The 57671-nt window shown below is 67.3% G+C and carries 44 protein-coding genes and 4 pseudogenes (2 of these 48 cut by a window edge); 27 read left to right on the top strand and 21 right to left on the bottom strand.

All coding sequences use genetic code 11. From position 1 onward, the window contains the following. The 4 genes from ACH4TV_RS32470 to ACH4TV_RS32455 form a co-directional block, all read left to right on the top strand. Positions 1 to 158, top strand: the 3' portion of a protein-coding gene (locus tag ACH4TV_RS32470) for an alcohol dehydrogenase catalytic domain-containing protein (protein WP_398404414.1). It extends 865 nt beyond the left edge of the window; the window shows 158 of its 1023 coding nt (coding positions 866-1023); its start codon lies beyond the left edge, outside the window; it ends in the stop codon at positions 156 to 158. Between the two features lie 116 nt (positions 159 to 274). Beyond that, complete coding sequence (locus ACH4TV_RS32465; protein WP_398404412.1) at positions 275 to 430, top strand: hypothetical protein; 156 nt, start codon at positions 275 to 277, stop codon at positions 428 to 430. A 12-nt stretch (positions 431 to 442) separates the two neighbouring features. Beyond that, positions 443 to 706, top strand: coding sequence for a hypothetical protein (locus tag ACH4TV_RS32460; protein WP_398404598.1), 264 nt, complete (start codon positions 443 to 445; stop codon positions 704 to 706). Positions 707 to 878: 172 nt separating this feature from the next. Further along, a complete protein-coding gene (locus tag ACH4TV_RS32455) occupies positions 879 to 1886 on the top strand; it encodes an alpha/beta hydrolase fold domain-containing protein (RefSeq protein ID WP_398404410.1) in 1008 nt (335 codons plus the stop codon). Between the two features lie 76 nt (positions 1887 to 1962). Here ACH4TV_RS32455 and ACH4TV_RS32450 read toward each other — a convergent pair. Then, positions 1963 to 2290 (bottom strand): annotated as a pseudogene (locus tag ACH4TV_RS32450) (helix-turn-helix domain-containing protein); the annotation flags it as partial. A gap of 178 nt (positions 2291 to 2468) precedes the next feature. On the opposite strand from ACH4TV_RS32450, the gene ACH4TV_RS32445 reads away from it, so the two are divergent. From ACH4TV_RS32445 to ACH4TV_RS32410, 8 genes and pseudogenes are all read left to right on the top strand, one after another. After that, complete coding sequence (locus ACH4TV_RS32445; protein ID WP_398404408.1) at positions 2469 to 2828, top strand: cyclophilin-like fold protein; 360 nt, start codon at positions 2469 to 2471, stop codon at positions 2826 to 2828. A 449-nt stretch (positions 2829 to 3277) separates the two neighbouring features. After that, the gene (locus ACH4TV_RS32440) at positions 3278 to 3838 is read left to right on the top strand and encodes a TetR/AcrR family transcriptional regulator (RefSeq protein WP_398404406.1); all 561 of its coding nucleotides are present in this window, start codon (positions 3278 to 3280) and stop codon (positions 3836 to 3838) included. A 221-nt stretch (positions 3839 to 4059) separates the two neighbouring features. Then, positions 4060 to 4698, top strand: coding sequence for a hypothetical protein (locus tag ACH4TV_RS32435; protein ID WP_398404597.1), 639 nt, complete (start codon positions 4060 to 4062; stop codon positions 4696 to 4698). A gap of 46 nt (positions 4699 to 4744) precedes the next feature. Beyond that, the gene (locus ACH4TV_RS32430) at positions 4745 to 5113 is read left to right on the top strand and encodes a hypothetical protein (protein WP_398404404.1); all 369 of its coding nucleotides are present in this window, start codon (positions 4745 to 4747) and stop codon (positions 5111 to 5113) included. Positions 5114 to 5171: 58 nt separating this feature from the next. After that, positions 5172 to 6590 carry an IS21 family transposase gene (gene istA / locus ACH4TV_RS32425; RefSeq protein WP_398404402.1) on the top strand — a complete coding sequence of 473 codons (1419 nt, stop codon included), beginning with the start codon at positions 5172 to 5174 and terminating at the stop codon, positions 6588 to 6590. After that, positions 6587 to 7356 (top strand): annotated as a pseudogene (istB, locus tag ACH4TV_RS32420) (IS21-like element helper ATPase IstB). Before istA ends, istB begins: the two are co-directional and overlap by 4 nt. A 259-nt stretch (positions 7357 to 7615) precedes the next feature. Continuing rightward, the gene (locus tag ACH4TV_RS32415; RefSeq protein ID WP_398404400.1) at positions 7616 to 7981 is read left to right on the top strand and encodes a winged helix-turn-helix transcriptional regulator; all 366 of its coding nucleotides are present in this window, start codon (positions 7616 to 7618) and stop codon (positions 7979 to 7981) included. Between the two features lie 41 nt (positions 7982 to 8022). Next, positions 8023 to 8334 carry an aldehyde dehydrogenase family protein gene (locus ACH4TV_RS32410; protein ID WP_398404398.1) on the top strand — a complete coding sequence of 104 codons (312 nt, stop codon included), beginning with the start codon at positions 8023 to 8025 and terminating at the stop codon, positions 8332 to 8334. Between the two features lie 143 nt (positions 8335 to 8477). On the opposite strand, the gene ACH4TV_RS32405 is transcribed toward ACH4TV_RS32410, so the two are convergent. After that, positions 8478 to 9077: a hypothetical protein gene (locus tag ACH4TV_RS32405; protein ID WP_398404396.1), complete on the bottom strand. Its 600-nt coding sequence runs from the start codon at positions 9075 to 9077 to the stop codon at positions 8478 to 8480. Between the two features lie 806 nt (positions 9078 to 9883). Between ACH4TV_RS32405 and ACH4TV_RS32400 the strand changes: the two genes are divergently transcribed. From ACH4TV_RS32400 to ACH4TV_RS32380, 5 genes are all read left to right on the top strand, one after another. Next, positions 9884 to 17302: a type I polyketide synthase gene (locus tag ACH4TV_RS32400; protein ID WP_398404394.1), complete on the top strand. Its 7419-nt coding sequence runs from the start codon at positions 9884 to 9886 to the stop codon at positions 17300 to 17302. Positions 17303 to 17504: 202 nt separating this feature from the next. Then, positions 17505 to 21683 carry an amino acid adenylation domain-containing protein gene (locus ACH4TV_RS32395; RefSeq protein WP_398404392.1) on the top strand — a complete coding sequence of 1393 codons (4179 nt, stop codon included), beginning with the start codon at positions 17505 to 17507 and terminating at the stop codon, positions 21681 to 21683. A 20-nt stretch (positions 21684 to 21703) separates the two neighbouring features. Beyond that, the gene (locus tag ACH4TV_RS32390; RefSeq protein ID WP_398404390.1) at positions 21704 to 26254 is read left to right on the top strand and encodes an amino acid adenylation domain-containing protein; all 4551 of its coding nucleotides are present in this window, start codon (positions 21704 to 21706) and stop codon (positions 26252 to 26254) included. Further along, positions 26251 to 27816 carry a GMC family oxidoreductase gene (locus tag ACH4TV_RS32385; protein ID WP_398404388.1) on the top strand — a complete coding sequence of 522 codons (1566 nt, stop codon included), beginning with the start codon at positions 26251 to 26253 and terminating at the stop codon, positions 27814 to 27816. Before ACH4TV_RS32390 ends, ACH4TV_RS32385 begins: the two co-directional genes overlap by 4 nt. Next, positions 27804 to 28580, top strand: a complete 777-nt coding sequence (locus ACH4TV_RS32380; RefSeq protein WP_398404386.1) for a thioesterase II family protein — start codon at positions 27804 to 27806, stop codon at positions 28578 to 28580. The genes ACH4TV_RS32385 and ACH4TV_RS32380 overlap by 13 nt, the downstream gene beginning before the upstream one ends. Before the next feature lie 99 nt (positions 28581 to 28679). On the opposite strand, the gene ACH4TV_RS32375 is transcribed toward ACH4TV_RS32380, so the two are convergent. The 3 genes from ACH4TV_RS32375 to ACH4TV_RS32365 all read right to left on the bottom strand — a co-directional run bounded on the left by ACH4TV_RS32375 (position 28680) and on the right by ACH4TV_RS32365 (position 31239). Beyond that, on the bottom strand, positions 28680 to 29957 hold the full coding sequence (locus ACH4TV_RS32375; protein ID WP_398404384.1) for an IS701 family transposase: 1278 nt from the start codon (positions 29955 to 29957) through the stop codon (positions 28680 to 28682). A 38-nt stretch (positions 29958 to 29995) separates the two neighbouring features. Beyond that, complete coding sequence (locus tag ACH4TV_RS32370) at positions 29996 to 30379, bottom strand: nitronate monooxygenase (RefSeq protein WP_398404382.1); 384 nt, start codon at positions 30377 to 30379, stop codon at positions 29996 to 29998. An 80-nt stretch (positions 30380 to 30459) separates the two neighbouring features. Continuing rightward, positions 30460 to 31239 carry an SDR family NAD(P)-dependent oxidoreductase gene (locus ACH4TV_RS32365; RefSeq protein ID WP_398404380.1) on the bottom strand — a complete coding sequence of 260 codons (780 nt, stop codon included), beginning with the start codon at positions 31237 to 31239 and terminating at the stop codon, positions 30460 to 30462. Positions 31240 to 31626: 387 nt separating this feature from the next. Here ACH4TV_RS32365 and ACH4TV_RS32360 point away from each other — a divergent pair, with 387 nt between their 5' ends. The 5 genes from ACH4TV_RS32360 to ACH4TV_RS32340 all read left to right on the top strand — a co-directional run bounded on the left by ACH4TV_RS32360 (position 31627) and on the right by ACH4TV_RS32340 (position 37821). Continuing rightward, positions 31627 to 32016 (top strand): hypothetical protein, encoded by a 390-nt coding sequence (locus tag ACH4TV_RS32360; protein ID WP_398404618.1) that lies wholly within the window; start codon positions 31627 to 31629, stop codon positions 32014 to 32016. A gap of 269 nt (positions 32017 to 32285) precedes the next feature. After that, positions 32286 to 33383: a glycine betaine ABC transporter substrate-binding protein gene (locus ACH4TV_RS32355; protein WP_398404378.1), complete on the top strand. Its 1098-nt coding sequence runs from the start codon at positions 32286 to 32288 to the stop codon at positions 33381 to 33383. 106 nt (positions 33384 to 33489) lie between these two features. Then, on the top strand, positions 33490 to 35535 hold the full coding sequence (locus ACH4TV_RS32350) for an ABC transporter permease (RefSeq protein WP_398404376.1): 2046 nt from the start codon (positions 33490 to 33492) through the stop codon (positions 35533 to 35535). Next, positions 35532 to 36731: a glycine betaine/L-proline ABC transporter ATP-binding protein gene (locus tag ACH4TV_RS32345; RefSeq protein WP_398404374.1), complete on the top strand. Its 1200-nt coding sequence runs from the start codon at positions 35532 to 35534 to the stop codon at positions 36729 to 36731. Before ACH4TV_RS32350 ends, ACH4TV_RS32345 begins: the two co-directional genes overlap by 4 nt. Before the next feature lie 793 nt (positions 36732 to 37524). Beyond that, positions 37525 to 37821 (top strand): hypothetical protein, encoded by a 297-nt coding sequence (locus ACH4TV_RS32340; RefSeq protein ID WP_398404372.1) that lies wholly within the window; start codon positions 37525 to 37527, stop codon positions 37819 to 37821. On the opposite strand, the gene ACH4TV_RS32335 is transcribed toward ACH4TV_RS32340, so the two are convergent. The 10 genes from ACH4TV_RS32335 to ACH4TV_RS32290 all read right to left on the bottom strand — a co-directional run bounded on the left by ACH4TV_RS32335 (position 37818) and on the right by ACH4TV_RS32290 (position 48911). Next, positions 37818 to 38885 (bottom strand): LLM class F420-dependent oxidoreductase, encoded by a 1068-nt coding sequence (locus ACH4TV_RS32335; protein ID WP_398404370.1) that lies wholly within the window; start codon positions 38883 to 38885, stop codon positions 37818 to 37820. The genes ACH4TV_RS32340 and ACH4TV_RS32335 overlap by 4 nt on opposite strands. A 233-nt stretch (positions 38886 to 39118) precedes the next feature. Continuing rightward, positions 39119 to 41095, bottom strand: a complete 1977-nt coding sequence (locus ACH4TV_RS32330) for an MFS transporter (protein ID WP_398404368.1) — start codon at positions 41093 to 41095, stop codon at positions 39119 to 39121. 31 nt (positions 41096 to 41126) lie between these two features. Continuing rightward, the gene (locus ACH4TV_RS32325) at positions 41127 to 41870 is read right to left on the bottom strand and encodes a nitroreductase (protein WP_398404366.1); all 744 of its coding nucleotides are present in this window, start codon (positions 41868 to 41870) and stop codon (positions 41127 to 41129) included. 87 nt (positions 41871 to 41957) lie between these two features. Then, positions 41958 to 43157 carry a CaiB/BaiF CoA transferase family protein gene (locus ACH4TV_RS32320; RefSeq protein ID WP_398404364.1) on the bottom strand — a complete coding sequence of 400 codons (1200 nt, stop codon included), beginning with the start codon at positions 43155 to 43157 and terminating at the stop codon, positions 41958 to 41960. Positions 43158 to 43220: 63 nt separating this feature from the next. Next, entirely contained in the window at positions 43221 to 44012 is a 792-nt protein-coding gene (locus ACH4TV_RS32315) for an enoyl-CoA hydratase/isomerase family protein (protein ID WP_398404362.1), read from the bottom strand. Positions 44013 to 44113: 101 nt separating this feature from the next. Continuing rightward, positions 44114 to 45223, bottom strand: a complete 1110-nt coding sequence (locus tag ACH4TV_RS32310; RefSeq protein WP_398404360.1) for a thiolase family protein — start codon at positions 45221 to 45223, stop codon at positions 44114 to 44116. A 26-nt stretch (positions 45224 to 45249) separates the two neighbouring features. Continuing rightward, on the bottom strand, positions 45250 to 45693 hold the full coding sequence (locus ACH4TV_RS32305) for a hypothetical protein (protein WP_398404358.1): 444 nt from the start codon (positions 45691 to 45693) through the stop codon (positions 45250 to 45252). A gap of 186 nt (positions 45694 to 45879) precedes the next feature. Beyond that, entirely contained in the window at positions 45880 to 46788 is a 909-nt protein-coding gene (locus tag ACH4TV_RS32300) for an SDR family oxidoreductase (RefSeq protein ID WP_398404356.1), read from the bottom strand. A gap of 104 nt (positions 46789 to 46892) precedes the next feature. Beyond that, positions 46893 to 48029 (bottom strand): acyl-CoA dehydrogenase family protein, encoded by a 1137-nt coding sequence (locus ACH4TV_RS32295; RefSeq protein ID WP_398404354.1) that lies wholly within the window; start codon positions 48027 to 48029, stop codon positions 46893 to 46895. 87 nt (positions 48030 to 48116) lie between these two features. Further along, the gene (locus tag ACH4TV_RS32290) at positions 48117 to 48911 is read right to left on the bottom strand and encodes a citryl-CoA lyase (protein WP_398404352.1); all 795 of its coding nucleotides are present in this window, start codon (positions 48909 to 48911) and stop codon (positions 48117 to 48119) included. A gap of 1002 nt (positions 48912 to 49913) precedes the next feature. Between ACH4TV_RS32290 and ACH4TV_RS32285 the strand changes: the two genes are divergently transcribed. From ACH4TV_RS32285 to ACH4TV_RS32275, 3 genes are all read left to right on the top strand, one after another. After that, positions 49914 to 50894 carry an alpha/beta hydrolase gene (locus ACH4TV_RS32285; RefSeq protein ID WP_398404350.1) on the top strand — a complete coding sequence of 327 codons (981 nt, stop codon included), beginning with the start codon at positions 49914 to 49916 and terminating at the stop codon, positions 50892 to 50894. 83 nt (positions 50895 to 50977) lie between these two features. After that, positions 50978 to 52669, top strand: a complete 1692-nt coding sequence (locus tag ACH4TV_RS32280) for a CocE/NonD family hydrolase (protein ID WP_398404348.1) — start codon at positions 50978 to 50980, stop codon at positions 52667 to 52669. 93 nt (positions 52670 to 52762) lie between these two features. Further along, a complete protein-coding gene (locus ACH4TV_RS32275) occupies positions 52763 to 53521 on the top strand; it encodes an IclR family transcriptional regulator (protein ID WP_398404347.1) in 759 nt (252 codons plus the stop codon). 333 nt (positions 53522 to 53854) lie between these two features. Here the strand turns inward: ACH4TV_RS32275 and ACH4TV_RS32270 are convergent, their stop codons facing one another. Beyond that, positions 53855 to 54103, bottom strand: a complete 249-nt coding sequence (locus tag ACH4TV_RS32270) for a hypothetical protein (RefSeq protein WP_398404345.1) — start codon at positions 54101 to 54103, stop codon at positions 53855 to 53857. Between the two features lie 84 nt (positions 54104 to 54187). Between ACH4TV_RS32270 and ACH4TV_RS32265 the strand changes: the two genes are divergently transcribed. Continuing rightward, positions 54188 to 54340 carry a hypothetical protein gene (locus ACH4TV_RS32265; protein WP_398404343.1) on the top strand — a complete coding sequence of 51 codons (153 nt, stop codon included), beginning with the start codon at positions 54188 to 54190 and terminating at the stop codon, positions 54338 to 54340. A gap of 48 nt (positions 54341 to 54388) precedes the next feature. Here the strand turns inward: ACH4TV_RS32265 and ACH4TV_RS32260 are convergent, their stop codons facing one another. The 3 genes from ACH4TV_RS32260 to ACH4TV_RS32250 all read right to left on the bottom strand — a co-directional run bounded on the left by ACH4TV_RS32260 (position 54389) and on the right by ACH4TV_RS32250 (position 55755). Continuing rightward, positions 54389 to 55009, bottom strand: a complete 621-nt coding sequence (locus ACH4TV_RS32260; protein WP_398404342.1) for a TetR family transcriptional regulator — start codon at positions 55007 to 55009, stop codon at positions 54389 to 54391. A 166-nt stretch (positions 55010 to 55175) separates the two neighbouring features. After that, entirely contained in the window at positions 55176 to 55415 is a 240-nt protein-coding gene (locus tag ACH4TV_RS32255; protein ID WP_398404340.1) for a hypothetical protein, read from the bottom strand. A gap of 82 nt (positions 55416 to 55497) precedes the next feature. Next, positions 55498 to 55755: a hypothetical protein gene (locus ACH4TV_RS32250; protein ID WP_398404595.1), complete on the bottom strand. Its 258-nt coding sequence runs from the start codon at positions 55753 to 55755 to the stop codon at positions 55498 to 55500. Between the two features lie 411 nt (positions 55756 to 56166). On the opposite strand from ACH4TV_RS32250, the gene ACH4TV_RS32245 reads away from it, so the two are divergent. Beyond that, positions 56167 to 57159: an aldo/keto reductase gene (locus tag ACH4TV_RS32245; RefSeq protein WP_398404338.1), complete on the top strand. Its 993-nt coding sequence runs from the start codon at positions 56167 to 56169 to the stop codon at positions 57157 to 57159. Between the two features lie 96 nt (positions 57160 to 57255). On the opposite strand, the pseudogene ACH4TV_RS32240 reads toward ACH4TV_RS32245, so the two are convergent. Together ACH4TV_RS32240 and ACH4TV_RS32235 are read right to left on the bottom strand one after the other, a co-directional pair. Beyond that, positions 57256 to 57540, bottom strand: a pseudogene (locus ACH4TV_RS32240) (XdhC family protein); the annotation flags it as partial. Positions 57541 to 57595: 55 nt separating this feature from the next. Next, positions 57596 to 57671: pseudogene (locus tag ACH4TV_RS32235) on the bottom strand (CocE/NonD family hydrolase); its annotated part runs 1189 nt beyond the window's last position; the annotation flags it as partial.

Raw genomic sequence — 57671 nt, 5'->3', positions numbered from 1 at the left:
CCGACGTCTTCGCCCACCAGCTCCAGGCCATCGCCGAAGGACGCCTCAACGTCCCGGTCGCGAAGGTCTACCACGGCCTGGAACAGGTCCGCGACGCCCAGGCCGACCTCGAATCCGGCACCACGCCGGGCAAGCACGTCGTCGTCCTGGACGACTGAGACCCGGACGACTGGGACCCGGGCAGCTGAGAGACGACGACCAACCACCCCCGATGCGCGACGGTCGACAACGGCCGGCCACAGCATCCGTAAGAGAAACCGGCACAGGAACTGACATGGGCGTCGACAAGGCGGAGATCAGCGCGACCATCCTGGAGTTGGAGAAGTCCTTCAACGCACGGTGGAGCGTCGGCGACAACCACGGCTACCTCGACAACTACGCCGAGGAGGTCAGCTACTTCGACCCGGTCCTCAAGGAACTGGTCGTTTGACGCGACAAGGTCATCGCACACATCAACGCGCTCTACAAGAACCCGCACATCGTGCGCAGTGAGTACCTCAATCCGGCGGTGAGCGTCGCCGACAGCGGTGACTTCGCGGTGCTGGCCTACAACCTGAACACCTACGTCCTCGACGACAACGGCGACGAACGGCAACTGCGCGCCTGGAACGCCACCGAGGCGTACCGGCTGATCGACGGCGAGTGGCACATCGTTCATTCCAACTGGGCGTTCACGCAGACCGCGAAGACAGCCGTCGCCTCCTGACGGTCAATGGGCCCTCCGCCGCGTTTCCGTCACGCCCGCCGGGCGTCCCTGGCTCTGCCCGACGTCAGCCACGGACGCCCCTGACGCGCCTGCGGGCAAGTTTGGGGCCACACCTTGATCACACTGGGCCGTCACCTCGACAAACCCCGTCGTTTCCCGAAGGAGAGAACAGTTGACAGACCGGACAGCGGCAGACTTTTTCGGTGCCCTCACCACCCGGCCTCCGTTGGACCCTGAACTCGCGCCCGTCGAGGAGGAGGCGTTGGGAGCTGCCTATTCGGCCCTGTCGGACGAGACCCTGCCGGAGATCCGACGGCAGATCGCCGCGGGTTCCCCTGAGTTGGACTCGGAGGCTCTGACGGCGGGCGGCAGAGTGCGGGTGGAGGAGCGCCAGGTACCGGGGCCGGACGGCGCACCGGACATCACGGTGCTGATTCTCAGGCCCGTCGAGGACCGAGGCCCCAAGGGAGGCATCCTCAGCATCCACGGCGGCGGGATGATCATGGGGGGACGCCGGGACCACGTGAGTCATCTCCTTCCCCATGTGATCGATGGGAGTGCGGTCGTCGTGTCGGTCGAGTACAGGCTGGCGCCGGATCACCCCGATCCCGCGCCGGTCGAGGACTGCTACGCGGGGCTGGTGTGGACGGCGAAGAACGCGGCCGAGCTCGGTATCGACCCCGAGCGGCTCATGATCACCGGAATCAGTGGCGGCGGCGGTCTCGCGGCGGGAACCGCACTGCTCGCCCGCGACCGCGCCTTTCCCAGACTCAGCCACCAGGTTCTGCTCTGCCCCATGCTCGACGACCGCTTCGAGACGCACAGCAGTCGCATGGTGGACCGCGAAGGCGTATGGGACCGCTACAGCAACCTGTACGCGTGGACCTCTGTACTGGGCGAGCGGCGCGGCGGCCCGGAGGTGTCGCCGTACGTCGCGCCGGCCCGCGCCGAGGACCTCAGCCGGCTGCCGCGCACGTACATCGACACCGGCTCGGCGGAGGGGTTCCGCGACGAGATCCTGATCTACGCCGGCCGCCTGTCCGAGGCGGGCGTGAGCGTCGATCTCCACATGTGGGGCGGAGGCTTCCACGGGTTCGACATGCTGGCCGGTGATGCAGCTGTGTCGCGTGCTTCCAACGCGACCCGTGAGGAGTTCATCCAGCGGGCTCTCGACAGGTGAGCGGTGCGACAACGCGCAGACTGCGAAGACAGCCATTGCTTCCTGACGGGTCCGCCGCGTTTCCGTCAAGCGTCGGCCTCGCTTCGCGGGCCGCGAAGACGGACGGGGTGAGGACGGTGTGGTCGCGGAAGAAGCGGCCGAAGTTCGCGATGTCGGTGAAGCCGAGGTGGACGGCCACAGTCCGGGCATCCCACCGGGCGCACCCCAGGCAGCCTGGCTTCCAGGAGGCGCCGTTCGTCGATGAGTTCACGTACCCCCTTGCCGGTGGCGTCCCGGCCAGCGCGACTGAGGGTGCGGACCGAACAGCCGAGCAGTACGGCGTAGTCCGCGGCTTGATGCCGTTCGCGAAAGCGCAGCTCCAGGGCGTCCAGGAAGCGTCTGTACCTGTCGGCGCGGCCTGTGCCGGGCAAATGGCCGGCCAGCCCCGAACCCCGATGGTAAGTGGATTGACTTGCCATCGGGGTGGTGTGGAAGTTACCTTCACGGGGTCCGTGCGGAACTAGAGCTGGTACCCCGATGAACATGGCGTACGTGTCGGCCGCCAACGATCACTCCCACAACACCCCAGAGGGCAGAACCCATATGAGAATCCGACTGACCGCCGGAGAAACCGTCCTCACCGCAACCCTCGACGACAATGCGACGGCACGCGACTTCGCCTCCCTGCTGCCACTGACGCTGCGGATGAACGACCTGCTCAAGCGCGAGAAGTACGCTTCCCTGCCCCGGTCTCTCGCCGCAGGAGGCGAGCCGCGGTCAAGCTACGGAATCGGCAACATCGCCTACTGGTCACCCGGTCCCGACATCGCCATCTTCTATGACCACGACGGCCAGTCCATCCCCGACCCCGGCATCATCGTCCTCGGCGAGATCGACTCGGGGGCCGATGCCTTGAAGAAGTACGACGGCACGGTCGACGTCACCATCGAGGCCGTCGACTGAGACCCGGCCGGAAACCATCTAGATCGTTAACCAACGAGAGGAGGGGACCGTGTCCCGGGCCTCGCCATCGGGGCGACCGGCGGCGTCGGCTCCCGTCTCGCCGCACAACTCATCGAACAGGGCGACCAGTCGTGGGCCTTCACCGCCATACCGAGCAGGCGCACACCCTGGAATCCGACGGAACAGAGCCGTTTCCGGCGACCTGACGTCGCTCAGCGCAGACACTCCAGCCACCCGTCTGGAAGGTGCCGATGCAGTCGTCTTCACCGCAGGCGCGAGCGGAGCTGGCCCGCGACAGGCGCACGCTGTCGACGGGCAGGGCGTGGAAATGTGGCAACCGCCGCAGCGAAGGCAGGAGTCACCGGCTCCTCCTCGTTTCCGCCTTCCCGTGCGTGGCCCGCTCTGCCGGACACGTGTCCATTTGTGGTGGGCGGAACATTAGGAGGCCTATGAGTACGCCGGCACGCCGTCGGGATGCGGCGCAGAATCGGACCCGCATCCTGGAGGCCGCCCGCGCAGCCCTTGCCGAGTCCAACCACGTCCCCCTCAACGAGATCGCCAAGCGCGCCGGTGTAGGACAGGGAACGCTCTACCGGCACTTTCCCCACCGCGAGGCGCTCCTCGCCGAGGTCTACCGGCGCGATGTCGAAGAACTCGTGGCCGTCGCCTCCGCTCTGCTGGCGGAACACGAGCCTGCGAAAGCCCTGCGTCACTGGCTCGACCGAGTGATCGACTACGCCGACATCAAGCGCGGCGTCCTGGCAGCGCTTGAGGCGGCGGCGTGGCAGGACCTTGTCGCCCACAGCCACAACCCCATCGAGGGCGCCCTCGGTCACCTGCTGGATGCCGGGAAAGCGGCAGGTTCCATCCGCGCAGACGTGGACGCCCAGGGGGTCCTCCTACTCATTGCATACCTCGGCCGACTGGACCGGGATGAGTGGGGATCAAGGGCACGGCCTCTGATGAACGTCATCCTCGACGGTCTTGCCCGACAAGACGCGGACCGGTGAGGGCAGAGGACTGGCCAGAATCGTCCGGCAGTTCACTGAGCGGAAATGACCGGGCACTGCTGACTGATCATGGACGTACCGAGGCCCGGCGGGCATCCGCGGCCTGGAACGTTCAGGGTGTCGGCCGAGCGGGTTTCCTCGGCCAGCTGTGGGTGGCGCCTTTCCGGGCAGGGTGCGGCTCTTCTGCGGTGAGCTGGTGATGCCGTGCGCCGTTGCCGTTCGTGCTCGGAGGGCGGATCGTCGTGTCCCAGGACGTGGTCTTGGAGGCGGCGATGGTGTCGTGGCTGGAGGAGCTCGATCGGCGGGAGGCAGCCGCGCGGGAGGAGATCACCGAACTGCGGGACCAGATGGAGGAGTTGACCAAGCGTCTCGCTGAGCGGGAGGGGGCGCTGTCGCGGCTGCAGATCACACGGGAGACGATGACCGAGATCCTGTCCGGCGACGAGGCGGTCTCGGTTGCCGGGGCGGAAGCGGACGCGGGCGAGGCGGAGTTGAAGGAGCACCGGTTGCCGGCGGGATCGCCGGTCGGGGTGCGGCTGGTGCCGCAGTGGACGCCCGGACTGGCCGTGGGGGTGCTGCCGGATGCGTACCGGGACATCGTCGAGGTCCTCCAGGACGCGGTGCACCCGATGCGGGCGCATCACCTGTGCGCCGCGCTGGGTCTGTCGACGGACAAGAGCAAGGTGGAAGGCTTCCGGTCGAAGCTGAAACGGCTGGTCGAGCGAGGCTGGCTGGTGGAGGAGGAACCGGGACTGTTCACGCCGTGCCGGGCCCTGGCAGCGGCCGGGCATGCGCCGGAGCAGGCCGGGTCCTCCGCTGCGCGCCGCCGCGCCGGTGTGGGGTCGGGCTCTCGTCCCTAGCGTCGAAGGTGCCAACCAATCGCACGCTTCGAAAAGCGAGAGCCCGATGACTGGAGCGTATGCGGCCGCCGCGGCGGCTGACCCCTTTGACCGAGCCGCTTTTTTCCTCACTTGTCTCATCGATTCCCTCTCCCGTCCCGAAGCACTGCTCCTGCCCCACGAGCGGGTGGAGGAAGACGCCGAGAACGGGGCAAGGGAGCTGGCCCGCCTCCTCCTGCAGGGCCACTTCGACCTGCGCGCACGCCGGGAGGAAGCCGAACTGGCGGTCCTCGACACCGGCGGGCGGGCCCAACTCGCCGCAGGCCGGACCCGGCTGGAGAAGGGCCACCGGCGCCAACTGGCCACCGTGTGTCGGCGTACACGTGAACGCGGCCAGTCACGTACGAGTGAACAGGGCCGCTTGTTGAGGCGGTGAGTCCTGTTGCTCGGCAGTCTGCTGCTGATTGGTCAGGGGCGGCGGAGGGCAGCTGACGATGGTCTTGGATCCGCAACGCTGGTTGGAACTCCGGCGATTTCGTGCCCTGTTCGAGTCCGGTGCGGTGACTTTGACGGAGGTCGCCAAGGAGACGGGCCTGAACCGGAAGACGGTCCGTAAGTATCTGTCCGGGCAGGCCCCGGCCGCGCCGCCGAGGAGGGTGTCGAACGGCCGGCCGCGCAAGAAGGCGGTGGACGAGGTCGCGCCGCTGATCGACGCGATGCTGAGGGCGGAGATCCTCATCAAGGGTGCGGTGGTGCACGAGCGCCTGGTGAAGGACTACGGCTCCACCATCAATTACCAGCGGGTCAAGCTCTATCTGCAGGAGGCCCGTCCACGAGTCGCTGAGGAACTGGGCATCGCGCCGAGGGAGTTGGCGGGCATGCACCGCCGCTTCGAGGTCGTGCCTGGGGCCCAGGCCCAGGTCGACTGGGGCGACGAAGGCAGCGTCCTCGCCCATCTGGGCATCCCGAAGGTCTATTCGTTCCACATGACTCTGTCGTACTCCCGCGACCCGTTCTGCTGCTTCACCACGGGTCAGGATCTGCAGACCTTCTTCGACTGCCACCGGCGGGCGTTTGCCCACTACGGCGGGGTGCCGATGTCGATCGTCTACGACCGGACCAAGACCGTCGTGCGCCGGCGTGTCGCGCCAGGTGAAGCGGTCCCGCTGCATCCGGAAGCGGTGGGTTTCTCCGGCCATTACGACTTCGACATCGACGTGCTGGCCGCCTACCGGCCCACCGGCAAGGGCCGGGGCGAGCGCCAGGTCCTGATCGTCCGCGACCACGTGCTCGCCGGACGGGCCTTCTCCTCGATCGAGGAGATGGACGCCGCGTTCATGGCCTGGGTGCCGCAGCGACAAGCCCGCACCCATGCAACCCACCACGAGGTCATCGGGCACCGGGCGGCCCGCTACCACGCGGCCCTCAAGCCGCTGCCGCCCAGCCCTTATCTGGTGGCCGAACGGCAGCTGCGGCATGTGGGCAAGGACTGCCTCGTCGCCTTCGACGGCAATCTCTACTCGGTCCCGGCGCGCAAGGTCCGCCCCCGCCAACTGGTGGAGGTCCGGGCCACCAAGTCGCAGATCAGCCTGCACTCGGCCACTCCGACTGCTGGCGGCGACAGCCTGCTGGCCGTCCATGCAAGGGCTGTCGGCCGTGGTGTCCGCGTCGTTGACGAGAGTCACTGGAGCGGGCTGCCCGAGGGGAACAACCGGCGGACCACGACCGAGGTGTCCTTCTTGCCGCCGCAGCGGAACAGCACTGCCGGGCAGGACAGCGGACCGCTCCAGGCTCTGCTCAACCGGGCCGCGGCCACCCGGATCGAGGTCGGCCGCCGGCCGCTGTCGGTCTATGACGAACTCACCGGCACCCGGCCCTTCAACTCCCGCCCCCAGAGCAAGGAATCGTCTTGAGCGAGCTGACCGGCAACCGCATCCGCACCACGGCCACCAAGCTCGGCCTGCCCCATCTCGCCGACGGGCTGGACCAGTTGGCCCGCCGGGCCGAGGAGGGCAAGCTCGGCTATCTCGACTTCCTCGACCTGGTGCTGTCCGAGGAACTCGCGGTCCGCGACGACCGCCGCTTCCGCCGGTCTTTGCTGTTCTCAAGCTGCCGCACCACAAGACGCTGGACGACTACGACTTCTCGTTCCAGCCCGACCTCGACCCGCGCAAGGTCAAGGACCTGGCCACCCTCTCGTTCGTCGAGGCCAAGGCCAATGCGGCCCTGCTGGGTCCGCCCGGGGTGGGCAAGACCCATATCGCGGTCGCCCTGGCGGTCGCGGCCTGCCGGGCCGGGTTCTCGGTCTACTTCACCACCCTTGACGACATGGTCCGCCATCTCACGGCCGCCGAGGCTGCGGGGCGGCTGACCAGCAAACTCGGCTCCTACCTGCGGCCCGGCGTTCTCGTGGTCGATGAAGTCGGTTACCAGCCCCTCGAACGCGCCGAGGCGAACCTGGTCTTCCAGGTCATCTCCAAGCGTTACGAGAAGGGCTCGATCATCCTGACCTCGAACAAGACCTTCAGCGAATGGGGACAGGTGTTCGGTGACGAGGTCCTCGCCACCGCGATCCTCGACCGGCTCCTGCACCACTGCGAAGTCGTCTCGATCAACGGCAACAGCTACCGGCTCAAGAACCGCCTCCAGGCCATCGAGCGGGACTCCGACGTGGCCTGAGCAGTGGTGCACATAACTTCGTACTCGGTTGTGCACTCAGAGGAGTACCTGGACACACGGTAGGCAACGGTCAGGTCAGCGGTGGAGAAGTAGTCGACGGCCAGCACGCGGGCACCGCCGTGCACGGCGGTGCCCGCGTTGCGGGTCAGAGCGGTCACAGGTTTACCCGCGGCGGCGAGAGCTGCGACGACACGCACCATGACTGCTGACCGTCTCCCAGAGTGCGGCGTGCCCGGTTCATAACCCTGTTCGACTGGCCGTGGGCCACCCTCATCGTGCGCGAACTCTGCGCGGCCCCCACCGCTTCACAGAGTTGCGCGACGCGCTGCCCGGCATCAGCCCACACACCCTGACCAGCCGGCTGCGCCAGTTCGAGAGGTACGGCATCGTCACGCCCACCGCCTACGCGGAGATCCCCCCCCACGGGTCGAGTACCGGCTCACCCCTCTGGGTGAGGGACTGCGAGCCGTCCTCGACAGGTCGGTGCTCTTGCCCATCCGGGTCGCCACCCTGTCACCCGGACCGACCCCAATCCCCTGCAGCGCCCGCGCGCAGCTATGTGACTCCGCGGCGAGCTCGCCGAAGGTCAGCCTGGCAGCCGGCCGCAGTGGCGCGCCCGGCGTGAGTACGGTGACGGCCTCGCGCCGCACCGGGAGGCGAGCGGGCATGAGCGTGCAGCGACCGCACATCGAACCGGGCAGGCTGTTCATCGGCGGAGAGTGGCGGGACGGGGAGCCCAAGGAGCGGCGCGACGTCATCGACCCGTCCACTGGCAAAGTCGTCACCACCGTCGCGGAGGCGGATGGGGCCGATCTCGCCGCCGTAGTGGCCGCCGCCCGCGTGGCCTTCGACGCAGGGCCGTGGCCCCGGACGCCTGCCCGCGAGCGCGCTCGTGTGCTGCACCGGGTGGCCGATCTGGTGCGCGAATGTTTGACAGACCCTCAACGAGCGGGGCCCCTTACCGTTTCGGATCAATAGTGCTCGGGCTCGTGGCAGGCTTCGCGATCGGGATCCGTTTGGGATGGCCGCCGGGATCAGGTTCGGGCCGCCCGCGGGCACACAGCGAACCGTGTGCAGGCGGGTGGGAGCCCGCCTGCACACGGTGGATCGTGACCGAGTGCTTATGACTGGGTGAGCCACGGTCTCGTCGTGGTCGCGCACCGTGCCTTCACATGGGTCGGCGGGGTGGAGTACCACTCTTGGATTTGGTCCACGGTGGCCAACGAGCCGCGCAGCACCCCGTGGAATCCTGAGTCCTCGACGCCGGTGCCGACGAGAATACGGGACGGCGCGCGGCCGATCGCCAGCAGCGAGTACGTGCCGGCGACCGCCGTAGTGGAGTGGTTGTTCAGCAACAGGTGGTCCTGGTTGAGATGGCTGTTGTGCTGCGGGACTCGGATGTCCGGCTTCAGCACCGTGACCGAGTGGTCGGGCGCGATGAGGACTACCACGGGCAGTCTGTCCGTGGTCAGCCCGTTCTCCGGGGCCAAGTCCGGAATGCCGTAGCTGACGTTCAACTGCTCCCCGGCCTTCATCGTGAACTGCGCCGCGCGGTGGGCACCAGCGTGCGGCAGCACGCTGAAGAACGCGATCGGGTCCGTTCCGACGGGGATCAGCGGAGAGGTCTTCGGCACTGTGTCGCACGCGTCAAGCACCACCGGCGCATGCGCCGACGCAGGCACCGTGAACGCCAGGAGGGAGACCGCCGCCACACTCGTCATGACAATTGCGCGGCGGAGTCGGCCTATGTGTTGAATCAGCATCTCGGCTACCTCTTGGTTTGGGGATCTATGTGCGGAGGGGCATTGTGATCAGCTCCAATTGGCAACTGTCAATACGAGTGCGGCTATTGATCTGATTAGCCGTTCGACATCAACCCCCTAGATACTTAACCGTCCGACACGACCGCCAGAACCTGTCCGCTGCATCTATAGCTGACGCTGCTCGTCCACGACCACGCAGCCACCCTCCCGCCCAGTCGCACCATCTTTTGAACCCCTAGACCCCACCTGGACCGACCCCCACCACGTAGCACTCCCGGCGCCGAATCGACCATCCCAAATGATAGAAAAGCTCACATACCGACCCAGCGCCTCCATTCAATCCGTGGCGGTTCAGGGCACTAACAAACGATTTTCGCTGTAGGTTTCAACATCTCTTGACACCGGCAGTCGCTACATGGTGTGCTCAGCCGCACACAGGATGATCACAGACGTGAAAACCGCTTTATAGCTTGCATGACGGGGCGTTCGGCCCAGTGCGCCGATATCTTGGTCATACTCAGAACGCGTCGATTCCATAAATTCTCAGCTCCCGAACCCCCTCTTTCGTGTCGGCGTCGCGTTGCATGTCAGGCCCCTAGCCCCGGGATCTCCGGCCGTTAATTCCGTGACGCGTGTAGCAAATTCCGGGCAGTCGTCGCTTGAATTCGAATTCTTTCACTTCGCACGTCAGGACGGTCGGCGCGGACGCGGCGCGACCGAGATCTCGGGCGGCCATGGACACCCGTGACCGCGCAGGAGGAGACATGGCATTGACTGGTCAGGTGTGGGGCGCTGAGTCGATCGTCGAAGCGACTGAGGGTGGTGCGCGACGTCTGCCGGACAAGGTGGCGATCATCGGCCTGGAGGACGGCGAGCGCGAGGCGGAAGCGGTCACTTTCGCCCAACTCGACAGCCGTGCCCGCAGTTTCGCCACTCACCTGCAAACCGAAGGGCTCGCGGGTGAGCGCGTCCTGATCATGCTCCCGCAAGGCGTCGAGTATGCGGTGGCCTTCCTTGGATGCCTCTACGCGAATGCCGTCGCGGTTCCCGCCTTCCCTCCCAACAAGAGCAGGCGGGGAGAGCGCGTGGAGGGAATCGTGAGGGACTGCGCCCCGAGGCTCGCCGTGGTCGCCGCACAACGCGCCGATGCCCTGCGCACCCAACTTCCCGCGGACTGCGCGGTGATGACTGCGGACGAGCTCACGGCCGCGGCTCCCTCGCAGTGGGCACGGCCCGAGATCGACCCTGATGGCGTCGCCTATCTCCAGTACACCTCCGGCTCCAGCGGCACGCCGCGCGGTGTCATGGTCACGCAGCGCAACGTAATGCACCAACTGCGGCTTCTGCACCACGCATTGGAGCTTCGTGAAGACGAGGTGTCGGTGTCATGGCTGCCGATGTTTCATGACTTCGGCCTGGTCGCAGGCCTGTTGTATCCGCTCACCGTGGGTGCCACGAACGTGATGATGGCTCCGGTCGCTTTCGTCCAGCAGCCGTTGCGCTGGCTGACGGCAGTCACCCGCTACCGGGCAGCCATCACCTTCGGCCCGAATTTCGCCCTCGACCTGTGCTGCGACCGCATCGGTTCGCAGGACCGAGCCGGCCTCGAGCTGTCGAGCCTGCGGCTGCTCGTGATGGGCTCCGAGCCCATACGTCCACAGTCGATGGAACGGTTCGCATCCGACTTCAGTCATTACGGGTTCAGCGTCGAGCGGTTCGCCCCCGGCTATGGCATGGCTGAGTCGACGCTCGCGGTGACCGTCCGTGCCTGCCGGGATCCACTGACCATCACCTCCTTCGACATCGAGGAGCTGAGTCGCGGGCGACTGAAGGAAGTACCTGACGGCTACCCGGCAAGCCGCCGTCTCCCGAGCAACGGCAACGTCTCGCTCGACACTGAACTGCTGATCGTCGACCCGGACACCTGCGAACCCTGTCCGGACGGGCTCTCCGGCGAGATCTGGCTGGCGGGCAGGACGGTCACCCCCGGCTATTGGGGAAGACCGGACGAGACGGAGCAGGCCTTCGGCGCGCGTCTGGCCGACGGCCGCGGCCCCTTTCTGCGTACGGGTGACTTGGGAGCGCGCATCGGCCGGCATACCTACATCACGGGCCGCCGCAAGGATCTCATCATCGTCCGCGGCGTCAACCACTACCCGCAGGACATCGAACTGACCGTCGCCGAGGCACATCCCGCGCTCCCTCGCGACAAAGGTGTCGCGTTCTCCGTTGACATCGACGGGGAAGAGCGGCTGGTCATCGTCAGCGAACTGGCACGATCGCACTTCCGGACCACGGACCCGGAAGACATCGCACGCAGCGTCCAGCTCGCGGTCGCTGAGGAACACGAGCTGGCAGCTGAGGCGATCGTCCTGCTGCGCCCGGCACAGTTGCCCGTTACCTCCAGCGGCAAGGTACGCCGTCAGACCACCAAGCAGCTCTATCTGGCGGGTGAACTCTCCCCCTTCCATACCTTCCCGGCGTACGGTGCTGTGGCCCGAACACTCGCGCGCCCGCCACGGGCCGACACCCCGGGGTCCCACGCAGCCCTCGTCGCCTGGCTGGCGGGCCGCATCGCCGAGCGCACGAAGATCGCGCCGAAGGACGTCTCGGCCGACGCACCGTTCGGCGCCTTCGGCCTCGACTCCGGGTCGCTGGTCGGCCTGTCCGGTGAACTGTCCGAACACCTCGGGCGACCGGTGGAGGCGACGGACATGTACGACCATCCCACCATCGCGCGGCTGGCGGACGCGCTCTTGGCGGACGTGCCAGAGGTGACTGCCGCGGCCGGCACCGCGGAAGTCGTCGATGAGCGAGCTGGCAAGGCCGAACCAACGGCCATCGTGGGCATGGCATGCAGAGTGCCGGGAGCGGGTTCGGTGGAGGAGTTCTGGGAACTGCTGGCCGAGGGCCGGGACGCACTGCGCGAGATCCCGCCGGAGCGTGAACGGCTGGGCTACCGTTTCGATGACGGCCAGCCCCACTTCGGTGGCTTCATCAGCGGCGTCGACGAGTTCGACCCGGGCTTCTTCGGGATCTCGCGTACCGAGGGCGAGAGCATGGATCCGCAGCAGCGCCTCCTGCTGACAACGGTGTGGCGAGCACTGGAGGACGCGGGAGTCTCCCGGGACGCGATCGCCGGCAGCCGCACCGGCGTGTTCGTCGGCATCAGCACCAACGACTACCGTCAGCTGCAGGCACGCGACGGCGCCGGCACCACCGCCCACGACGGTACTGGTACCGCGCTGAGCATCGCCGCCAACCGCATCTCCTACCACTTCGATCTGCGCGGCCCGAGCCAGGCCGTCGACACGGCCTGCTCATCCTCTCTCGTCGCTCTGCACCAGGCTTGCAGCAGCCTTCAGCACGGCGAGTGCGACACCGCGATCGTCGCAGGCGTCAACCTGCTGCTCGACCCGGCGCTGACCACCGTCTTCGCCAAGGCCGGGATGCTGGCACCCGACGGGCGATGTAAGACCTTCGACGCCCACGCGGACGGTTATGTCCGAGGCGAAGGTTGTGGTGTCGTCGTCCTCAAGCGGCACCGCGACGCCCGCCGGGCCCACGACCGGATACATGCGCTCGTACGCGGCTCCGCCGTCAACTCCGACGGACAGAGCAACACCCTCACCGCACCGAACGGGCCCGCCCAGCAAGAGGTGATGCTGGCGGCACTCGCCGCCGCCGGCACACCCCCGAAGCACATCGGTTACGTCGAGGCCCACGGCACCGGAACCCCTCTCGGTGATCCGATCGAGATGGCCGCACTGCGCACGGTCTACGAAGCGGCCGACGGCAGTCCGCTGTGGGTCGGCTCGGTGAAGACCAACATCGGTCACCTGGAGGCGGCGGCCGGCATCATCGGCCTGATCAAAACCACCTTGTGCCTGCAACACCGAGAAATACCCGCTTCGTTGCACTTCAGTCTGCTCAACCCGTACATCGACCTGGAGGGTTCGCGGTGCCGGATCCCAACCGCCACCACACCGTGGCCGGACAGCCGATCCGAGCGGGCCGCCGCAGTCAGTTCCTTCGGTTTCGGCGGCACCAACGCCCATGTGATCCTCTCCGAGGCTCCGCGCCAGGAGGCCCCCAGGCCCATCAGCGGTGACACGGCATGGTCGATACTGCCGATCTCCGCCAAGAGCCGATCGGCCCTGCGACAGCTCGCCGAGGGCTATGCGGACCTCCTCACCGCGCGGCCGGCCGGTGATCTGCCGCTGCCGTCCATCACGCACACCGCCGGCGCACGGCGTACCCACCACGACCACCGGCTGGCCGTACTCGCCCGGTCGGCCGACGAAGCCGCGGAGCTCCTGGACGGCTACGGACGCGGTGAGCCCTCCTCCGAACTGGCCGTCGGCATCGCGGACCGGCAGGGCGGCGGCCCTGTAGCGCTCCTGTTCACCGGGCAGGGCTCGCAATATCGCGGCATGGCCAAGGCGCTGTACTTCCGGCATGCGGCCTTCCGTGACGCAGTCGACCGCTGCGACGCGGTCATCCGCGCCGAACTCGGGGCCTCGCTGCTGCCGACGCTCTGCGACGCCCCCGGCGAACAGGTCGATCTGGACATGACGCTGTACGCACAGCCCGCGGTGTTCGTCGTCGACTACGCGCTCGCCTCGATGTGGCAAGCCTGCGGCCTTCGTCCCGACTACGTACTCGGGCACAGCCTCGGCGAGTACGTGGCCGCCTGTGTGGCCGGGGCCGTGACCTTGACGGACGCTTTGCGGCTGGTCGTCGCGCGTGCCCGGTGCATGCAGGACCTCGCGGCGCCGGGCTCGATGTACGCCGTCCACGCCGACGAGGAACTGCTCGCGGAACTGCTCGGAGAACTTGTCCCCGGTCGGGAGGTGGCCGTCGCGGCCTACAACGGGCCGGAGGATGTGGTGGTGTCCGGCAGCGAGACCGCGACCGCCGAAATCGTCGACGGATGGCGGGAACGCGGCGCGCGGGTGACCCGGCTGAACGGGAGCCGGGCCTTCCACTCACCGTTGATGAGCGAAGCGGTCACCGAGTTCGAGCGTTTCGCCGCCACCATCACCTTCCGGCCACCACGGATCCCGCTGCTGTCGAACCTGACCGGCGAGCCGGTGAAGACCCTCACGGCCCGCTACCTCGCCCGCCACTGCCTGGAACCAGTGCGGTTCGCGAAGACACTCAACACCCTCGCCCGGGTGGGCTGCGCGACGGTCGTGGAGTGCGGGCCTCATCCAGTGCTCAGCCCCCTCGCCGAACGCATGCTGCCCGGCTCTGCCTGCCTGCCCAGCCTGCACCGCGAAGACGTCGATGACCAGCGGTTCCAGCGCAGCCTGGCGCAGTGGTACGTGCGGGGCGGGAACGTCGACTGGACCGGCGTGCTGCGTGAACGGCTCGGTGACCAGGTCCCCCCGCCCCTGCCAGTACCCTTGCCGCCCTATCCGCTGGCCACCAACCGCTATTGGTACCGCAAGCCGGACGGCACATCCCACCCACTCGTGGGCACCCCTGTCGACCTGGCCGGAACCGAAGGCCGGTGGTTCACCCAGACCTTGGACGCCGAGCGGCCCTGGTTCCTCGACCAGCACCGGGTCTGGGGCACTGCCGTGCTGCCCGCGGCGGCGATGGCCGAAGGAGCGCACGCCGCGCTGAGCGAGGTGGCGGGCGCCGGCTCCTGGACATTGGAGCACCTCACCTTCAACGCCTTCCTGCCATTCCACGACGCAACGCCGGTCGGCGTTCAGACACTCGTCGAGAGCACGGCGGACGGCTACCGGGTGCGCTGCTTCAGCCGCGCGGAGGGCGCGAAAAGCTGGACCGAACACGCCACCGTCGCCTCGGCGACACCCACCGCGGCACCGCGCCCCGGCCCCGTCGCCCTGGACAGGCTGCGGCAGCGGATGAGCGAGCAGAACCCCCAAACGCTCTACGAAACGCTGCACGAACTCGGGCTCGGCTACGGTCCGGTTTTCCGAGGGCTGCAAAGCCTCTGGCGGGGGCAGGACGAGGCGCTCGGGGAGATTCGGGTCGATGACGCGGCCCCCGATGGTGACGCGTACCAGCTGCATCCTGTGGTGCTCGACGCCTGCTTCCACGTTGCCGCGGCCTTTTTGAAGGGCGACGGCGAATTGCTGCTCCCCGTCGCCGTTGACCGGATCTCCGTCCACAGCAAGCTGCCTTCCCACGTGTGGTCCCACGCACGCAGGCGCGCCATCGACGGCTCCGGTGACCTCCTGCTCGACCTGGATATCGTGTCCGAGCACGGCGAACCGCTGGCGTTGGTCGAGGGGATGCGGCTGCGACCGGTCACCGCAGGTGCGCTCACAGGTCCGGACGGTCCGCCGCTGAACCGGTACGAGACCACATGGCTGCCCCTCACCAGGCGTGCACCGGGTACCGGCACGACCCTACGGCAGGGCACCTGGCTGGTCTGCGGAGCCGATCAGGAGAAACTGCAGCACTGGCGCGACGAACTGGCCGGCCTCGGCATCCCAGCCGTCGGTCTGCTCGTCGGCCCCGACGAGCCCTCCCTGCCCGACCTGCTGTACGCCGACCAGGACTCCGCCGAGGGCATCGCACGACTGTTCGCCAAGCTCCGGACGCGAACTGCCGATATCGCCGGCCTGATCCTGCACGGCGGCCCCTCCACGGCCTCGGGGGCCCCGGCCGAGGACACCTACCGGCTCGCGCGGCGCACCTTCGACGTCCTCCGGTACTTCCTGAGCGAGTTCGCGGCCGGCCGGCCCGAGGTGGTCCTCTGCTCGGCGGGCGCGGTGGCCGTACCCGGGTCCGACACGGGTGTGGATCTCCCGCAGACCGTACTCACCGCCGCGGCCCGGACGGTCGTCGCCGAATACCCGGACCTCAAGTGTGTACAGGTCGATCTGGACCCCTCCGGTACCGCGCCGCCGCTGCGGGACATCCTCGGGCGCGCTGTGGACCTGCCGGGCTGCGGCCACCTCGCGGTGCGCGGCGGTCGCTGGTCGGAGGCACGTCTCCAGGAGACGACGGTCGAACGGCGAGCGAAGCCGGTCCGCATCCGGGACGACGCCTGCTACCTGGTCACCGGAGGATACGGCGGCCTGGGCCTCGCCGTAGCAACCTGGCTGGCCGATCAGGGCGCGCGCCACCTGCTGCTGGCCGGCCGTACCCCGCCCGCCGAACCGCCTGTCGAGGTCATCGCCCTGCGTGCCCGGGGCGTCCGGGTGGAACTGTGGCAGGCGGACGTTGCCGATCCGGAGGCCGTACGAGAGCTGATCGGCAGGGCGCGCCGTGAACTGCCGCCGCTGCGAGGCGTGGTGCATACGGCGGGCGTTCATGACGACGCCCTCCTGGACCAGCTCGACTGGGCGCGCTTCGGCCCGGTGCTGGATCCCAAAGTGCGCGGTGCCTGGAACCTGCACCGCTCGACCGAGGATCTCGACCTGGACCTGTTCGTGCTGTTCTCCTCACTTGCGTCACTCATCGGATCCCCGGGGCAGTCCAACTATGTGACCGCCAATGCCTTCCTGGACGGCCTGGCGCAGTATCGGCACCACCAGGGGCGGCCGGCACTGAGCGTCAACTGGGGGCCCTGGTCGGAGGCCGGGATGGCGGCACATCCCGAACTCCTGGCGCGGCTCGCACGCCAGGGAATCGCGGGCATCGGCACGGAGCGGGCACTGTCCGCGCTGGGCGCGCTGATCTCCGACGGCTCCGTTTCGGCCGGCCTGGCGGAGGTGGACTGGCACAGGTGGGAGCGTTTCCGGATCAGCCGGCTCCCCTACACCCTGCTCGGCGATCTGGTTCCGGCCTTTGCGGCCGGGCGGGTGGACACCCACCGGGAGGAAAAGGAGGATGCTGTGGCGCCTGCCCTGCTCGTCCTCCAGGACCCGGCCGCCGCCCGGGCAGCTGTACAGGGCGCGCTGCTCGACCGTGTCGGGGAACTGCTTGGGCTGGATTCCGTTGAACGCGACGAGCTGCAGCCGACGTTCTCGCATGTGCGCCTCAACGAGCTGGGCCTCGACTCGCTGATGGCTGTCAGGCTTCGGAACCGGCTGCTGTCGGACTTCGCCACCGACGTGCCGCCGCACTTCCTCTTCGCCGGTAACACGGTCACGGACGTGGTCGAGCTGATCTGCCGGCAGCTCACCCTCAAGAGCGTTGTCGCGACCGATGACAGTACGGCGGAATACGCCGGGGAGACCGAGATCCTCACCCTTTGACGACCCGTATGCCACGCGCATGCCGACCGCCGCGGATCTCCAGACCACCGTCAACCTCATCGGCAACGAACGGGGCCAATGCCCAACTGGAGCACCCAGACGAGCTGGGGCTGGGCCGGCCATGACACCCGCACGACCGACCCGCACGCCCGCCGATGCATCTCGCTGCTGGCAGATCTTGCCTGAAGAGGAGTTCCCGGAAGTGACCACGCCCCGAGAGATGGACGGAACCGAGCTGCTCGGCCGGCTCGCCGAGATCGGCATCACGGTGAAGCTGCTCGACGAAGAGCGGATCCAGGTGACCGCCCCCCGCGGGCAGCTCCCCGACGACCTGCGCGAGCAGATCAAACGTCTGAAGCCGGAATTGATCCAGTGGCTCGTCCAGGAGCGCGACGCCGTGAACCTGGATACCGAGCTACCGACCGTTACGCCCGACGCGGCACACCTGCACGAGCCCTTCCCGCCGTCCGACCTGCAGATGTCCTTCCTGGTCGGTGGCAGGGAGGAGCTCGAGTACCACGTGCGGCCGCACCAGTACATGGAGATGGACTTCGACGAGCTCGATCCCGTGCGCTTCGAGGAGGCACTGGGCCGCATGCTGCGCCGACAGCACAAGAGCATCGTCGTGGTCCGCGACGACCTCCAGCTTCAGACGGTCCGTGATCCGGCGCCGGTCCGGGTTCCGGTCGAAGACCTGCGACAGTGCAGCGAGGAGGAGGCACAGGCAGGCATCGAGCGCGTGCGAACCGAGATGCGGGCTCGGGAGCTTCCGCTCGACCGATGGCCATGGATGGACGTGCGGATCACCCTGTACGGCGAGGGCCGCGCCCGCCTGCACTACAACAACAACAATTTCTTCAGCGATGGCCCCGGTACCGGCCGCTTCCTCGACAGTGTCCTGAGGTGTTATCACGATCCGCACGATCACGTACCCGAACTGGAGTTGGGTTATCGAGACTGCGTTCTGGCCCTGGCGGAGTTGGAGGAGTCGTCTCTGGGCAAGGCGTCCAAGAAGTACTGGTGCGACCGGATGGCCGACTGGCCTGCAGCGCCGGAACTGCCACTCGTCGCCGGGGCGGAATCCCGGACGCGAGCCCGTCTGGAGCGCCGGGAGTTCGTCCTGCCCGCCGAGGGGTGGGCCCGGTTCAAGCGGAAGGCCGCCCTTCATGGGCTGACGCCGACCAACGCGGTCTACGGCGCCTATGCCGAAGTGGTTGCCTACTGGAGTGGATCTCGGCACTTCCTGCTGAACAACATGATGACGCACAGGCTTCCGCTGCATCCGCAGATCGGCGAGGTCGTCGGAAACTTCGCCTCTCTCTACCCGCTGGAAGTCGACTGGCGGCACGACGAGACCTTCATGGAGCGCTGCCGCCGACTCCAGCAGCAGGTCATGGCCGACATGGAACACACCTACTGGAGCGGGGTGAAGGTTCTCCAGACGCTCAACCAGGTACGGCGCACACCGGGACGTGCCGTTTGCCCCTTCGTGGTCGGCAGCGGACTCTTCATGGGCCACATGGACCGTCCCGTCTTCAGCCATCTGGAAACGCCGCAGGTGCTGCTGGACAACCAGTTCTGGCAACAGAGCGACGGCAGCCTGTGGGTGGTGTGGGACCTCATTGAAGAAATGTTCCCTGCCGGTCTGATCGATGCCATGCACCACGCTTACCGCAGCCTGCTCGCCGTGCTTGCCGACGACGACGCGGCGTGGGACCGCATAGCTTTCGACCTGCTCCCTCCTGAACAACATAAGCGCCGTGCCCGCGTCAACCACTCCGTCCACGCGGTGCCCGGCGGCCTGCTGCACTCCGCACTGCCCCGGCGTGCCGCGGACATGGGGCACCGCCCGGCCGTCATTGCCTCGGACGATGTGCTGACCTACGCCGAACTGCACACACGCGCCGGCAGGCTCGCGGAGATGCTCGGTGCGCGGGGTGTCCGCCACGGGGACATGGTCGCCGTGGCGGCGCCGAAGGGCGGAGCGCAGATCATCGCCGTGTACGGCGCCCTGGCTGCGACGGCCGCCTACGTACCCATCGATCCCGACTGGCCGCGCGAGCGCATCGAGTACCTGCTCGCCGAGACCCGCGCCACGGCAGTGCTCACCACCGAGGACCGGTGCACGAACCTGCGCGCGGCCGCCACCTGCCCGGTGCTGGCCGTGGACGGACCGGAGGCGGCGCAGATGCCGCATGCGGCGCCTGCGGGGAAGGGAACGCCTGAGGATGTGGCGTACGTGATCTACACCTCCGGCTCCAGCGGCAAACCGAAGGGCGCGATCCTGGATCACCGCGGCCCGCTGAACACCATCACCGACATCAACCGCCGCTTCGGCATCGGTCCAGAGGACGTGATCTTCGGGGTGTCCTCCCTCTGGTTCGATCTGTCCGTGTACGACGTCTTCGGTTCCGCCGCGGCCGGGGCCACCCTCGTGCTGCCGCCCACGGGGCGGGCCGACCCACAGGAGTGGATCGATACGGTGCTCAGCCGGGGCGTCACGGTGTGGAATTCGGTGCCGGCGATCATGGAGCTGTTCGTGGAGGCCGCGGAGGCATCCGGCGTACGCTTCCCCGCCCTGCGCACCGTTCTGCTGAGCGGTGACTGGATCCCGGTTCAGCTCCCTGCCCGGATCCGCGCGGTTGCACCCGATGCCCGAGTGATCAGCCTCGGGGGAGCGACCGAGGCGTCCATCTGGTCCATCCACTACCCGGTCCAGGAGCAGGACCCCTCCTGGGTGAGCATTCCGTACGGCAAACCACTGGCCAACCAGAGCTGGCGAGTACAGGACAAGGTGGGCCGGGATGCCCCCGACTGGGTCGCCGGCGAGCTGTACATCGGCGGCGCGGGCGTCGCCCTGGGCTACCTGGGCGACCCACAGCGGACCGCCGCGTCGTTCGTCACCGATTCGGAAAACGGGACGTTCTACCGCACCGGCGATCTGGGGCGCTACCTGCCCAGCGGAGATATCGAGTTCCTGGGGCGCGCCGACTTCCAGGTGAAGATCCAGGGGTTCCGCGTGGAACCGGGAGAGATCGAGCACGCGCTCACCGCACATCCCGATGTACGGCACGCCGCGGTCATCGCCCGCACGCTGGGCGCCGGCAAGCAACTCGCCGCGTTCGTGATCGGAGAGGACAGTGAACGGCCACCCCAGCCGGACACACTGCTGAGCCATCTCGCCAAGCGGCTGCCCGGCTATATGGTCCCCAGCTTCGTCACCGTGCTCGACCGGCTGCCGCTCACCGGCAACGGCAAGGTCGATCGCAAGGCGCTGGAGGTCATGGGGCCCGCCCAGGATGTCCATACGCGTCCGTACACACCGCCTCGCACCCCCACCGAGACAGCGCTCGCCGACATCTGGACGTCCATTCTGGAGGTCGATCCTGTCGGCGTGTTCGACGACTTCTTCGATCTCGGCGGCCAGTCCTTCGCCGCGCTGCGCGTCCTCGGCCAGGTGAAGAATCGGCTGGGACGACAGGTGCCGCTCGGAGCGCTGCTGGAGCGCCGGACGATCGCGGCCCTCGCCGAACTGCTGGACGCGCCGGACCAGGACTGGTCCCCGCTCGTCGTTCTCAAGGAAGCGGGCGAGGGCGAACCCTGGTTCCTGGTCCATCCGGCGGGCGGCAACGTGCTCTGCTACCGCGGACTGGCCGATCACCTCGACGGACCCTGCTATGCCCTGCAGGCACCCGGCCCCGCCGTAGGCCGTGAGCCGCTGGAGACGGTGACCGAACTGGCCGCCCTCTACACCGAAGCGCTCCTCGCGGCGCAGCCCCACGGTCCGTACCGGCTCGGCGGCTGGTCCTCCGGCTCAGTGATCGCCTTCGAAATGGCGCACCAACTGGAGGCGCGCGGCGAGACAGTCGAACGGCTCCTGGTGATCGACTCTCCCGCCCCGCTCGCGCCCGGCGCCACCGACGAGACGACCATGGTGCTCTGGTTCCTCGAAGACCTCGCCCTCGGTTTCGACCCGACAGCGGTGAGCACCGAGGAGGTACGGGAACTGCGCGCACTTCCCGACGACGACCGGCTGGGCCGCGCCGTGGCGATCGCCCGGAGGCAGAACCTCACCGAGGCCACACTCGACCTGGCCGGGCTGGCCCTGAACTGGCCGGTGTTCCGGGGCGTCATCCTCGCCTGCCACGAATACCGTGCACCCCTGATCGATGCGGACGTCACTGTCGTTCAGGCGGCCCAGGGCCGGGTGAGCGAGTTCGCCGGCCATCCGCACGCGGGAGCGGCCGACTGGGGCTGGAGCGCTCTGACCCGGGGCGAGGCCACCGCATCCGTGGTCGACGGCACCCACCACACGCTGCTCACCGACAGCCATGTCGCCGCGGTCGCCGCTGCGATCACCGGTTGTCCGGCTCACCACTGATCTTCGGGAGGACATCCGCGATGGAGCAGGACCTGATCACGGAGCTTCACCGGCTCGGCATCAAGCTGCGGCTGAACGACGGCCGACTGGACGTGGTAGCCCCGGCCGGCTCGCTCACTCCGCAACTGCGGGAGGAACTACGGCAACGGCGCGAGGAGCTGATCGCGCTGCTGTCGGTGGGGACCGGCACGCAGGAGTACCTCCCCGTGGCGCGGCCCGAGGAGCGCCACGAGCCGTTCGGGCTGACCGACATCCAGCACGCCTACTGGATCGGGCACAACCGCGCTTTCGAGCTGGGAGGGGTGACCACCCACTTCTACTTCGAGCTCGAACGCGAAGGCGTGGATGTGCCGCGCCTCGAACGCAGTCTGCGCAAAGTGATCGACCGGCACGACATGCTGCGCGCGGTCATCGAGCCGGACGGCAGGCAACGTGTACTGCCCGAGGTCCCGGCGTACGTCATACGCTGCGCCGACCGCAGCGGCTCGACCGATGAGGAATACGAGGCCCACCTGGCCGCGCTCCGTTCCGAGATGGGGCACCAGGTGTTGCCCCCGGACCGGTGGCCGCTGTTCGACATTCGCGCCACGCGGCACACGCGGCAGCTTCGCCTGCACATCAGCCTGGACCTGTTGATCCTGGACGCCTTCAGCATCGAGGTGTTCTTCCGGGACTGGCAGCGGTTCTACGAGGACGAGAACCACGCCCCCGCGCCACTGGACATCACCTACCGTGACCATGTCCTCGCCGAGGAGGCGCAGCGGGGAGGCGCTCGCCACCGGACCGCCGAGGAATACTGGCACGGGCGGCTCGACGAGCTGCCTGCCGCACCCGAACTGCCACTGGCGCTGCAGCCGTCCCAGCTGGAGCTCACAGAGTTCACCCGGCGCCGGGCGAGCCTTCCGCGCAAGCAATGGGAAGCGGTCAAGCGGACCGCCCGGGAGCACGGGGTGACTCCCTCGTCGGTTCTTCTCACGGCCTTCTCCGACGTCGTGCGCCTGTGGTCCAAGCAGCCCGACTTCACTCTCAATCTCACCCTGTTCAACCGGCCCTCGGAGCCCGCGGGGATCAGCGAGGTCATCGGTGACTTCACCTCGTTGACCCTGCTGGAGGTCCGCGACGCGTACAAGGAACCTTTCGCGCGGCGGGCGGCCCGGCTCCAGCAGCAGCTGATGCGCGATCTCGAGCACCTCTCGTACAGCGGTGTGCGGGTACTGCGGGAGCGGTCCCGGAGATTGGGCGGAGGCCCCGGAACCGCGATGCCGATCGTGTTCACCAGCGCGTTGGGCTTCGCCGCCGAGGCCGACACGATGGACGGGATGTCCTTCTTCGGGAAGTACGTCCACGGCATCAGCCAGACGCCACAGGTCTGGCTGGACCATCAGGTGATGGAGGAACAGGGCTCGCTGGTCTTCAACTGGGACGCGGTGGAGGCACTGTTCCCCGAAGGGCTGCTGGACGACATGTTCGCCGTCTACTGCGGGCTGTTGGAACGGCTCAGCAGCGACGAACGCGCCTGGGACACGGACCGTCCGCCGGTCTCACCGCCGGCGTGGCAGCTCGCCGAGCGGGTCCGCGCCAACGACACCACCACCAGCCTGCCGGGCGGCACGCTCATCAGCATCGTCGCGCAACAGGCGGCCCGGCAGCCCGATGCGGTGGCCGTGGTCTGCGAGGAGGGCCGATACACCTACGGCGAGGTCATGGCACGGGCGTACCGGCTTGCCCACCACCTGACCGCGCTCGGTGCGGGCGCCGGGACCCTGGTCGGGGTGGTCCTGGAGAAGGGCCTGGACCAGGTTCCCGCCGTGCTCGGAGTGGTGGCCTCCGGCGCCGCCTACCTGCCCGTCGATCCACAGTGGCCGCAGGCACGGCAGCACCAACTGCTGGAGTCGGGGCGGGTGCGGACAGTGGTCACCACTACGGGCCTGCGCGATGCGCTGTCCTGGCCGGAGGACATACGGGTGGTCACCTTCGACGACGCCGAGGTGGCAGCGGCGGACACGGTGCTGCCCACTTCCGTACCGGCACCGGACGACCTTGCCTATGTCATCTTCACCTCAGGCTCCACCGGTCACCCCAAGGGCGTGATGATCGACCACCGGGGCGCGGTCAACACCCTCCAGGACATCAACCGGCGCTTCGCCATCGGCCCGTCCGACCGCGTACTGGCCCTATCCGCCCTGAGTTTCGACCTTTCGGTCTACGACGTCTTCGGCACCCTGGCGGCCGGCGCCACCATCGTGATGCCCGCCCCTCACCGTTCGCAGGACCCGGCGTACTGGTCGGAGCTGGCCGAACAGCACGGTGTCACCGTCTGGAACTCCGTTCCCGCCCTCATGGAGCTGTGGACCGACTCCACGCAGCCAGGCGAGCAGCTTGTGGAATCCGCTCTGCGCGTGGTCATGCTCAGCGGGGACTGGATACCGGTAGCGCTGCCCGACGCCGTGCGCGCCCGCCACCCCCACGCCGAGGTGATCAGCCTGGGCGGCGCCACAGAGGCGTCCATCTGGTCGGTGTGCTTCCCCATCGGCGAGGTGCCTGCGCAGTGGACCCGCATCCCGTACGGCCAGCCGCTGGCCAATCAGACCCTGCACGTCTACGACCAGCGACTGCGGAAGTGCCCCGTCTGGACGGTAGGGGAGATCTACATCGGCGGCACCGGAGTGGCCAAGGGCTACTGGGCCGATCCGGAGCGTACGGCCGAGCGGTTCATACGTCACCGGGAGACCGGAGAGCTGCTGTACCGGACCGGCGATCTCGGCCGGTATCTGCCCGGTGGCGACATCGAGTTCCTGGGCCGGGAGGACTTCCAGGTCAAGCTCAACGGCTACCGCATCGAACTGGACGAGATAACGGTCGCGTTGAACCGGCAGCCCGGGGTGGACAAGGCGATCGTCCGGGTGGACACCAACGCCGGCACCGGGCGGCGGCAGCTGGTCGCCTATGTGGTCCCCACCGGTAGCCCCACCGCCCAGGGGAGCGTTGCGCGTCCCGTCGGCGACGCCTGGCCGGCCGTCCTCGCGGCAGGTGACACGGCGCTGAGGGAAGGACTGGCCGATCTGGGGGACGAGCTGGCCGACTTCCGCAGTGCCTGGCAGATCCTCGAAGAAGCCGCCGTGCTGGTCATGGCACGGACACTCGCACGGCTCGGCATCTTCACCGATCCAGGGGACACCGCGACGGCCGGGGAGATCACCGAGCGTGCCGAGGCCAAACCCGCCTACCAGGGGCTCATCCAACACTGGCTGGACGCGCTCACCGCCCGCGGAGTGCTGCGCCCAGCCGACCGTCAGGGGGCCTACCGCAGCGCCGAACCACTGGACGCCGCCGCACTAAACACCCGGGTGCGGGCTGCTCTGGACACCGTCAGGACAAACGGTCCCGGCCAGGTGCTCGTCGGCTACCTGGCGAGCTGCGCCGAACACCAGGTGGACCTGCTGCGGGGCAAGGTCAGCCCGCTGCAGTTGCTGATGCCGGACGGCAGCCAGCACGTGACCGACATGCTGTACTCCTCGAACCCGGTCTCCGCGCTGCAGAACCGTATCGCTGCCGAGGTGGTGGCCGAGCGGATCGCGCGCCACTCCGGCGACGATCCGGTACGGATCCTCGAACTCGGAGCCGGCACCGGGGCCACCACGGCCAAGGTCCTTCCCCGCCTGCCCGCCGGTCGGGTGCGCTACCACTTCACTGATGTGTCAACATTCTTCACCGAGCGCGCCCGGCATGCCTTCGCCGACCACGCCTACGTCGAGTACGGCGTGTGTGACATCGAACGTGACTTCGCCCCACAGGGGTACGAGCGGGGGTCCGCGGACATCGTCCTGGCCGGGCAAGTGCTGCATGACATCGCGGACGTGGACTCCGCTCTCGGTCACATCCGCCAAGTGCTCGCGCCGGGCGGGCAACTGATCCTCATCGAAGGCACGGAGAACTACGTGATCCAGATGGTGACGGTGGGCTTCCTCGAGAGCTTGTCGCACCACCAAGGACAGCGCGATCTACCACTGTTGCGCGTCGACGAATGGCAGGAGGCGCTCAAGGCAGCGTCCTTCGAACGCGCCACCGCGATCCCCCAGGGCGGCGCCGCCACCGACATGATGGTCCAGCATGTGCTGATCGCCGAGTCGGCCGACGGGTTTGCCCAGCCGGACCCCGTGGAGCTACGCAGCGCCCTCGGGAGCCTGCTGCCCGACTACATGGTTCCTCATCACTACCTGCTCATCGACCGCGTACCACTGAGTGCCAACGGCAAGGTGGACACCTCCGCCCTACCGACGCCCTGGGACACGGAGGCGCCGGAGTCCTACGCGGCGCCGCGCAACGACACCGAGACCACGCTGCTCGCCGTCTGGCAGGACGTTCTGGGGAACGAGGAGTTCGGCGTCGAAAGCAACTTCTTCGAGCTCGGCGGGGATTCACTGCACGCGGTCCACATCCTTTCCCGGCTGCGTGAGAGCTTCCCGCTGGGCGACGACGCCGAGGACGGGTTGTGGATCCTCTTCGAGAACCCGACGGTTGCCACGCTGGCAGCCGCCCTCACCGCACGGGCCGGGGAGATGGCGCCATGAGCGACACAGAGGAGTACGAGGATCACGACAGCTGGGACGACATAGTCGTCGGCGCGGGGTCGGCGGGCGCGGTCCTGGCCGCGCGGCTCTCCGAGAACGGCGGCCGCCGGGTCCTGCTCGTCGAGGCCGGCGCGGACCCGACCGGCACTGCGGACAGCGCGCCGGAGCGGGCCGGCGTGCCAGTGCTGAGCGGACGCAACTGGGACCACACCGCTGGGCTCGGCCCGGGCGGCGGGCGGCGCTTCCCCTACCCAGTGGGCAAGGGGCTCGGCGGCTCGTCCGCGGTCAACGGCGCGATCGCGCTACGCGGTCTGCCGGAGGACTTCGACAGCTGGGCCGCTGCGGGTAACCCGGAGTGGGCCTGGAAGCAGGTCCTGCCGTTCTTCATCGGTGCCGAGACCGACCAGGACCAAAAGGGCGCAGACCACGGCTCGCACGGGCCGGTCCCGATCAGGCGCCTGCCCCCGGAGTCGCTGGGCGCCGCGGCAACGGCCTTCCTGCGGTCATGCGGGCAGCTCGGACTGCCCTTGCTCGACGACCTCAACACCGGCCAGGCACCGGGAGCGGGTGTCATCCCCAGCAACGCGCTCGGAGAACGCCGGGTGTCCACGGCTGACAGCCACCTGAAAGCCGCCCTCCACCGGCCGAACCTCACCGTCTGGCAGAACAGCACGGCCGCCAGGCTGCTGTGGTCCGGTGACAATCGGGTGGCCGGTATAGAGGTACACCGGGAAGGCCGCATGCGCAGGGTGACCGCACGGCGCGTGACGCTGTCCGCCGGAGCGATCGGCACCCCCGCGATCCTGCAGCGCTCGGGCATAGGCGACGCCGGGCAGCTGACCGCTGCCGGTATCCGCCCGGTCGTCAGCCTGCCAGGGGTGGGGAAGAACCTCACCGACCATGCGGCGGTGGTGCTGTGGGCGCTGCCCAAGCCTGGGGTGTGCCGCACGGGGGGCGCCTGGCACGAGGTGATGGCACGATTGGCCAGCGGCGCCGACAGGGCCGGAACCGCTGCCGACCTGGCACTCCTCCTTCTGGACAACGTGCCGACCGCCGAGATGCCCTTCATAGCCGGAAAGTTCGGCGACGAGCTGGCCGTCGGGATGTCGACGATGCTGCTCAGGCCTGCCTCCCGAGGCTCGGTCGCCATCCGGAACGCCGAACACGACACTCCACCCGACATCGTGCTGGGCCTCGCCTCCGACCCCTCCGACGTCGAGCGCCTGATGGTCGGCGTCCGCTCGGCCTGGTCCGTGCTGGCCTGCCCCCCCATGGCGCAACTGCTGGACCGGGTCTTCGTCTGGACCGGCCGGATGGTGCAGGACGACGCGTTGCTGCGACGAGCCGTCGCCAGCTTCATTTCCCCGACCTGGCACCCCGTCGGCTCTGCCCGCATGGGGCCGGCTGGTGATCAGCAGGCAGTGGTGGACCAATACTGCCGGGTCTACGGGGTGGAGGGCCTGCGTGTCGTGGACGCCTCGGTCATGCCGTTCATTCCCAGCGCCCCGCCGAATCTGACCTGCATCGCCCTCGCAGAACGGGTGGCCCGATGGATGGACTGACCCGCCCGTCGTCACGCGTGACCGGCCCGGAGCAGTGGTGCGTGAGCCCGCGCCCGGCTCCGCAAGCTCCCCTGCAGCTCTTCTGCCTGCCCCACGCAGGCGGGGGCGCCGCGACCTTCCGGCACTGGCCAAGCCTGCTTGGCCCCGACATCGAGGTCGTCGCGATCCGCCTGCCCGGCCGGGAGACTCGGTTCCGCGAAAAGCCGTACGACCGCATGGACGCTCTGGTGTCGGCACTCGTACGCGACATCGAACCCTTGCTGCACCGTCCGCACGCCTGGTTCGGCCACAGCATGGGGGCAGCCATAGCCTTCGAGGCATGCCGACTCATGCGCCGCCTCGGCATGCCCGAGCCGACCAGACTGCTCGTCGCGGCCTCCCCAGCCCCCCACCTGCCCCGACGCGAAACCCCCGTACACGACGCTCCAGCGAGTGATCTTGTCGCACGTCTGGGCGAACTGAACGGGAACATGCGCGCATTCCGGACTGACAGCGCCGTGCTGGCCGCGCTGCTCCCCACCGTGCGCGCCGACTTCTCGGTGGCCGAGACCCATCGACACCTACCCGAACGTCCGCTGGGTTGCCCGATCTCGGTGTATGGCGCCACCGAGGACGCATCGGCGCTCCCCGAGGACCTCGATGCCTGGCAGGGTCATTCCAGCGCTGAGGTCTCGGTGCGTCTCTTCGCCGGGGGCCACTTCTTCCTACACGAAGCCGCTGACCGCTTCCTACCCGTCATGGCCGCCGATCTGCTGAAGTACTAGTAGGACTCCGTTAGGTTGTTCTGGCTCTTGGGTTTGGGCTGGTGGTTGCTGTTCTGGGCAGGGGGCGGTGGCAGGTGGTGCAGGTGCCGGTCCAGCAGTTCAGCAGGTCCTGGATGGCGTCGAGGATCTGGTAGAGGGTGAGTCCGGTGTATCGGCTTTTGGGGCCAGCCGCTGTTCGGTGAGGAACGCGTGGGCGGCGGTGACCAGGGTGACGTGGTGGTGCCAGCCCCTCCAGGAGCGGCCCTCGAAGTGGTCCAGGCCGAGGCCGTGCTTGAGTTCGCGGTAGTCGTGCTCGATGCGCCAGCGGATCTTTGCCAGGCGGACCAGGTCGGCGATCGGGGTGTCGGCGGGAAGGTTCGACAGCCAGTAGTCGGTGGGTGCTTCGGCTCCGGCGGGCCATTCGACCAGCAGGGTGACCTCGGGCAGGACACCGGCCCAGACGCCCTCTCGCGCGGTGGCGGCGGTCTGGGCCAGACGTCGGGCCCTGACCCCGGCCGGCCGCACCCGCACGGCAAGAAAGCGCGAGCGCATCGGCCCGCGGGAGCCTTCCCGCCAGGTCACCTCGGTGAACGCCTGCCGGCCACGGCCGGTGGCCAGGATGGCCACCGAGGACGGCTTGTCGCGGTAGCGGGGCTGCGGCCTGCGGCCCTTACCGGACCAGGGTGGGGCAACGGGCAGCGCGTCATGCGGGTGGACGGTCACATCCGAGCGGACCGCCACCACGTAGGCGATGTCCCGGTCGGCCAGCCCGGCCCGGAAGTCGGCGTTCTGCCCGTAGCCGGCGTCGGCCACCACCACCGGCGGCACCAGCCCCCACGTGGCCAGCTCGTCCAGCGGGTCCAGGGCCAGACGCCACTTCTCCCGGTGCCCGATCTCCTGCGGCACCCCGGTCTTGTGCCGCCGCTCGGCATCCTGTGCCCACTCCTGGGGCACGAACAGGCGCCACTGCAGCGGACAGGACGCGGCATCGGAGACCGCGTGCACGCTCACCGCGACCTGGCAGTTGGCCTGCTTGCCCAACGCTCCGCAGTACTGGTGCGCGACCGCCACCGACATGTTCCCGTCCTTGGGGAACGACACGTCATCGACCGCCCAGGCCTGCGGCCCGATTCTCGGCACCATCCGCTCGGCGATCCGCCGCCGCACCGGCAGCGGATCCCAGGTCGACTGGTTCACGAACTGCTGCAGGTTCTGCTCGTTGCCGTCCGGCAGCCGCTCCGCCATCGGCTGGATCGACTTCCGCCGCCCGTCCAGCATCAGCCCCCGCAGATAGCAGTCACCCTTCGCCCGCTGATCCTTGCGCGGCACCGACGCGAACACATCATCGACGAATAACCCCAACTGTGCCCGAGCACGGTTCACTTCATGTGCGTCCACACCACCAACATGCCCCCAAACAGGACCCCGAGACAGACCTAACGGAGCCCTACTAGCACGATCTGCACCTGATCGGCCACGGCGCCCGGCGTCAGCAGTGCCTCGATCCCTGACAGCTTGGTGCGCTCCTGGTCGTCGAGTGAGTCCCACAGTTCGCGCACGGGCGCCCACTGCTGCTGGTCCTCGGTGGTCAGGGCATCTGGCAGCAGCAGATTGACCGCGTACGGCTTGTCGGTCCCCTTCTTGATCGTCTCGATCTGGTCCCGCAGCGTGTCCGGCATGAAGCTCGCGCCCCCGAGGCACCCCATGCCGCCGGCGTTGGTCACCGCCACCACCAGTTCGGCCTGGGCCACGCGAGCCATCCCCGCCGAGCAGATGGGGTGGACGATGCCGAGAATCTGGGTGAGCGCCGTCTGTATCACGGGTAGGACCTTTCAGCTCGATCGGTGGGCAGTGACTGCCCCTGCTTGTGACGTGTACGTCCCTGGGCGCCGGAGCGGCCTCAGGTGGCGCTCCACCCACCGTCGACGCGGATCACCTGGCCATTGACGTAGGAGGCCCCGTCGGAAGCAAGGAACAGCACTACTGAGGCCACTTCGCTCGGATCGGCGGAGCGGGCCGCGGGGATGAGGAAGTCCATGATTTCGGGCGACACCCCGATTCCGCGGTTCTGGGAGGACACGAGGTCGCCCAGGAGTTCTTCCGAGGTCGCGCGCAGGTTGGTCCGGATGACACCCGGGGCGACGACGTTCGCCGTAACGTTGTGTGGACCCACGTCAATGGCGAGGCGGCGGTGGAGACCCTCGATACCAGCCTTGGAAGTGACGTAGGCGAGACCGTCGGCAGCGCCGCGCTGTCCCGCGACCGAACCGATGGAGATGATCCGGCCGGACTTCTGGCCGATCATGGCCTTCGCGGCGGCACGACAGCCGTTGAACGTGCCGGTGAGGTTGACCGTGATGACCTTGTGCCACAGCTCCGGCGTGGTTTCGAGCACGTCGGCGTACCCGTCGAAGACGCCCGCGCTGTTGACCATGACGTCAAGGGAACCGGTGGCCTCGACCACTTCGTCGACGAGTGCGCCGACACTCTCGAAACTGCTCACGTCGACGACCCGCAGGTGGAGAGACGAGGGGGAGGACAACTCGGCCTTCGTCTCCTCCAGGCGTTCCTGGGAGATGTCACTCGCGAAGACCTCGTATCCTGCGTCGACAAAAGCACGGGCGATCCCCCGCCCGATGCCAGAGCCTGCCCCGGTGATGATGACGCTCGGTTTGTCCATGCCCGTGACTCTAGGGAGCATCTGACGGGGGCCTGAAGTGGAATCCTCATGAGACGGTGAGCAAGATTCTGGGATATCCACCGGCGGGGGAGTCTCAGCAATCCGGGGTGGCCTGACGAGCCGCGTAGGCGGCGGGCGTGCGGCCGGTGTGTCGCCCGAAGAAGCGGTCGAAGTTCCGCGCAGTCCCACCGAGTGCCCGCTGCGGAGGGCGTAGCCGGGCCGGGAACCCCGGCCACAACCGGAACCTCCACAGGCACCGGTCTCACGAATTCACGACACCAGGCACTTCAGTCACAGCCAGTCACTTCATGGAGGAAGGATGCTTCCGACCTGCGATGATTCAGCCTTTCTAGGACTGGATCACGTGCAGGGGAGGAACCCCTTCCGGTGTCGAAGGGTACAGATTGGGCGGACGATCTGTCGCTGTCCGCGAGCGGGAAGAAGCTGGTGGGCAAGGCCGGTATCGTGCTGGTGCGGCGTCTGTCGGACAAGGTCGGGCTGACCGACGCGCTCGGAGCGGCCCTGGTGCGACGGGACTTCCGTCCCGTCCATGACCGGGGAACTGCCCTGGTCTCGGCGGCCTGCGCGGGTCCTGCTGGGTGCGCGGTCGATGGCCGGGATCGACGTGATTCGCCAGTGTCACTAGTCCTGGGCCCCCTCGGCGTCCACGCTGTAGCGTCCCTGGGGGCGATCGGCCTGGTGCCCCGGAAGCCGATCAGGGTGAAGACGATGACCATGTGGCGGACGGCTCGCCCCCAGTGCGGGGCCATGCCGTAGCGGGGCACGGAGCCTCCGCCCAGGCTCCTCAGTGGCCGCTCCCTTGGCACCGTGAGGTGGCGGCCCGACTGGTGAGAACACGACGCACGACGCTGAGGCTCGTAGGCATACCGATCGACCGCGGGGCGCAGTAGGGCGTTGACTCAGCGCGTCCAGTGATCTGCATCTCACGTCGAGACGGCCAGAGCGATGAGGGTGGGCGGATTTCCTCGGGTTCGAGACCGCCGCTGTCGCGACCGTGGCCCACATCCGTCAGAAGGAGTCATCAGATGAACCGGTTCAAGCTCAGCCGCCTGACATCGAACGGGAGGCCTCGCCTGGTCCCCAGATCCAGCCCGAGCGCCGCACTCCCCAAGGCCCGCGTTCGCGCATCCGCTGTCGGGGCGGCTCTGTGCGCACTGATGCTGGTGACCTCCTGCGCCCAGACCGAGTCGAAGGCCCCCGCCAAGGGCGTCGACAAGGACGTCTCCAAGGCGCTGGCCGGCGAGGGCGAGGTCGAATTCCTGATCAGTGACGGTCTGACGGAGAACGCGCTGCAGTCGAATCTGCTCGCCAAGGTGGTCAACGCGCTCGGCGGCAAGGCGAAGCTCACGCCCGTCAGCGACTACGCCGTCATGTCCACGGCCATGTCGAAGTCCGACAACATGATCAGGACGGACTTCTGGCGGTGGCAGGCCCCTGACATCTGGAACAAGTACGTCGAGAAGGAGAAGTCGATCGTCGAGATCGGCACGAGTGACTACCCCGGCGAGGAGGGCTGGTATGTGCCCACCTACGTCATCAAGGGTGACAAGAAACGCGGCATCAAGCCGATGTGCCCCGGCCTTCCCGACTGGAAGGCGCTCAACGACTGCGCCGACGTCTTCGCGACCGCCAAGACTGGCAAAAAGGGCCAGTACATGGAAGGTGCGGAGTCCTGGGCCCCCTTCTACGGCGACCAGCAGCGCATCGACAACCTCGACCTCAACTACAAGATGGTCTACGCCGGCTCAGAGCCGGCGCTGATGGCGGAGCTGAAGCGCGCCTACCAGCGCGGCGAGCCCTGGCTGGGTCTCATGTGGCGTCCCAACTACGCGACGCAGGTCATGGATCTGACCCGGATCGAGTTCCCGAAGTACTCCACCAAGTGTTGGGGCACGACGTATGCCTGCCAGTGGCCGGAAACCGTGATCTACACGCTGGGCTCGTCTGGTCTCAAGGAGAAGCACCCCACGGTGTGGAACCTCATGCAGAACTATGAGATGCCCGCCGAGCGCTTGGCCGAAATGCAGGGCTACGTCGTCGACGACGGCATGTCGTTCGAGGACGCAGCACAGAAGTGGATGGACGAGAACCCCGACGTCTGGAAAGCCTGGGCCAAGTCGTAGACGAGCCCGTAGTACACCTCCCTCCTTCTCGGGGAAGACCGCCCCACCCGCGGCTCAGCCATCACCATCGCGCACCATCGTCTAGACGCTGAGGCTGGAATCACAAATGAGCAACCAAACCGTCCACCGGAAAGATGCGGCGGAGGGGCAGAACGCCGGCGGCACCGTGGCTGAGCACGGTGCCGCCGGGGGGCGGGCGGCAGACGTCGCGCCCCGGCCTCGTCGGCTCCCGCATCTGAAGCTCAGGCGATGGCACGTCTTCCCTGCCCTGGTCGCTGTCGCCGCGCTCTCCGCCCTGATCATCGGAAAGTCCACCTTTCCGAAAGGGCTGAGGATCAGGGTGGGAGACAGGTTCGAGTCGGGATACCAGTACTTCGTCGATCACGGGCAATGGCTGTACGAACCCGCAGCGAACGTGCTCTCCAGCATGTTCGACGGGCTCCTCGGCTCGCTGACACTGATCGCCCCGCCCGTGGTCGCCGCGCTGATCGTCTGCCTGGTCACGGCTTTCCGCGGCTTTCGCATGGGTCTGCTCGCCTCGGTCACGGTCGCGTGGATCCTTCTCACGGATCTGTGGGACCCGACAATGGAGACTGTCGCCTTCATGGTGGTCGCGGTGCTCCTGAGCTCCATCGCAGGCATCGCGCTCGGCCTGGTCGGCGCGATGACCGCGAAGCTCGACGCAGCCGTGCGCCTGTTGGTCGACGCCATGCAGTCCTTCCCGTCCTTCGCCTACATGGTGCCCGCCATCGTGCTCCTCGGGATCGGCAACACGGCAGCTCTTGTCTGCACGATCATCTGGGCCGCTCCTCCGCTGGCACGCATGACCACTGTCGGGATCAGAGGGGTGTCGGCCGACACGGTCGAAGCAGCGGTGGCCGCGGGAGCCAACCGCCGGCAACTCCTCTTCGGGGTGAAGCTGCCCATGGCCGCCCCCGCGCTGCGCGCCGGGCTCAACCAGACCATCATGTACGCCGTCGCGATGGCGACGATGGCGGCCATGATCGGCGCAGCCGGACTGGGCGTACCGGTGTGGGGGGGCTTGGGCCGCCTCGCGTTCGGTGACGCCCTCGAGGGAGGTATCGCACTCGTCCTCCTTGCCATCCTCCTCGACCGTGTGAGCGCCATCCCTGACACCGCAGCAGCCGGCATGCCCCGGCGCGTCAAGGCGAGGCGGTCTCTGGTCCTTCGTCGCGCGGTCGCAGGAACGGTGCTGATCACAACGGTGATCGTCACGTCCGTCTTCCGAGGGCCCTGGCAGGACTTCTCGGAACCGGTGTGGAACAAGGTCATTGTGCTGCGCGGACCAGTCGAGTCCATGGTCGCGTGGCTCAACACCACCTATGGCAGCCAGTTCGACACGTTCCGTGACACCTTGCAGGCGGCGGGCCTCAATCCCCTGGGTTCGTTCTTCTCCGACATCCCCTGGTACGTCGTCGTCGTGTCCATGTGCCTGGTGTGCGCCGTGGTCGCGGGTCGCTGGGCAGCCCTGGCCTGCGGGCTCGGGGTCCTCAGCATCGGTGTGCTCGGCATGTGGCCCTCGGCCGTGGACACGCTCGCCGTCGTGACAACCGCGATCGCCCTCGTGATCCTGATCGCGTTTCCACTCGGCGTTCTCATGAGCGCGAGCAAGCGCGTGGAGGCCGTCTTCCGCCCGATCCTGGACGTCATGCAGACCATGCCGTTCTATCTGTTCGTTCTCCCGTCAGTCATTCTTCTGGGCACCGGCGAGGTGGCGGGAACCATCGCCACCTTCGTTGCCGCGTCCCCACCCGTCATCCGCTACACCAACGCGGCTCTGCGCGGCGCCGACCCTGAGGTCGTCGAAGCCTCGGTCATGCTCGGGGCGTCCCGCCGGCAGATCCTCGCCCAGGTGCGCATCCCGTTGGGCCTGCCGACGCTCATGGTCGGCCTCAACCAGGCTGTGCTCATCGCCATGGCGATGGCTGTGGTCACAGCCTTCATCGGATCACCTGGCCTCGGACAGGACATCCTCTACTCCCTGACGCGTTTCGACCTGTCCCGAGGGATCGAGGCCGGGCTCGCGATGCTGGCCCTCGCCGTCATCATCGACCGCGTCTTCCAGGGATCAGTGCGCATGCTCAGCAGCGCCACCCACACTTCAGAGGTCCGGAAAGAGGCAGAAGCATGACCACCACGATGAGCGATGGCGCGACCACTACCAGCTCTGGAGGCGCGAACGTCTCTGTACGCGACCTGTGGAAGATCTACGGCTCGACAACCAAGCGCCACTTGGACGCGATCCGGACGGGGACCGACCCGAAGGCACTCGGTTGCACCTCCGCAGTTCGAGGCGTCTCCTTCGACGTCGCCCCGGGTGAGACCTTCGTCGTGATGGGCCTGTCCGGCAGCGGAAAGTCGACCTTGGTCCGATGCCTCACCCGTCTCGTTGAACCCACGTCAGGCCACGTGAAGATTGACGGCACAGATGTGCTCGCGATGACGAACAGCCAGCTCTCCCAGACCCGACGCAACGACTGGGCAATGGTCTTCCAGCACTTCGGTCTGCTACCGCACCGCCGAGTCCTGCAGAACGTGGCGTACGGGCTTGAGGTCAACGGAGTCCCTCGACACGACCGTGAACGACGAGCACGCGAGATGATCGACCTTGTCGGCCTCGGTGACGTGGAGGAGAAGTTCCCCCACGAGCTGAGCGGCGGCATGAAGCAGCGCGTCGGTCTGGCACGAGCACTGGTCGTGGACCCCAAGCTCTTGCTGCTGGACGAGCCTTTCAGTGCCTTGGACCCGCTGATCCGAGCGGACCTCCAGGATCAGCTGCTCAGGCTCGCCAAAGTGGTGGAGCAGACCGCGATCTTCATCACGCACGACTTGGCAGAGGCACTGAAGGTGGGCGATCGCATCGCGATCATGCGTGACGGCGAATTCGTCCAGGTCGGTACGCCTGAGGAGATCGTCCTGAAGCCCAAGGACGACTACGTTCGCCGTTTCGCGACCGAGGCTCCGCGCTCGAAGGTCGTCACGGCCGGCACCGCGGCGCAATTCACCCCGGTCGTCTCCGGCTCGGCGACTGTGGCGGAAGCGCTTGAGAGCATTTCGTCCGCGGGTACGGAGTCCGCGATCGTGGACCCTGCCAATCAGGAACCGGTCGTTGTGACAGCGCGTCAACTGCTCTCGAGCAACGCCCACCAGACTGCCTACGAGGCTGCCAGCGGACAGTCCGTCACCGTTGCCGGGGACGTGAAGCTGGTCGACGTCATGAGGGAACTCGTTCGAACAGGTAACGAGGTGATCGTGAGGAACCCCGACGGTGGGCTCATCGGCACCGTCAGCACTACCGCCGTGGTGAAGGCGCTCAGCATCGTCTGAGAGGGCGGGTAAGTGACGTGCTGCCCGGTTCGCGCGTGCAGGTGGGGCTGTCGGCTGGTGGTGGCCTCTCCGGGTGGCTAGGCCGTTGCCGGGTGAACAACCCCTGCTCGGGCTCGATCAAGACCCCTGCGGTCGACCAGCCGCGTGAGCTTCAGCTGGACATCGTTGACGTTGCTCGGCGTGATCTCCAGATCCATCGCCTCGCAGACCGCCCGCGCCCGCAGCGGGCGTCTGCCACGGCGACACCGCGATGATCTGCCAGTAGGCGGGATGGTCCGGCAGCTTCGTGGCCGTCGGCGTCGGCGGGGACGGATCGGGCAGGGCCAGCAGCGTCCTGCGGGTGATGCGGAGGAGCGGGTCGCCTTGCGGCCGGTGATGATGACCTTGGCTTCGTCGAGGCCGACGAAGCCAAGGTCGGCCAGGGCGCCGAGGCCGGCCTCGCGCAGACAGCACGTCCACCATGCGCCTCCCTCCCGTTGCGGAACTACGAGACGCCTCGGGCAGACACCCAGAACCCGCGAACCCTCCCGGGCAGACGATCACCTGCTGACGATCACGTCCGAGAGCAGCACGAGCGCGTCAATCCCGTTGGCACTCCATCCTGCAACGCTTCGCGAGGAACTCATCAGTATGTACGCCGCATGCGGCGCTCAGCCTTGTAGCGCTCGCGGCGGCTCGAGGATGACGGCGCTGAAATGACGCTGCCGCGGAGCATCTCTGAGCTGTTCAGCGGCGGAGCCCCCGACGACGTCAGCGCGCATGCGCCCGGCTCGTTCGAGCCAAGCAGAATCGCATGGTCGACGACGGCCTTGTCGCACAGCTCATCGACCAGGGAGGTCAGCAGCTCGGCCTGGCCGTCTCAGGGCATCACGACCAGGGCGATATCCGCGACCGCCGTACCGGCACGGTTGTCGGCGCCGGTGACGTCGCCGCCAACGGCGGCGGTCAGGTCGCGCGCTACTCAACGGCACATTCCGCGGCCGGACTGCCGAGGACCAACTGGGCACCCCGGCAGCGAACCGCTGGGCGAGACCCCGGCCGCGCGATCGGTGCGACCCAGCGCGACGACCGTCCTCATGCTGCTCCCTAAACGGTCTCCCCGGCGACGATCCTGGCCAGGCTCCGCACCTGCTCCACGCGCTCCCCGGGCTCCTCGGCCAGCGGGTTGAGGAGGAAGGTCCGCACTCCCGCGGCTTGAAACTCCTCCACCTGGCGGCGGATCGAGTCCTCGTCGCCCATGAGGGTGACCGCGTCCACCAGTTCCTGGGGCACGGCCGCCGCGGCCTCCGTCTTCATCCCGGACAGGTAGAGATCCTGGATCTCCGTGGCCTCGGCCTCGTAGCCGTAGCGGCATGCCAACTGGTTGTAGAAGTTCTTGTCGCGCGCACCCATGCCGCCGATGTAGAGCGCGAGCTGGTTGCGCACCCTCTGCACCGCCTCCGGCGACGGCTCACCCAGGTGGAACTGGACCTGGAGCTGGATATCGAGCTCACCAAGCGCCGGGTCGCGCTTGCTGAATCCCGCAAAGAGGGCCTCTCCCCACACCTGCTTGGCCTTGAGGGGGTGGAAGAACAGCGGCTGCCAGCCCTGCGCGATCTCCGCCACAAGGGCGACGTTCCTGACGCCGAGAGCCGCGACCGAGATCGGGATCTCCGCACGCACGGGGTGGTTGATGATCTTCATCGGTTTGCCCAGCCCGGAGCCTCCGTGCTCCTTCGCCAACGGCACGCGGTAGTACTTGCCGTCGTACGCGAGCGGGTCGCGGCGCCAGACCTTGCGGCAGATCTCGACGACTTCGCGCGTGCGCCCCAGGGGGGCGTCGTACTTGATGCCGTGGAATCCCTCGACGACCTGCGGGCCGCTGGCCCCCAGTCCCAGAGTGAACCGGCCGTCCGAGACGTAGTCGAGGCCGGCGGCGGTCATCGCCGTCAGGGCGGGCGTGCGCGAATAGACCTGAAGAATCGCCGACATCAGCTCGATCCTGTCGGTCTTCGCCGCGAGGTACCCCAACTTACTGACCGCGTCGAAAGAGTAGGACTCCGGGACGGCGGCCAGCTGGAGGCCTGCCTGCTCGTAGGCGAGCAGCAGCTCGACTGTCTCGTCGAACCTGTCCGTGTGGTTGAGGATCATGCCGAGCTTCACGGACGCAACCATCTGAATTCTCCTTGCCGTAGCGGCCGGCGATGTCGCGACCGATGATTTTCCTTCGTGATCTGGCGGGTGTCTCCGCAGATCGTCTGTCGCCGTCTTGATGGCCGAACCGGGCGACACCTGGCAGGTACCGCGATCCCGCAAGACTCTGACCTCGGCGTAGCCGTGCTGCACACGAGCGCCGCACGGCGACCTGCCGCTGTCCCTGTCCGGGCCGGTGCTTGCACGCTCATGGGTCAAGGCCCCCCTACCTCGATCACGATGTGCGTGCCGAGCGCGGTCACCACCACCTTGCGGGAATGTGCCTGCTGACCGAACTCGTCCACCACGGTCAGGATGTAGGCACCTGCAGGAGGGAGTGGGAAGCGGAACTGTCCGTGCTCGTCCGTCTGCTCCCTGGCAACGAACTCGCCCGTCCCCTGGTGGAGCAGTACGAGGGACCGGCATATGGGCACGCCAAGACGAACCGCCACACCTGTCAGCGCCAGCTCCTCCGTCAGCTCCACGTGCAGTTCCATGTCCCCCTCGCGGAAGTCCAGGACTTCTGCTCGGGGGGACCAACCGCGAGTATTCGCGACGACGAGGTAGCGCCCCGATCCGGGAAGGGCCACTGAGTAGCGGCCGTCGTTGTCGGTGCGTGCCCAGTCGACAGGCTCGCCATCGAGCTGGGTGACGGTCACGATGGCCGCGTGCTCAAGAACTCTGCCACCGCGGGGCAGGATCCGGCCGTGCACCACGGTCTCGCCACCTGCGCCGGAGACCGCGGCGGAGGGGATCCGCCGGCGCCGCGTCGGGATGAACGCGACCAGTACCACGGCCAGCAGCGACGTCGCGGCGCTGATCCAGTACATGTCCTCGAACGCCGCCAACGTGGGAAAGGCCTCGCCGGCGGCTGTGGCACTGACCGACGACAGAACGGCGGCGAGCACTGCGCTCGACGTCGACCCACCGATGGCACGCATGAGCGAGTTGAGCCCGTTGGCCGAGGCCGACTCGGTGATCGGCACATGGGCCATGATGAGGGTCGGCATGGCTGCGAACGAGACCGCCGCCCCGATGCCCACCAGGCTCGAACCGATCACCACCTCGGCGACCGAGCCCGTCGCGAAGACACGGAACAGGTAGGAGACAGACATGATCCCGGCGCCCATCAGCAAGGTGACGCGGCCGCCGAGCCGCTCCAGCATCCGCCCGGAGACGGGTGACAGGAACACCATGGCAAGGCCGGCGGGCATCATGGCCAACCCGGCTTGCGTCACTGTCAACCCGAAGCCGTAGCCAGTGGCTGTCGGCATCTGCAGTTGCTGTCCGCTGGCGAGGAGGTTGACAAACAGGGCGAAGGCAACGCCTATCGAGGCAATGTTCGTGAGCAGCACAGGCCTGCGGGCCGCCGTACGCAGATCAACGATCGGATCGTTGACACGTAGCTCGTAGGGGAACCAGACGAGGAGCGCCAGGAAGCTCACGCAAAGCAGGCCCGCAACCCCGCGACTTCCCCACCCCCAATCGCCGCCCTTGGAGATGACCAGGAGCACTGACGCCAGCGCGAGCGAGAACAGGACCGCACCGACATAGTCGAACCGTCCTGGGGTGCGCACACTCGACTCAGGCACCAACCGGAGGACGGCGACGGTGAGCAGTACGCCGCCGATCGCTGCGACCCAGAAGATGGAGTCGAACCCGAAGTGGCCGTACAGCACTCCGGACAGAGGGAGGCCCAACGCCATCCCGATGCCGAGCGTCGCGCTCATGAGGGCGACCGCGAAGCCCACGCGTTCGCGTGGCAGCGAGTCACGCATGATGCTGATCCCCACCGGGATCAGGGACGGCGCGAAACCCTGCAGGCCACGTCCGACCACCGTGGTTACGAAGCCCCCTCCAACTGCGACGAGGACGGAGCCGGCTGTCATCGTGACGAGTGCGACGACGACCATGCGCCTCTTGCCGACCATGTCAGCCAAGCGGGACACGATAGGCGTCGCCACGGCGCCGGTCAGGATCGTGACGGTCACGGCCCAGGATGCGGTCGTCGGACCGACGTCCAGGATCTCGGGCAGATCCGGAATGAGGGGTACGACGAGCGTCGTCTGCAGGGACGCGAGCATTCCCGCGAGCGCGAGCACGGCAATGACGACGTTCGTGGAACGACCGGCGGTCCTGCGAGGGCTTCCTTGCGGTGGTACCGGGGTGGCGACCGGGGCGGACGAAGCCACGTCATGCTCCTCAGAGGGTAGAAGTGCTTCCCTACCGGGAATGTTCGTGACGACTCGAGCTGACCGTCGCCGGGTCAACCCAGTGGGCGAAGGTGTCAACCGTCTCCCGCGGCGTCCGAAGCGTGTTCACAGGCGCCGCCTCGTCGGCGTAGCCGAGCGCCATCCCGCACACCAGCCGCTCATCGGGGCCCGCACCCACGAAAGGAAGGACAACTTTCGCGTAGTAGTTCCAGGCGGCTTGGGGACATGTGTGCATACCGCGCGCCCTCGCCAGCAGCATGATGTTCTGCATGAACATTCCGTAGTCCAGCAACGCCCCGCGACCCATGACCTTCTCGATCGTGAAGATCAGACCCACGGGCGCGTCGAAGAATCGGTAGTTGCGCTGCACCTGTGCGCGCATCTTCTCCTTCTCGCCCTTCGCGATCCCGAGGAGGCCGTACAAGCTCCACCCGTTCTGGCGGCGTCGATCGATGTACGGGGAGACCCATTCCTCCGGATAGAAGTCGGGCTGCTCTCGGTACAGCGACGCCAGCGAAGGATCCGCGTGAATGGCGTCGTCCGCAGCACACACCCGAGCGACGAGGTCGTCCCTCGGTTGATCCTGCAGCACGTACACCTTCCACGGCTGGGTGTTCGTCCCGGACGCCGCTTGACTGGCGACGCGCAGTATCTCTTCGATGTCGCTGCGGTCGACCGGCTTGTCGCGCATGAAGGCGCGGCAGGAGAGGCGGTTGGTGATGGCGGAGACGACACTGTCGGGATCGTTCACCACCGCGGTGACTCTGGACGTGGGCAACGCAGAACTCCTCAGAAGGCCGTGAACGAGGCTGGGCGACAGGCAAGCCGTCAGCTCCAGCCGCTAGATGGTGCCCGCCGCGCGCAGCTCGGCGATCTGCTGGTCCGAGAGGCCCACGTACTCACGCAGGACCTCGTCCGTGTGCGCCCCCAGCCCGGGGGCCGGCCGTACCAGCGGGGCTGGTGTGTCGCTGAAGCGAGGCTGCGGCGCCGGCATCTTGAGCGAACCGATCCGCGGATGGTCCACCGTCACGATCGTGCCGCGGGACTCGTACTGCGGGTCCGTCATGATGTCTTCGACCGAGTAGATCAGTGCGTACGCGAGTCCCTTCTGGTCCAGGATCTCGCACAGCTCCGGCACGGGGAGCGACTTGATCCAGGCTCCGACGATCCGGTTGATCTCCGTCACGTTGGCCAGTCGCTCTGAGTGTGACGCGAACCGTGGGTCGTCCAGCAGCTCCGGCATCGCTTCGCACAGACGGCGGTACATGCGGTCCGAGGAGACCGTGAGAGCGATGTAGCGGCCGTCGCTGGTCTCGAAATGATCACCCGGAGCAGCCGCGAAGTGGAGGTTCCCTGTGCGCTCACGATTGAGTCCCAGCTTGTCGTACGCGGTCACCATCACATCGGTGAACCGGAACACCGTTTCATACAGCGACAGGTCGACCTGTTGGCCCCGCCCGCCGTTCACGTCTCGGTTGTACAGAGCCACCATCGTGCCGAAGGCGCCGAAGAGTGCCGTCTGGTAGTCGGCGACAGCCGTGCCCGGACGCACGGGAGGACGATCGGGATATCCGGTGATTCCCAGCACTCCGCCGAAGGCAAGGCCCATGCGGTCGTAGCCTGCCCGCGTCGCCATCGGCCCTGTCTGGCCGTACCCGGAGACGCTGAGCATCACGAGTCGCGGATTCACCTGCTCCAGATCTTTCCAGGACAGGTTCCAGCGGTCGAGGGTGCCGGGGCGGAAGTTCTCCACGAGAACATCGGCGTCCTTCACCAGCTCCTTCAGGATTCGCTGGCCCTCGGGCTCACGCAGATTGAGCGTGATCGACTTCTTGTTGCGCCCTTCGACGTTCCACCACAGGCTCTCGCCCTCTGCGAACGGTCCGATGTGTCGAAGCGTGTCGCCGTGGCCGGGCTGCTCGATCTTGATCACGTCTGCGCCGAAATCCGCGAGCAGAGTGCCGGCGACAGGTCCGGCCACCATGGTTCCCACGTCGATCACGCGCACGCCCGACAGCGGGCCCTTGTTCTTCGACACCATCGTTCTTGCCTCTCCATCCATAGTGATTGACTGGCTCCGGCGGGGTTTTCGGCCGCGCGCCCGCTACCTGCCCTCGAACTGAGGCGTCCTCTTCTCCCGGAAAGCGGCCAGCCCCTCGACGCGGTCGGCGGAGTAGCTGTGGACGTTGCACAGGGCGCGCTCGTAGCGAAGGCCGATCGCCGCCGGCTGGTCGAGAGAGTCGTTCAGGGCCTGCTTCATGCGCGCCAGCACAATTGGGCTCTTCGCCGCGAGTTTTTCGGCAAGCAGCGCCACCGAGTCGTGGAGATCCTCGTCCGCGACCACCTGGCTCACCAGACCCAGCGCCTGCCACTCACGGGCCGACGGAGTCTCGCCGGTGAGCATCAGGTACTTCGCGTTGTTGCTGCCGATCTTCCTCGGGAGACGCACGGTGGCTCCAGCGCCTGGGAACATGGCGAAGTTCGAGTGGGCGTCACCGAGAACCGCCGACTCCGCTGCCACGACGATGTCGCAGGAGAGAACCAGCTCCAGTCCGCCGGCGACGGTGATCCCGTTGATCGCGGCGATGACCGGAGTGCCGCACGACTCGATCAGGTTCGTGAGCGCACCGATCCTCTTCACGAACTCCGCGCCGCTCTCGTGACTGCGCTTGGCACTGTCCTTCAGATCGGCGCCGGCGCAGAATCCGCGGCCTTTCCCCGTCAGCACGATCGCGCGCACCTCGGGATCCCGGCCACCGTCCTCGATCGCGGTGGTCAAGGAGTCCACGAGGGTTGCCGTCAGCGCGTTCAGCGCGTGCGGACGATTGAGCGTGAGCCACAGCACCGCCCCGCTTCGCGTCTGCAGGAGCTCCTCGGTGGTGTCGTCTGATGCCATGATTGTCATGACCCTTTCTGGGTTCTCGAACGTCTCGGGAGGCCGGTGACCGGTCGGTGGTGACAGGCGGGTGATGCACTCCCGCGATCAGCGGCTCTGCCTCATCGCTGCAGGATGTGGACGACGCACACCGGACCGATTCCGACCATGTGTGCCAGTCCGACTCGGGCGTCCGGTTGTTGCCGCTCGCCTGCCTCTCCGCGCAACTGCCGAGTGATCTCGGCGATCTGTCCCAGCCCCGTCGGGCCAAGCGGATGCCCCATGGAGAGGAGCCCGCCCGAGGGGCTGACCGCGTGCCGCCCTCCGATGTCGAAAGCGCCCTTGGCGAGCTCGGAAGCACCCTCTCCTGGCGAACACAGTCCCATCGCCTCCACGAACAGAAGCTCTTCGATCGCGAACGCGTCGTGGACCTCGACCACGTCCAGGTCTGCGGGCTCCCCGCCCCATTCCTCGTACACCGCATGGGTTGCGGCCGCCGTGAGGGCCACGTCGGCGTTGACACCCTCGAAAGCCTGGTCGCTCACGGTTGCCGAGGCGGCCACTCGTATTGCGCGGCTACGCAGCACCTGATGGCGCTGGAGCGCCTCCTCCGACATGACGATCACTGCTGCGGCGCCTTCGCCGATGGGCGTGATCTGAAGACCGTTCAGCGAGCCGGCCACGAAGGGGGGCCGCAGCACTTCTTCGAGGCTGCGCTTCTTCCTTCGCTGCGCGTAGGGATTCAGGGCTCCGTTGCCGTGGTTCTTGACCGCGACGAGACCGATCTGCTCTTTGGTGTAGCCCGCGTCGGCGAGATACCTCTCCGTCAGAAGCGCATACCGAGCGAAGGGAACGTCGAAGGCCGGGGAGATCGGAGTGATACCAGTGTCCGGCGCGGCGATTCGGCCCAGCGGCTTGTCGACACCGACGGCGAGCGCCACCTCGGCCAGACCGCTGCCCACCTCCACGACGGCCTGGCGGAACGCCGTGGATCCGGTGGCGGAGGCGTTCTCGACCTGCGAGACCGCCAGACCCGTCATGCCGAGATACCGGAGCATCGGCACGCCGGCCGCCATGCCGAGGCGCGCTGTGCCGACGAAAGCCGCGTCCACGCTTGGCCAGGTGAGGCCGCCGTCAGCGAGAGCCTCACGGATCGCATGCAGTCCGAGTGCGATGTACGACGTGTCCGTCGGGTATTGATAGGGGTGCAGCCCGATTCCGACGACGTACACCGGTCGCAGTTCGCTGATGAGTCCCATCAGTGTTCTCCCGTCGTGAAGACCACATAGGACTGCCGCAGCTCGTCGCCGCCCTTGCCGACAACGCTTGCGCCGGGACTCCAGGCGATGTCCTCCGACAAAAACGCATGAATGATATGACCGCTCTCCAGCTGGATCTCACCCATGACAAAGGGGACGGGCCAGATGGCGTGACGCCGGATCACGGCGGAACTTCGCAGGACGCCACGCGCCGCGAACTTGGACTCGCCGATCGCGTCGGATGGTGCTCCACACCGTTCGCACCCGAAGTGCTGGCGAGGGAGGCCCCGCTGGTTGCATCGGTGGCAGATCCACCCGGTCAGCAGGACCCCGTCCTCCGAGTCTTCCCACAGCGGCACGGTCTGAGGGGCCGATTCCGAGGGTGAGGGGTTGCTGTTTTCCCTGCTCGATCTCGACGGCGAGGACGACTGCTGCTCATCCATTTCGCTCTCCGGATCTCGTAGATCCTCGGGAGAGAACATGTTGCGCGCTGCCCTGCGGCGATATTTCAGGGGACGGCGCCACGAGAGACGCTCTGCGATCCATGTTGTGTGTCCTCATTCCTGTGTCTGGTGCCGCCGGGCTCTGATCTAGATCCGAGACCCGTGCGAGCTGCCTGCCGCTTGCCTTCAGGCCAGTCGTGTGGCTTCGCCGGGAGGAACCGGGGGAACATCGGCCAACGCCGTCTCGATGTCGCCGACGTCCCAGCGCTGATCGCTCTCAAAGGTGTCGACGAGATGCCAGCCCGAGTAGACCCCGATCAGTCCCCCTACGACCCGGAAGACGTGACCCGACAGGGAGCAGCCCTCCGTCGCCAGGTACGCGACGAGAGGAGAGACGTTCCTCGGGTGGTATACGTCGAACTCCTGCTCCGTCTCGGGTTCCGCCAGCCGTTCGCTGAGTCCGGGAGTCGCATCGGTCGTCCGGGTGCGCGCGAGTGGGGCAATTCCATTGACCCGGACCCCGATCCGACCCAGTTCCTTGGCCGCGACCTGCGTCATGGCCGCGATCCCGGCCTTCGCCGCGGCGTAGTTCGTCTGCCCCACTCCAGGCGCCAGCCCCGCCCCCGAAGAGGTGTTGACGATGACCCGATCCGCGTCCAGCCCCTGCTTCGACCGGCCACGCCAGTACCGCGCCGCGTGATGGCTGACGGCGAAGGTGCCCTTCAGGTTGACGTTGATGACCGAGTCGAACTCGTCCTCGGTCATGTTGACCAGCATCCGGTCGCGGAGGATGCCCGCGTTGTTCACCACGACGTGCAGGTCACCGAAGGTGTCGACCGCGGTCTCGATCAGTCGCTGAGCGCCCGCCCAGTCACTGACGCTGTCGGTGTTCGCGACGGCCTCACCGCCGGCGGCCTTGATCTCCGCGACCACCTGGTGCGCGAGATCGGAGTCCGTCCCCTCGCCGGACGTCGATCCGCCGACGTCGTTCACCACGACCCGCGCACCCTCGGCCGCGAACAGCAACGCGTGCTCCCGGCCGAGACCACGGCCGGCCCCAGTGATGATCGCTACTCTTCCGTCGAGAACGCCCATGAGCTGTCTTCCCTTCGTCTTCAAGTCCGTGCGAGCCCACACCCCGCTGTAGTGGAACTTCGGTTCTGATTCGCCCGCCCGGGGATATCGGCGGTGCGCATGTGCTACTTGGAGACGCCGACGGCGCGGGCGAGAATGGTGCGCATGATCTGGGACGACCCCGCGGTGACGGTCGCGACCCGCGCCTCGCGCCAGTACCGCTGCATGTCGTACTCGAGCATGAAACCGGCACCGCCCATCAGCTGCATGCCTGTGTTCGTCGCACGCTGGAGCGCCTCGGACCCGAACAGCTTCGCGGCCGTCACCTCGGTGAAGGCCGACTCTCCCGAGTCGATGGTGCTGGCGGCCTTGTAGGTCAGCAGCTGTGCCGCCTGTAGGTCGCAGTACATGTCGGCGATCGGGTGGGCGACAGCTTGGAACGATCCGATCGAGCGGTTGAACTGCTCGCGCGCGTTGACGTACGAGCGAGTCATCTCGAACACGGTGTTGAGGGCCCCGATGTAGCCACCACACGTGAACACCCGCTCGAACTCCAAGCCTGAGTGGAGCACGTCCCATCCCCGGTTGACGGGTCCGAGCATCTGCTCGGGTCCGACACGAACATCGTCGAAGAAGACCTCGTTGGTTCCGAGCAGGTGACGTCCCACCGTCTTCAGCCGCCGAACCTCTACGCCAGGCGTGTCGGCAGGCACCAGGAAGACGGACAGTCCTGAATGGCGTCCTGCTTCGGGATCGGTCCGCGCGGTGACGTGCAGGATGGTTCCAGGCAGCCCGGCCCCGGTGATGTACAGCTTCTGGCCATTGAGCACCCAGGCGCCGTCACGCTGCTGCGCCGAGGTACGGATGCCCGCCGCATCGCTGCCCGCGCCGGGCTCGGTCATGCAGATGGTGTAGCGCTCTTCTCCGCGAATGGCCCGGGACAGGTGGTGCTGTTTCTGGGCCGGTGTTCCGTTGCGAAGGATGTTGAGAGCGAGGTACATCGTGATGCCGTACCCGGCAGCGAAGTCGAGCCCTCGCCGTCCGAGCTCCTCGGAGACGATCAGCATCTCGGTCACACCGAGTCCGGCGCCGCCGTATTCCTCCGGGAACGGGAGGCCGTAGTAGCCCAGTGAAGCCAGTTGCTCGAAGAAGTGCTGGGGGTAATGGCCGTCCTCGTCCCACTTCTTGACCGTTTCCTGCGGGGCTTCCTTGTCGATGAATTCCCGCACTGCCGCACGCAGTGCGTCCTGGTCGTCAGTCACAACATCCTCCTGGGCGGTGTATGAGTGGTCGTCCCCGTCCGACGAGCTGTCTCGCTCGTGGCATCGGCCCCCGTGTCCATGGGCTTCTCACAGGCTGTCGGGGCTCGGACCCGTGTACGAAACCTGCTCGGAGGGCACGTGGCGCCACGTGTTCCCTTGCTCCTTCTCCTCCAGGTAGTGGGCTGCGAGACCAACGGTTCGGGGGGCGATCACGAAGATCCGAGCCGCTTCCCAGGTGAATCCGAGGTCGAGAAGCAGGGCCGCGGAGGCGCCGTCGATGTTCGCGGGTACTACGCGGCCGACTGCCTGGCTGAGCTCGTGCTCGAGGTGCTCGACCAGTGCGCAGTGGTGCGAGTACACGCCCACTTCCTTGGCGAGGTTGATCAGGATGGGAGTCCGAGGGTCAGCACCGTGCTGCGGGTGGCCGAACCCGTCGAGGGGAGTGCGCCGCGCCCTGCTGTCAGCGACCATTTCGCGCGCCGCGCGCTGAAGTGCCTCATCGGTGACCTCTCCATCGGCCGCAACTCCCGCGACGACCGAGTGGAGGGTGTGGGCCAGTTGCTGGCCCGCTCCGCCGTGGATGTCACCGAACGTCATGACACCAGCCGCGATGCCCGCCTGGATCGGAACGCCGTACGACGAGAGAAGTCTCGTGACCGTGCTGGACGGGGAGATCCCGTGTTCCATCACTGACACGAGGATGGCGTCCAGGACCCTTGCCTGGCCATCGGTGGCGCGGTTGCCGGTGAGCACCAGGAACATCATCTCGGCGTACGAGGTGTTGCCGATCAGATCGGTCAGACGGTGGCCCCGGACGATCACGTCATCCCGTTCGACCTTCGCGATCCCGGTTTCCCAGGAGTTCGTGTCTCGTGCACCCATTCGAAGTCCCTCTTGGTCGTCGTACGCCGTCGTACGCCGCCGCTCGGCGGCGAAGCCCAGTTGGGTTATGTTCCACTGTGCGGCACAACGTCTCGTCTGTCGGTACGCGGAGCTTGGCGCGCATCCAAGCGCCTGTCAATAGGAAGGGCGCAGAGGTGCGCGCCAGCGGTCGGTGGAGGCGCTATGGGCTTCCCGGAACTTGCATCCGCCCTGGCCCGCCCCGGCTCGGTCTGCACCGCACCGTTCGGCGTGGGCTGTGGGAAGCGGGTGGCCGGCAACGTCGGGGCTGGCCACCCATGCCTCAGCGGCCTGCGGCGGTCGGCCGGCCCCGCCATTGCCAGGGATCGCCGCCACCCATCACCCCGAACGCCCTCGAGCGGCCCGCGAAAACGACAAAGATCCCGGCCGTCATGAAGATCGGCGGGATCTCGTCACCGTTCCCGAGTCAACTCCAGAACAGCTGAGATTTGGCACCGGCCGGATGTGAAGGCCCGATTCGTTGACAGTCGCGATCGTGGCACCCATCATTTCCGTACCACTGGAAGGGACGGCGTGCCACACAGCGGCACATGATCGGGTGGCGGTGGTGAGGCCGTCAGTCTCGGGCGGGAGACCGACGACGCGCTCACTCACACCGGCACGAGGAGAGTGGCATGAAGGTACGCAGTCACAGTCGGTCAGCGGGGCGCCCGCACCGCGGTCGGCGTCGTCCGCGATCAGTCCATGGCGACTCTGCCCAGGATGCCGCACTCCGATCAGCGGGCGCGAGGGGTCGCCATGCTGGAGCGCGCCGGTCTTGACGATCGGCCCTGGCGAAGTTCTCCGGTGGGCAACGTCAGCAGATCGCGATCGCCCGCGCCCTGCTCCCCGAGCCGAGGGCTTGATGAATTGTTCAAGTCTGCAGCCGGCCCGAGTGGAGCGCATCGGGTTGTGCGCCCGATCTCGAACGATGATCCGAAAACACGATCTCGATCAGCCTGAGAAGAAGAAGGGAACAACCCCATGACCCCATCGCAGGCAAGCACGGTCGAGCTTGAGCTGGTGGATCTCGACCACTGGGGGATGTCACCTGAGGCGGCCCTGACGGATGAGAGTCAGACTCCGAGCAAGGATCTTGCCGCCTTCGAGTACGCAAACGACATCGTGTCGGAGTATCACCTGACGTCCGACTCCCTTCCACGGGAGGGAGTGCCGCCTGGGAAGTACTTCCACTTCCGTTGGATCAGTCACACCGTCTACCCGGGCGTCCCCAGCAGCGTCTACCTGTACCTCCCGCATGGCGCCGAGGAGGCGGAGTCGGTCAACCTGATGGTCTGCTTGGACGGCCTCGACTACGTCGGCGAGCAGTGTCGCGCCACCACGGTGCTGGACAACCTCGTACACAAGGGCGAGATCCCCATGACCGTCGGCCTCTTCCACAACCCGGGGGAGACCGGACCGGGATATCCGATCTACGGCGGGAGCACGAATCGTGCCGTCGAGTACGACTCGGTCAACGAGGTCTTCGCCGGATTCCTGGTGGAGGAACTCTTTCCTGTCGTCAGGACGAAGGTCCGGCTGACGGACGACCCGAAGGGCCGCGTCATCTGCGGCATCAGCTCCGGTGGCGCCGGTGCCTTCACCGCCGCGTTCCACCGCCCAGACGAGTTCGGGAACGTGATCTCGCACTGCGGAAGCTTCATCAACATCCTGGGAGCACACAACCTGCCCAGCATGGTCCGGCGCGAGCCGCGAAAACCGATCCGAGTGTGGCACCAGACGGGGAAGCGTGACGTCGACATCGTCTACGGCAACATCCCCATCGCCAACCACGATCTCGACGCAGCCTTGAAGTACCGCCGCTACGACTCGAAGTTCGTGTTCGGCACCGGAGGGCACACCCTCAGGCACGGTGGTGCGGTGCTCCCGGAGACACTGCGGTGGATCTTCCGCGACCAGGTCGACGACGTAAACAGCCCGGGCGCGCCATCGCCCCCGGTGTAGGCGTTCAGCAGCAGAACAGTCCACATCAACCATGAGGTTGAACGCCGTGTGCCAACGAGCACAGAGGAAAGAGGGAGACCGGCATGACAGCGGCCCCGGAACAGCAGGAGACGACCCAGGTCGTGCAGGTCGAGTTCGACGTCCCGGCGCGCATGCGCGACGGCGTCGTGCTGCGGGCTGACGTGTACCGGCCGGCGGGAGACGGACCCTGGCCGACCCTGGTAGTCCGCACCCCGTACAACAAGGGCGGCGCGGCGGACAACGTGTGGAACGGCTTCTCGCCCACAGAAGTGGCCCGCAGCGGGTTCATGATGGTCATCCAGGATGTCCGCGGCCGGTATGCGTCGGACGGTGCCTGGGAGCCGGTGTGTCACGAGGGTCATGACGGTGCGGACACGATTGCCTGGGCTGCCGAGCTTGCCGGATCCAACGGCCGGGTCGGCATGCTCGGTGGCAGTTACTGCGGTCATACACAATGGCAGGCCGCGCTTGAGCAGCCGCCCGCGTTGAAGGCGATCACACCCCTGATGACATGGACGGAGCCGTGTGAAGCCCTGGTGGCGCGCGGTGGTGCGACCCAGATGACGGTCATCACGTCGTGGTCGCTGTCTGCCGGGTTCGACTGGTTGGCGCGTCAGAGCCTGACTGATGACGAGATGGCCGCTCGCGTCGCCGCCCTGATCGAAGACTTCGACAGTCTCGAGAAGGACGGCTACTGGGGACTGCCGGTAGCCGAGCTGCCCGTCCTGCGTCGCCACGGCACGCCGGTGTTCGTAGAACCGGGCGCAGCCAACGATGTGGAGGCAACGCAACACATGCGCGTCGCCGGTGGCCACGCGCGTGTCCAGATTCCCAGCCTGCACACGGGAGGCTGGTTCGACAGCTGCTTGCAGGGAACCATCGACAGCTTCACAACAATGCGTGACCTCGGCCGGGAGTCTCGACTGATCATCGGCCCGTGGACACACGTGGACTTCGGCAACCGGATCGGCGCGCAGGATTTCGGGATCAGGTCGATGCGGGACGCGGGGGCACATCCGAACGGGAGCTGGAGCGATGAGGTGCTGGCATTCCTCCGGCGCCACACAACGGATGACGCGCCTGCGAGCACCTCGGCGCCGGTACGCATATTCGTGATGGGACGCAATGAATGGCGCGACGAGGCAACCTGGCCTCTGGAGCGCGCCCGTGTCGAGCGCTGGCACCTGCATGCCGATGGCGGCCTCAGCACGGCGGTGCCGACCATCGACGGAAGACCGAGCGAGATCGACTACGACCCCGCCGACCCGGTCCCCACGATCGGTGGGCCACTCGGTCTCGGCCCCGGACGGGGCCCCCTCGACCAGGCGCTCGTCGAGTCCCGATCTGACGTTCTCGTCTTCACGTCCGAGGTGCTCGAGGAGGACCTCGAGGTCACAGGGCGGATCCGGGTACGGCTGTACGTCCAGAGCTCGGCACCGTCGACCGACTGGGTCGCGCGCCTCTGCGACGTGGACCCCGCCGGGCGATCGCTGAACCTGAGCGACGGCATCCTCCGCGTGGACAGCGGTGCCGACGAAGCTCAGGAGATAGTGATCGACTTGTGGTCGACGAGCAACGTGTTCCTGGCCGGACACAGGCTCAGAGTGCAGGTCACGAACAGTTGCTTCCCTCGATGGGACCGCAACCTGAACACGGGCGACCAGCGCGGAACGGAGTTCGCCACCGCGCACCAGCGGCTCTTTCACGATGCTCGCCGTCCCTCGTACATCGAACTGCCCGTCGTTCCGGAATAGGAGGCGACTGCCTCTCTCCGGGAGGATCGAGTACGCAGCGCAGTAGGGTGGCGCTGGAATCCGCAGTTGTTCGGAAATGGTTGAGGGGATCGGATGACCAGCGCCGCCGTGAGAAGTGTGTTGACGGGTATGCGGGTGCTGGAGCGGCTGGCCGAGCCAGGGGTCGTGGGTGTGTCAGAGCTGGCCAGAGACTTGGAGCTCCCGAAATCCTCTGTGCAGCGGATGCTCCGCACACTCCAGGAGGGCGGCTGGGTCACGGAGGTTCACGAACAGGCCACGCGCTGGACCCTGACACCCAAGATGTTCCAGCTGGGGCAGCGGCACCAGGCAGGAAACGATCTTTCCACGATCGCCCTGCCGGTGATGGAGCAGCTTCGCGAGGAGACTCGTGAGACCGTCCATCTCGCCGCGATCAAGGGGGATTCGGTCATTGTCCTCGAGAGCCTTGAGAGCCCCCAGGGGGTACGCGCCCACGTCTCCCCGGGCATGACGCTCCCAGCGTTGGCCTCCGCCAACGGGCATGCCCTGCTGTCGACATGGCCGGACGACGAGATCGACGAACTCACATCTCGGGGCCTGACCGCATATACGTCTTTTACCCTGACTGATGCTGATGCCCTTGCGTCTGCCATCCACGAGGTCCGTCGGCGCGGCTACGCCGTGAACGATCAACAGTGGCGACAAGACGTCCACGCCGTCGCGGCGCCCATCGTGATCGCTGGGGTAGGGATCGCCGGCATAGGTATCTCCACGCCGATTCATCGAATGTCTGCTGCGTTGCAAGTGAAGTTCGGTGGCATGGTGGTGGAGGCTGCCAGGGCCATCGCCCAGCGCTTGGGAGAAGCGACCTGAGCCCACGTTCCCAAGTCCGGTGACGCCGTGCTGATTTGAGTAGCTGTCGTCGTTCCGATCTTGAAGGGTGTGTGTTGAACGGGAGTCTCGATCGCATGGTTGGCGCCGGTTGCGGGCATGAGAGCAGGCCCGAACGACTGCGGCGCCGGAAATGCCGCTGACCGAATCACGCCCGGCATCGCGTCGCTCCGAAGGCAGCATGGGTGAGATCTACCGCGAAAGCGCCCCAGCGCTGCCCAACACCACGAACACGCCCGCTAGTTGATCCTCAACACCACATCAGGGACATGTGCGGGCCGTCGTCGTCACCCGGCAGGCCCTGTCCCGTCCGGGTCAGTGCCCGGGTCGTGGTCGACGTTGTAGGGCTGGGTGCGCACCGGGAGCGGCTAGGCGGCCATGTGACGCGGGCCGGAGAGGCCATGCGAGCCTGACCGGCCCGGCGTCGATGGGCAGGCGGACCAGGAGGTAAGGCTTGCGGCGCAGGTCCTTGCCCTCGTGGAAGAGCGGCTGCCGGTTGACCTGGTTGGCGGTGGCGTACAGGTGCCGGTCCGAGGCGATGGCCAGGCTGTCGATCCAGGTCAATACGGCTTCCGTGTCACGGAAGAGTGTTTGGAGACTCCCTGGTGAGAGCGGTGATGCGAGGCGCCATGCCGTTGTCCGTCGGCGATGGAGGTAGCGGTCAATGTCGTCGGCCTGCGGCGGCAGGTGGCGTTCGTTCGTGATCATTTCGGCACATTGCCGCTGATCGTCTTCATGAGAGCGGCCACCTGCGCCGCACTCACCCTTGGTGGTGGCGCCTGCCTCGCGGATCTGCTGTAGCGGTGCTGAGGCGCGATCCAGATTTTTCGGAGTCCGGCGGATTGAGGCTCAGCGTGGGCGGGGGAACAGGCGCTCGACGGCGGTGATCAGGGCCGCGCGGCGTGCGCCGACGGATGTGTCCGCGGCCAGCTGGGCCGCGGCGGCGCCGATCTCCGGCTGACTTGCCCAGGTGGTGGCGATCTGGTTGATCAGGGCGAGCACGTCGACCGGATCCCAGACGGGATCGATCAGGCCGGCGCGCTGCGCGTCGCGGAGCTGTTCGACCTTGCCGGTGATGGTGGCCAGCAGGGGGTCAACCGTCTCGCTGTCAGCGTTGCCGTCGCCGAGTTCGAGGCGGCCCCAGGTGATGAGCCGATAGTGGTCCGGGTGGGCCGTGAAGTGGTCGAAGAGGATGCCGGCGTAGCCGGGCAGGTCCGCCGGGTCCATGCGAGTGGCCTCGATGAGCGCGGCCGTTTCGTGCCCGGCGATGTGGCGGTAGAGGGCCTCTTTGCTGCTGAAGTAGGCGTAGACCCGTTCCTTGCTGGTCCGCGCCTGCTTGGCGAGGCGGTCCACCCGGGCGCCGGCGATGCCGTACCGGGCAAACTCGTCCTTCGCCGCGGCGAGGATCCGCTGCCGGGTGTCGGCGGCAGAGGAGTTCGAGGTCTCACGGGTGGCGGCGGAGCTTGGCATAGGGACACGATAGACGGCCAAACCGTTCGGTTTGCCAGCCATGCGGTCAGATCTCCTCTCCGGGGGTCGGGCGATCCGGAACGCGGAACGGCCGCGAACCCGGCGCGGACGGCCTGTTCGGACCGGTTCTGCGGCGGGTTCGTGGCGATGGGCGGCTGCCCGGGTGTCAGCGGCTGACGCTGCGGAAGGGCTTGAAGTCGGTGCCTGCGCCGCCGAGGAACGTGTCGCGGAACTTCTGGGTGAGGTTGCCGACCATCGTGAGCTGGATCATCTCGGTGGCCTCGGCCCAGCCCTTCTGGCCGTCGGCGGTGAGCTCCATGTGCTTCCGGACGGCCTCTTCGTTCTCGTGGCGGCTCCCGTCGTCGGGCGTTCCGTCCGTCGACGTCGATCGGGGGAACCTGGCCATGCCGTCAGCTCAACGAGGAGCGCCGATGCAGCACATGTACGACATAGATGTCCGGGTTCCGATGCGTGAACTCTGGCGGGAATCAGGTGGTCGGCAGGAGGACTACTCCGTCGTGGTCTGCGTGCAGGATGTCACCGGTGGTGAACGTGACCCCGACGTCGGCCGGGTCCCAGGCGGGGTCGAGCTGTCCGGCCTGTTGCACCTGGCGGATCTGGTCGATTTTGCGGGCGAGCACTGCCTGGGCGGGATCGTCGGCAACGGCTGTGGTGCCCGGCAGTTCGAGGCGGCCCCAGGCGATCAGGCGGTAGTGGTCTGGACGGGCGACGAAGTAGTCGAACAGGCGGCCCGCGTAGGCAGGGAGGTCGCACGGGTCCAGCTGGGTGGCCTCGGCGATGACGACGTGCTCCCGTGCGGCGACGTCGGCATAGAGCGCGTCTTTGCTGCGGAAGTAGGCGTAGACGCGTTTTTGCTAGTCCTGGCGAGCTTGGCGGTGCGGTCCACGCGGGCGCCGGCGATGCCGTGGCGGGCGAACTCCTCCATGGCAGCGCTAAGGACGCGCTCGCGCGTGGTGTCGCCGCCGCCGGCGGCGGGCGCTGCGGTCCGGCCGGAGTCGCGGGACTGGGACATGGCCCCAGGATAGAGCGCCGAACCGTTTGGTTTGGCATCGCGGGCCACCGGGCGTACAGTCAAACTGAACGGTTCGGTTTGACCTCTGCGGGCGAAGCCGGCGAACCACTCAGGGAGTGAACTCATGCAGCACCGCAATCTGGGCTCTCAGGGTCTGCGCGTCTCGGCGCTCGGCCTGGGGACCATGGGCATGTCCATGGCCTATGGCGCCTCGAACGACGACGAGGGCATCGCGACCATCCGCCGCGCCCACGAACTCGGTATCGACTTCTTCGACACCGCCGAGCTGTATGGCGCCGGCACCGGCAGCAACGAGATCCTCCTCGGCAAGGCGGTCGAAGACTTCCGCGACGAGGTGGTCCTCGCCACCAAGTTCGGCTTCGACATGACCGCCCCGGCGATCAGCCCCGCCTTCGACAGCCGCCCGGAAAACATTCGCAAGGTCGCCGAGAACAGCCTGCGCTACCTGCGGAGCGACCACATCGACCTCTTCTACCAGCACATCTCCGACCCCGACATTCCCGTCGAGGAGGTCGCCGGCGCGGTCGGCGAACTGATCACCCAGGGCAAGGTGAAGTACTTCGGCCTGAGCAACGTCGGCCCCCAGTACATCCGCCGCGCGCACGCCGTCACCCCGGTTTCCGTGCTCCAGTACGAGTACTCGCTCTTCGAGCGGGAGGTCGAGGAGACGATCCTTCCCGCTCTGCGGGAACTCGGCATCGGCCTGGTGCCCTACTCCCCACTCGGCCGCGGCTTCCTCACCGGCCAGGTCAAGCCCGCGAGCGAGTACCCCGCGGACGACATGCGCAGCTGGGACGAGCGCTGGCAGGGCGAGAACTACTCGTACAATCTGCGCGCCACCGAACAGCTCAAGGATCTGGCCGACACCAGGGGCATCACCACCGCCCAACTCGCGCTGGCCTGGCTGCTCGCCCCGGGCGAGGACGTCGCGCCCATTCCCGGCACCCGCAGCACCAAGCGCCTTGAGGAGAACGCCGGTGCCGTCGACGTCCAGCTCTCCGCCGCCGATCTGGCCCGCATCACGGAGATCCTTCCCCACGGCTCGGCAGGCAGCCGCCTCCCGGCCGCCGTACTGTCGAGCTTCACCACAGACTGACCGTGCTGGCACCCGCGCACGCGAGGCCCGTGCGCGTCGGCCATAGGCGGCGCGCGGTCGGGTAGCGATGGCAGGGGGTATCGGGCGGGGGGACCGGCGCGCTTCGGTGTCGTGATGGATCGGTGTGTGCGAACCGCTCAGCGGAAGGCCCGTTCCGCCCTGGCGGGTGGCGACGATCTCGGCGGCGATGGACAGGGCGGTCTCCTCGGGTGTGCGGGCGCCGAGGTCGAGGCCGATGGGTGAGTGGAGCCGGGTCAGTTCGGCTTCGGCGAGGCCGGTCTCGCGGAGTCTGCGGTCGCGGTCTTCGTGGGTTCGGCAGGAGCCCATCGTGCCGATGTAGGCGGCCGGGAGGCGCAGGGCCGTTCCCAGCAGGGGTGCGGGCGATGACGCCGCCGGTGTTGGTGTTGCGGTCGTAGCTGGGGAAGTTGCTGCTGGAGACGTCCACGCGGATGCGGCGACCGGGCAGGAACACATTCGACGTGGCGGTCATGTCGATGGTGATCTCGTAGACC

Source organism: Streptomyces sp. NPDC020898, from assembly GCF_044333925.1.
Taxonomy (GTDB): Bacteria; Actinomycetota; Actinomycetes; order Streptomycetales; family Streptomycetaceae; genus Streptomyces.
This window is presented reverse-complemented; position numbering and strand designations above follow the sequence as displayed.

Excerpts from the sequence above, each read along its gene's own strand:
- ACH4TV_RS32350 (WP_398404376.1), top strand. The coding sequence starts at position 33,490 with ATGAGCAACCAAACCGTCCACCGGAAAGATGCGGCGGAGGGGCAGAAC.
- ACH4TV_RS32365 (WP_398404380.1), bottom strand. The coding sequence starts at position 31,239 with ATGGACAAACCGAGCGTCATCATCACCGGGGCAGGCTCTGGCATCGGG.
- ACH4TV_RS32410 (WP_398404398.1), top strand. The coding sequence starts at position 8,023 with ATGAGCGTGCAGCGACCGCACATCGAACCGGGCAGGCTGTTCATCGGC.
- ACH4TV_RS32335 (WP_398404370.1), bottom strand. The coding sequence starts at position 38,885 with ATGGTTGCGTCCGTGAAGCTCGGCATGATCCTCAACCACACGGACAGG.
- ACH4TV_RS32245 (WP_398404338.1), top strand. The coding sequence starts at position 56,167 with ATGCAGCACCGCAATCTGGGCTCTCAGGGTCTGCGCGTCTCGGCGCTC.
- ACH4TV_RS32430 (WP_398404404.1), top strand. The coding sequence starts at position 4,745 with ATGACTGGAGCGTATGCGGCCGCCGCGGCGGCTGACCCCTTTGACCGA.
- ACH4TV_RS32300 (WP_398404356.1), bottom strand. The coding sequence starts at position 46,788 with ATGGGCGTTCTCGACGGAAGAGTAGCGATCATCACTGGGGCCGGCCGT.
- ACH4TV_RS32255 (WP_398404340.1), bottom strand. The coding sequence starts at position 55,415 with ATGGCCAGGTTCCCCCGATCGACGTCGACGGACGGAACGCCCGACGAC.
- ACH4TV_RS32290 (WP_398404352.1), bottom strand. The coding sequence starts at position 48,911 with ATGGGTGCACGAGACACGAACTCCTGGGAAACCGGGATCGCGAAGGTC.
- ACH4TV_RS32320 (WP_398404364.1), bottom strand. The coding sequence starts at position 43,157 with ATGGTGTCGAAGAACAAGGGCCCGCTGTCGGGCGTGCGCGTGATCGAC.
- ACH4TV_RS32405 (WP_398404396.1), bottom strand. The coding sequence starts at position 9,077 with ATGACGAGTGTGGCGGCGGTCTCCCTCCTGGCGTTCACGGTGCCTGCG.
- ACH4TV_RS32345 (WP_398404374.1), top strand. The coding sequence starts at position 35,532 with ATGACCACCACGATGAGCGATGGCGCGACCACTACCAGCTCTGGAGGC.
- ACH4TV_RS32445 (WP_398404408.1), top strand. The coding sequence starts at position 2,469 with ATGAGAATCCGACTGACCGCCGGAGAAACCGTCCTCACCGCAACCCTC.
- ACH4TV_RS32465 (WP_398404412.1), top strand. The coding sequence starts at position 275 with ATGGGCGTCGACAAGGCGGAGATCAGCGCGACCATCCTGGAGTTGGAG.
- ACH4TV_RS32340 (WP_398404372.1), top strand. The coding sequence starts at position 37,525 with ATGGTCGACGACGGCCTTGTCGCACAGCTCATCGACCAGGGAGGTCAG.
- ACH4TV_RS32280 (WP_398404348.1), top strand. The coding sequence starts at position 50,978 with ATGACAGCGGCCCCGGAACAGCAGGAGACGACCCAGGTCGTGCAGGTC.
- ACH4TV_RS32260 (WP_398404342.1), bottom strand. The coding sequence starts at position 55,009 with ATGCCAAGCTCCGCCGCCACCCGTGAGACCTCGAACTCCTCTGCCGCC.
- ACH4TV_RS32305 (WP_398404358.1), bottom strand. The coding sequence starts at position 45,693 with ATGGATGAGCAGCAGTCGTCCTCGCCGTCGAGATCGAGCAGGGAAAAC.
- ACH4TV_RS32315 (WP_398404362.1), bottom strand. The coding sequence starts at position 44,012 with ATGGCATCAGACGACACCACCGAGGAGCTCCTGCAGACGCGAAGCGGG.
- ACH4TV_RS32285 (WP_398404350.1), top strand. The coding sequence starts at position 49,914 with ATGACCCCATCGCAGGCAAGCACGGTCGAGCTTGAGCTGGTGGATCTC.
- ACH4TV_RS32400 (WP_398404394.1), top strand. The coding sequence starts at position 9,884 with ATGGCATTGACTGGTCAGGTGTGGGGCGCTGAGTCGATCGTCGAAGCG.
- ACH4TV_RS32265 (WP_398404343.1), top strand. The coding sequence starts at position 54,188 with ATGGAGGTAGCGGTCAATGTCGTCGGCCTGCGGCGGCAGGTGGCGTTC.
- ACH4TV_RS32440 (WP_398404406.1), top strand. The coding sequence starts at position 3,278 with ATGAGTACGCCGGCACGCCGTCGGGATGCGGCGCAGAATCGGACCCGC.
- ACH4TV_RS32275 (WP_398404347.1), top strand. The coding sequence starts at position 52,763 with ATGACCAGCGCCGCCGTGAGAAGTGTGTTGACGGGTATGCGGGTGCTG.
- ACH4TV_RS32355 (WP_398404378.1), top strand. The coding sequence starts at position 32,286 with ATGAACCGGTTCAAGCTCAGCCGCCTGACATCGAACGGGAGGCCTCGC.
- ACH4TV_RS32390 (WP_398404390.1), top strand. The coding sequence starts at position 21,704 with ATGGAGCAGGACCTGATCACGGAGCTTCACCGGCTCGGCATCAAGCTG.
- ACH4TV_RS32380 (WP_398404386.1), top strand. The coding sequence starts at position 27,804 with ATGGATGGACTGACCCGCCCGTCGTCACGCGTGACCGGCCCGGAGCAG.
- ACH4TV_RS32385 (WP_398404388.1), top strand. The coding sequence starts at position 26,251 with ATGAGCGACACAGAGGAGTACGAGGATCACGACAGCTGGGACGACATA.
- istA (WP_398404402.1), top strand. The coding sequence starts at position 5,172 with ATGGTCTTGGATCCGCAACGCTGGTTGGAACTCCGGCGATTTCGTGCC.